The organism is Paenibacillus humicus NBRC 102415 (assembly GCF_004000905.1).
Lineage (GTDB): Bacteria > Bacillota > Bacilli > Paenibacillales > Paenibacillaceae > Paenibacillus_O > Paenibacillus_O humicus.
In genome coordinates this window covers 341184-398854 of sequence record NZ_BIMD01000001.1, presented here as the reverse complement: position 1 = coordinate 398854, position 57671 = coordinate 341184, and the positions used below count along the sequence as shown (strand labels likewise).

General features: G+C 59.0%; 51 protein-coding genes (1 of these 51 only partly in view). 41 read left to right on the top strand and 10 right to left on the bottom strand.

Annotation, left to right across the window (positions count from 1 at the left end; genetic code table 11):
• The first annotated feature begins 1426 nt into the window (after positions 1 to 1426).
• Positions 1427 to 1882 (top strand): GNAT family N-acetyltransferase, encoded by a 456-nt coding sequence (locus tag PHU01S_RS01830; RefSeq protein ID WP_048745923.1) that lies wholly within the window; start codon positions 1427 to 1429, stop codon positions 1880 to 1882.
• A 157-nt stretch (positions 1883 to 2039) separates the two neighbouring features.
• Positions 2040 to 2612: a hypothetical protein gene (locus tag PHU01S_RS01825; protein WP_069202424.1), complete on the top strand. Its 573-nt coding sequence runs from the start codon at positions 2040 to 2042 to the stop codon at positions 2610 to 2612.
• A gap of 146 nt (positions 2613 to 2758) precedes the next feature.
• Here the strand turns inward: PHU01S_RS01825 and lexA are convergent, their stop codons facing one another.
• The gene (lexA, locus tag PHU01S_RS01820; RefSeq protein WP_048745894.1) at positions 2759 to 3382 is read right to left on the bottom strand and encodes a transcriptional repressor LexA; all 624 of its coding nucleotides are present in this window, start codon (positions 3380 to 3382) and stop codon (positions 2759 to 2761) included.
• A gap of 210 nt (positions 3383 to 3592) precedes the next feature.
• On the opposite strand from lexA, the gene PHU01S_RS01815 reads away from it, so the two are divergent.
• The 5 genes from PHU01S_RS01815 (at position 3593) to PHU01S_RS01795 (ending at position 6847) form a co-directional block, all read left to right on the top strand.
• On the top strand, positions 3593 to 4057 hold the full coding sequence (locus tag PHU01S_RS01815; RefSeq protein ID WP_021877445.1) for a LysM peptidoglycan-binding domain-containing protein: 465 nt from the start codon (positions 3593 to 3595) through the stop codon (positions 4055 to 4057).
• Positions 4058 to 4194: 137 nt separating this feature from the next.
• Positions 4195 to 4407, top strand: a complete 213-nt coding sequence (locus PHU01S_RS01810; RefSeq protein WP_373864513.1) for a DUF896 domain-containing protein — start codon at positions 4195 to 4197, stop codon at positions 4405 to 4407.
• Position 4408: 1 nt separating this feature from the next.
• Positions 4409 to 5395 (top strand): aldo/keto reductase, encoded by a 987-nt coding sequence (locus tag PHU01S_RS01805; RefSeq protein ID WP_048745891.1) that lies wholly within the window; start codon positions 4409 to 4411, stop codon positions 5393 to 5395.
• A 97-nt stretch (positions 5396 to 5492) separates the two neighbouring features.
• Entirely contained in the window at positions 5493 to 6008 is a 516-nt protein-coding gene (locus PHU01S_RS01800; protein ID WP_232312963.1) for a hypothetical protein, read from the top strand.
• Positions 6009 to 6061: 53 nt separating this feature from the next.
• On the top strand, positions 6062 to 6847 hold the full coding sequence (locus PHU01S_RS01795; protein WP_127505772.1) for an HAD family hydrolase: 786 nt from the start codon (positions 6062 to 6064) through the stop codon (positions 6845 to 6847).
• A 176-nt stretch (positions 6848 to 7023) separates the two neighbouring features.
• On the opposite strand, the gene mtnD is transcribed toward PHU01S_RS01795, so the two are convergent.
• Complete coding sequence (gene mtnD, locus PHU01S_RS01790; protein WP_127505770.1) at positions 7024 to 7566, bottom strand: acireductone dioxygenase; 543 nt, start codon at positions 7564 to 7566, stop codon at positions 7024 to 7026.
• Between the two features lie 155 nt (positions 7567 to 7721).
• On the opposite strand from mtnD, the gene metH reads away from it, so the two are divergent.
• From metH to PHU01S_RS01715, 15 genes are all read left to right on the top strand, one after another.
• Positions 7722 to 11162, top strand: a complete 3441-nt coding sequence (gene metH, locus PHU01S_RS01785) for a methionine synthase (protein WP_048745887.1) — start codon at positions 7722 to 7724, stop codon at positions 11160 to 11162.
• Between the two features lie 32 nt (positions 11163 to 11194).
• Positions 11195 to 12151 (top strand): ribonuclease Z, encoded by a 957-nt coding sequence (rnz, locus tag PHU01S_RS01780; RefSeq protein ID WP_049867297.1) that lies wholly within the window; start codon positions 11195 to 11197, stop codon positions 12149 to 12151.
• 328 nt (positions 12152 to 12479) lie between these two features.
• Positions 12480 to 14726 (top strand): DEAD/DEAH box helicase, encoded by a 2247-nt coding sequence (locus PHU01S_RS01775; protein ID WP_127505768.1) that lies wholly within the window; start codon positions 12480 to 12482, stop codon positions 14724 to 14726.
• Positions 14727 to 14874: 148 nt separating this feature from the next.
• The gene (locus PHU01S_RS01770) at positions 14875 to 16218 is read left to right on the top strand and encodes a ribonuclease H-like domain-containing protein (RefSeq protein ID WP_127505766.1); all 1344 of its coding nucleotides are present in this window, start codon (positions 14875 to 14877) and stop codon (positions 16216 to 16218) included.
• Positions 16219 to 16221: 3 nt separating this feature from the next.
• Positions 16222 to 17061, top strand: a complete 840-nt coding sequence (locus PHU01S_RS01765) for an HAD-IIA family hydrolase (RefSeq protein WP_021877455.1) — start codon at positions 16222 to 16224, stop codon at positions 17059 to 17061.
• A gap of 34 nt (positions 17062 to 17095) precedes the next feature.
• Positions 17096 to 17914 (top strand): Fpg/Nei family DNA glycosylase, encoded by an 819-nt coding sequence (locus tag PHU01S_RS01760; RefSeq protein WP_049867300.1) that lies wholly within the window; start codon positions 17096 to 17098, stop codon positions 17912 to 17914.
• Between the two features lie 3 nt (positions 17915 to 17917).
• Positions 17918 to 18757: a deoxyribonuclease IV gene (locus tag PHU01S_RS01755; protein WP_127505764.1), complete on the top strand. Its 840-nt coding sequence runs from the start codon at positions 17918 to 17920 to the stop codon at positions 18755 to 18757.
• The gene (locus PHU01S_RS01750; protein ID WP_307721768.1) at positions 18739 to 19125 is read left to right on the top strand and encodes a cyclic-phosphate processing receiver domain-containing protein; all 387 of its coding nucleotides are present in this window, start codon (positions 18739 to 18741) and stop codon (positions 19123 to 19125) included. The genes PHU01S_RS01755 and PHU01S_RS01750 overlap by 19 nt, the downstream gene beginning before the upstream one ends.
• 11 nt (positions 19126 to 19136) lie before the next feature.
• Positions 19137 to 19919, top strand: coding sequence for an ABC transporter ATP-binding protein (locus PHU01S_RS01745; RefSeq protein ID WP_174806336.1), 783 nt, complete (start codon positions 19137 to 19139; stop codon positions 19917 to 19919).
• Positions 19916 to 20932 carry an SAM-dependent methyltransferase gene (locus tag PHU01S_RS01740; protein ID WP_246029115.1) on the top strand — a complete coding sequence of 339 codons (1017 nt, stop codon included), beginning with the start codon at positions 19916 to 19918 and terminating at the stop codon, positions 20930 to 20932. Before PHU01S_RS01745 ends, PHU01S_RS01740 begins: the two co-directional genes overlap by 4 nt.
• A 126-nt stretch (positions 20933 to 21058) precedes the next feature.
• Positions 21059 to 22621 (top strand): serine/threonine-protein kinase, encoded by a 1563-nt coding sequence (locus PHU01S_RS01735; RefSeq protein WP_164762940.1) that lies wholly within the window; start codon positions 21059 to 21061, stop codon positions 22619 to 22621.
• A 144-nt stretch (positions 22622 to 22765) separates the two neighbouring features.
• Complete coding sequence (locus tag PHU01S_RS01730; RefSeq protein WP_127505760.1) at positions 22766 to 23008, top strand: hypothetical protein; 243 nt, start codon at positions 22766 to 22768, stop codon at positions 23006 to 23008.
• A gap of 177 nt (positions 23009 to 23185) precedes the next feature.
• Positions 23186 to 24745, top strand: a complete 1560-nt coding sequence (locus PHU01S_RS01725; protein WP_048745880.1) for an ABC-F family ATP-binding cassette domain-containing protein — start codon at positions 23186 to 23188, stop codon at positions 24743 to 24745.
• Positions 24746 to 24884: 139 nt separating this feature from the next.
• Positions 24885 to 25583: a response regulator transcription factor gene (locus PHU01S_RS01720; protein ID WP_127505758.1), complete on the top strand. Its 699-nt coding sequence runs from the start codon at positions 24885 to 24887 to the stop codon at positions 25581 to 25583.
• Positions 25580 to 26953, top strand: a complete 1374-nt coding sequence (locus tag PHU01S_RS01715) for a HAMP domain-containing sensor histidine kinase (protein ID WP_021877466.1) — start codon at positions 25580 to 25582, stop codon at positions 26951 to 26953. Before PHU01S_RS01720 ends, PHU01S_RS01715 begins: the two co-directional genes overlap by 4 nt.
• A 95-nt stretch (positions 26954 to 27048) precedes the next feature.
• Here PHU01S_RS01715 and PHU01S_RS01710 read toward each other — a convergent pair whose 3' ends face one another.
• Positions 27049 to 27531, bottom strand: a complete 483-nt coding sequence (locus tag PHU01S_RS01710; RefSeq protein WP_049867307.1) for a C40 family peptidase — start codon at positions 27529 to 27531, stop codon at positions 27049 to 27051.
• A 197-nt stretch (positions 27532 to 27728) separates the two neighbouring features.
• Here PHU01S_RS01710 and PHU01S_RS01705 point away from each other — a divergent pair, with 197 nt between their 5' ends.
• Genes PHU01S_RS01705 through PHU01S_RS01690 form a run of 4 tightly spaced genes read left to right on the top strand, consistent with a single transcriptional unit; the run spans position 27729 to position 30806 of the window.
• Complete coding sequence (locus PHU01S_RS01705) at positions 27729 to 28589, top strand: carbon-nitrogen hydrolase family protein (RefSeq protein WP_127505815.1); 861 nt, start codon at positions 27729 to 27731, stop codon at positions 28587 to 28589.
• 31 nt (positions 28590 to 28620) lie between these two features.
• Positions 28621 to 29289, top strand: a complete 669-nt coding sequence (locus tag PHU01S_RS01700; protein ID WP_127505756.1) for a GNAT family N-acetyltransferase — start codon at positions 28621 to 28623, stop codon at positions 29287 to 29289.
• A gap of 42 nt (positions 29290 to 29331) precedes the next feature.
• Positions 29332 to 30000, top strand: coding sequence for a GNAT family N-acetyltransferase (locus PHU01S_RS01695; RefSeq protein WP_127505754.1), 669 nt, complete (start codon positions 29332 to 29334; stop codon positions 29998 to 30000).
• Positions 30000 to 30806: an MBL fold metallo-hydrolase gene (locus tag PHU01S_RS01690; RefSeq protein ID WP_127505752.1), complete on the top strand. Its 807-nt coding sequence runs from the start codon at positions 30000 to 30002 to the stop codon at positions 30804 to 30806. Before PHU01S_RS01695 ends, PHU01S_RS01690 begins: the two co-directional genes overlap by 1 nt.
• Positions 30807 to 30884: 78 nt before the next feature.
• Here PHU01S_RS01690 and PHU01S_RS01685 read toward each other — a convergent pair whose 3' ends face one another.
• Both PHU01S_RS01685 and PHU01S_RS01680 read right to left on the bottom strand, forming a co-directional pair.
• Positions 30885 to 32714, bottom strand: a complete 1830-nt coding sequence (locus tag PHU01S_RS01685; RefSeq protein WP_127505750.1) for an ABC transporter ATP-binding protein — start codon at positions 32712 to 32714, stop codon at positions 30885 to 30887.
• Complete coding sequence (locus PHU01S_RS01680; protein ID WP_048745876.1) at positions 32698 to 34443, bottom strand: ABC transporter ATP-binding protein; 1746 nt, start codon at positions 34441 to 34443, stop codon at positions 32698 to 32700. The genes PHU01S_RS01685 and PHU01S_RS01680 overlap by 17 nt, the downstream gene beginning before the upstream one ends.
• 592 nt (positions 34444 to 35035) lie before the next feature.
• Between PHU01S_RS01680 and PHU01S_RS01675 the strand changes: the two genes are divergently transcribed.
• Positions 35036 to 37027, top strand: a complete 1992-nt coding sequence (locus PHU01S_RS01675; RefSeq protein WP_127505748.1) for an endonuclease MutS2 — start codon at positions 35036 to 35038, stop codon at positions 37025 to 37027.
• Positions 37028 to 37115: 88 nt separating this feature from the next.
• Here the strand turns inward: PHU01S_RS01675 and PHU01S_RS01670 are convergent, their stop codons facing one another.
• Positions 37116 to 37775, bottom strand: a complete 660-nt coding sequence (locus PHU01S_RS01670; protein WP_232316789.1) for a thiamine diphosphokinase — start codon at positions 37773 to 37775, stop codon at positions 37116 to 37118.
• A gap of 134 nt (positions 37776 to 37909) precedes the next feature.
• On the opposite strand from PHU01S_RS01670, the gene PHU01S_RS01665 reads away from it, so the two are divergent.
• Both PHU01S_RS01665 and PHU01S_RS01660 read left to right on the top strand, forming a co-directional pair.
• A complete protein-coding gene (locus tag PHU01S_RS01665; RefSeq protein WP_048745872.1) occupies positions 37910 to 38554 on the top strand; it encodes a trimeric intracellular cation channel family protein in 645 nt (214 codons plus the stop codon).
• Positions 38554 to 39069, top strand: a complete 516-nt coding sequence (locus PHU01S_RS01660) for a low molecular weight protein-tyrosine-phosphatase (RefSeq protein WP_127505746.1) — start codon at positions 38554 to 38556, stop codon at positions 39067 to 39069. Before PHU01S_RS01665 ends, PHU01S_RS01660 begins: the two co-directional genes overlap by 1 nt.
• Positions 39070 to 39156: 87 nt before the next feature.
• Here PHU01S_RS01660 and PHU01S_RS01655 read toward each other — a convergent pair whose 3' ends face one another.
• Positions 39157 to 39888 carry an alpha/beta hydrolase gene (locus PHU01S_RS01655; RefSeq protein ID WP_048745869.1) on the bottom strand — a complete coding sequence of 244 codons (732 nt, stop codon included), beginning with the start codon at positions 39886 to 39888 and terminating at the stop codon, positions 39157 to 39159.
• Between the two features lie 402 nt (positions 39889 to 40290).
• Between PHU01S_RS01655 and pdhA the strand changes: the two genes are divergently transcribed.
• The 9 genes from pdhA (at position 40291) to PHU01S_RS01610 (ending at position 52502) form a co-directional block, all read left to right on the top strand.
• Entirely contained in the window at positions 40291 to 41355 is a 1065-nt protein-coding gene (gene pdhA / locus PHU01S_RS01650) for a pyruvate dehydrogenase (acetyl-transferring) E1 component subunit alpha (protein WP_048745914.1), read from the top strand.
• 41 nt (positions 41356 to 41396) lie between these two features.
• Entirely contained in the window at positions 41397 to 42374 is a 978-nt protein-coding gene (locus PHU01S_RS01645; protein WP_021877477.1) for an alpha-ketoacid dehydrogenase subunit beta, read from the top strand.
• 120 nt (positions 42375 to 42494) lie between these two features.
• Entirely contained in the window at positions 42495 to 43832 is a 1338-nt protein-coding gene (locus PHU01S_RS01640; protein WP_021877478.1) for a dihydrolipoamide acetyltransferase family protein, read from the top strand.
• A gap of 3 nt (positions 43833 to 43835) precedes the next feature.
• Positions 43836 to 45251, top strand: a complete 1416-nt coding sequence (gene lpdA / locus PHU01S_RS01635; RefSeq protein WP_021877479.1) for a dihydrolipoyl dehydrogenase — start codon at positions 43836 to 43838, stop codon at positions 45249 to 45251.
• Between the two features lie 369 nt (positions 45252 to 45620).
• Positions 45621 to 46415 carry a thymidylate synthase gene (gene thyA, locus PHU01S_RS01630; protein ID WP_127505744.1) on the top strand — a complete coding sequence of 265 codons (795 nt, stop codon included), beginning with the start codon at positions 45621 to 45623 and terminating at the stop codon, positions 46413 to 46415.
• The gene (locus PHU01S_RS01625) at positions 46412 to 46906 is read left to right on the top strand and encodes a dihydrofolate reductase (protein WP_021877481.1); all 495 of its coding nucleotides are present in this window, start codon (positions 46412 to 46414) and stop codon (positions 46904 to 46906) included. The genes thyA and PHU01S_RS01625 overlap by 4 nt, the downstream gene beginning before the upstream one ends.
• Before the next feature lie 209 nt (positions 46907 to 47115).
• Positions 47116 to 48603, top strand: coding sequence for a glutamate synthase subunit beta (locus PHU01S_RS01620; RefSeq protein WP_049869623.1), 1488 nt, complete (start codon positions 47116 to 47118; stop codon positions 48601 to 48603).
• A gap of 415 nt (positions 48604 to 49018) precedes the next feature.
• Positions 49019 to 49951 carry a glucosaminidase domain-containing protein gene (locus PHU01S_RS01615; protein ID WP_127505742.1) on the top strand — a complete coding sequence of 311 codons (933 nt, stop codon included), beginning with the start codon at positions 49019 to 49021 and terminating at the stop codon, positions 49949 to 49951.
• A gap of 46 nt (positions 49952 to 49997) precedes the next feature.
• Positions 49998 to 52502 carry a DNA topoisomerase 3 gene (locus PHU01S_RS01610; protein WP_127505740.1) on the top strand — a complete coding sequence of 835 codons (2505 nt, stop codon included), beginning with the start codon at positions 49998 to 50000 and terminating at the stop codon, positions 52500 to 52502.
• 82 nt (positions 52503 to 52584) lie between these two features.
• Here the strand turns inward: PHU01S_RS01610 and PHU01S_RS01605 are convergent, their stop codons facing one another.
• Positions 52585 to 54381, bottom strand: a complete 1797-nt coding sequence (locus PHU01S_RS01605) for an ABC transporter substrate-binding protein (RefSeq protein WP_048745865.1) — start codon at positions 54379 to 54381, stop codon at positions 52585 to 52587.
• Positions 54382 to 54585: 204 nt separating this feature from the next.
• On the opposite strand from PHU01S_RS01605, the gene PHU01S_RS01600 reads away from it, so the two are divergent.
• Positions 54586 to 54780 carry a hypothetical protein gene (locus tag PHU01S_RS01600; protein WP_021878170.1) on the top strand — a complete coding sequence of 65 codons (195 nt, stop codon included), beginning with the start codon at positions 54586 to 54588 and terminating at the stop codon, positions 54778 to 54780.
• Positions 54781 to 54873: 93 nt separating this feature from the next.
• On the opposite strand, the gene PHU01S_RS01595 is transcribed toward PHU01S_RS01600, so the two are convergent.
• Positions 54874 to 55623: an HAD family hydrolase gene (locus PHU01S_RS01595; protein WP_048745863.1), complete on the bottom strand. Its 750-nt coding sequence runs from the start codon at positions 55621 to 55623 to the stop codon at positions 54874 to 54876.
• A 260-nt stretch (positions 55624 to 55883) separates the two neighbouring features.
• Complete coding sequence (locus PHU01S_RS01590; protein WP_246029114.1) at positions 55884 to 56051, bottom strand: hypothetical protein; 168 nt, start codon at positions 56049 to 56051, stop codon at positions 55884 to 55886.
• Positions 56052 to 56279: 228 nt separating this feature from the next.
• On the opposite strand from PHU01S_RS01590, the gene PHU01S_RS01585 reads away from it, so the two are divergent.
• Complete coding sequence (locus PHU01S_RS01585; protein ID WP_127505738.1) at positions 56280 to 57002, top strand: phosphonate ABC transporter ATP-binding protein; 723 nt, start codon at positions 56280 to 56282, stop codon at positions 57000 to 57002.
• 68 nt (positions 57003 to 57070) lie between these two features.
• Positions 57071 to 57671: the 5' portion of a DUF3298 and DUF4163 domain-containing protein gene (locus PHU01S_RS01580; protein WP_021878174.1), read on the top strand. 8 nt of this gene lie beyond the right edge of the window; the window shows 601 of its 609 coding nt (coding positions 1–601); the start codon lies at positions 57071 to 57073; the stop codon falls past the right edge of the window.

Below are 57671 nucleotides of genomic sequence, written 5' to 3'. Positions count from 1 at the left end.
ATCCAAGCTCGATTTGACTTTTCTTGTAGGAATAAAGCTTTAATAAATGGAATAGCTTGCAAATAAAGATACGTCCTATGAGCGATTCCACAACAAGAGGGGAGTGTACATTAATGGGAAGATTACCGGGTCCTCCAGGTCCTCCAGGACCGCAAGGACCGCAAGGGCCTCCAGGACCAACAGGACCGCAAGGCATTTGTCTGCCGTGTCCTACTGGACCTGCAGGTCCAGTAGGAGCAACGGGGCCAACAGGTCTAGCAGGGCCAACGGGAATAGGGACAACTGGAGCTATCGGGCCAACAGGCCCTGCGGGCGCGACGGGAGCGACTGGACCAGGAGTTGGGGCAACAGGAGCAACGGGAGCAACAGGCCCGGCCGGAACCGCAGGAGCAACAGGAGCAGTAGGAGCCACAGGAGCCACAAGAGCCACAGGAGCAGCAGGAGCCACAGGAGCAGCAGGAGCCACAGGAGCTACTGGAACCACAGGAGCAACGGGGCCAACAGGTCTAGCAGGGCCAACGGGAATAGGGACAACTGGAGCTATCGGGCCAACAGGCCCTGCGGGCGCGACGGGAGCGACTGGACCAGGAGTTGGGGCAACAGGAGCAACGGGAGCAACAGGCCCGGCCGGAACCGCAGGAGCAACAGGAGCGACAGGAGCAGCAGGAGCAGCAGGAGCAGCAGGGGCCACAGGAGCAGCAGGAGCTACTGGAACCACAGGAGCAACAGGCGGAGTACTCGCTTTTTCAGACTTTTTCGCCTTGATGCCACCCGATAATGCTGCAACAGTCGCACCGGGTACTGATGTCAGCTTTCCTCAAAATGGGCCAACAAGCGGTACTGCCATTACACGAACAGGTCCAACTACATTTAACCTGGCTGCGATTGGAACCTATCAGATTCTGTTCCAGGTGAGTGTGACCGAGGCGGGGCAACTCATATTGACACTTAACGGCGCCGATCTCGCGTACACGGTAGTTGGGCGGGCAACGGGCACATCGCAGATCGTAGGCACAGCCCTTGTCCAAACGACAGTGATAAATTCTATCCTCACGGTTCGTAATCCAGCCGGGAACTCAACTGCATTAACGATAACTCCTCTTGCTGGTGGAACCAGATCCGTCTCTGCACATCTTGTCATCATTCAGATTGCTTAAGTTAATTTTCGTTGTAACATATATAGAAAGCCCGCTGAACTTACTAGTCGGAGGGCTTTTTTTTTGTTTACAGCTACGTTTGTGCAGCAGAAAATACTGGAGTGAAGAGCCTGCCTGCCACTGTGGTTCCAGCAGCGAATCAGCGTAATCTATTTAGGTGATGAAAAGGATTGAAAAGATGAAAATTGCTTTTTAATTTCTCCCTTTTTCCCCTACCCGGACACCGATATAATACAGGTAATGGATTGGACAGGGGAGAGAATGAAATGATGAGAATTATGTTGGATGACTTAAACGGGCCTGATGTCCGGGCTTTGATCGGGGAGCATCTCCGGGGGATGGCCGAAAATTCTCCTCCTGAAAGCATTCACGCGTTGGACTTGAATGAATTGAAAAAGCCGGAAATCACTTTCTGGAGCGTCTGGGAAGAGGGGGAATTGCTCGGATGCGGCGCTCTCAAGGAGCTCGACGCCAGCCATGGCGAGCTCAAGTCCATGAGGACGGCTTCGAGACATTTGCGCAAGGGCGTTGCCCGAAAGCTTCTTGATCATATTATCCAGGAAGCCAAACGAAGGGGTTATGCTCGAATCAGCTTGGAGACAGGCTCCATGGATGCCTTTGTTCCGGCCCGCGATTTGTATGCGTCCTTCGGCTTTATCGAATGCGGGCCGTTCTCTGGCTATGAGGAAGACCCAAATAGCGTATTTATGACAAAGCAATTATGAGAGAGTGCAGATCAACCCAATAAGCTTTGACGGCGGCTGTCCGATCGGACAAGCCGTTTTTTCTTGTTCTCGGACAATCTTAGGGCGGCATAGGCTCATACTCATAGGCATCTTGCCGGAACATTCCGGTTAGGATTCGTTAACAGGGGGGAAGAGCGTGGCCAGACAATCAAAGCCGAGAGCTGGGGTGTCAGGGCTTGTGCTCGCGCGGACAGCCTCCAGCATGCTGCCGCTTTATGCCCGGTTCGTTAGAAGCCGTCCATTCGCCGAGGAATGGAGCGCTGCAGTACGAGCGGCGGATCTCGATACGCTGTTGAAGCTGTTCAAGGAGGAGGCTCCGCTTGCGCCGGTCAATTCGTTCAGTACGAACGGCATCGGATTTTTCGTGGACTTCAACTATCCACCGCCTGTTCGAGCGTACACGAATGCGACGACCATTCCGCCCGGAACGGCGCAATTCGCTTTTTCGGCAGCTGTGCTCCGCAGGCTATCGGCGGCCGTGCTGCCGCTCTACCGGAAGCTGGCCGGCAGCGGCACCTTCGCCAAGGAGGCGGCGGTTCTGATACGAAGCGGGCAGGAGGAAAGATTCCGCCGATTGATCAGGCCCTATGTGCGAAGCCGGTACTTGACCGGAGTTCATCTTGAATCCTCGGGATTCTACATGAGCTTTCAATACCCGGGCTCCAAGCATATTTACCTGAACGAGTTTTTCCACGAAAAGTTTCGATGACAATGCGAAAAGCAGCGAACAACAGCGAAAAATAAGAACCTTTGAAAAACAAACGCGCACTCTGTCAGAGTGCGCGAAGGGGTGAATAAAGCCGGATATGGAGGGGTAATGGAAGGGACTTCCTATTGGCCCAAAAGGGACATGCCTCAGTGAAGATTGCGGAACAATCCGATTACCTTGCCGAGAATCGTCACATTCTTGAGCCGGATCGGCTCCATGGAGGCGTTCTCGGGCTGAAGCCGAATATGGTCGCGTTCCTTGTAGAACGTCTTGACCGTCGCTTCGTCATCTTCCGTCATGGCTACGACGATATCGCCGTTGCTGGCGGAAGGCTGCTGGCGGACGATGACGTAATCGCCATTATGTATGCCCGCTTCGATCATGCTCTCCCCGACGACGCTCAGCATGAACACCTCGTGATCGCCGACATAGTCAGCCGGCAAAGGGAAGTACTCCTCGATGTTCTCGGTCGCCATGATCGGCACTCCGGCCGTTACCTTGCCGACGACGGGAACGCGGCTGATCGAGACGGGAAAGGGCAGCATGGCGGCATCGTCGCCGTCGAGAATCTCGATGGCGCGCGGCTTGGTAGGGTCTCGGCGGATCAGGCCCTTCTTCTCCAGGCGGTCCAGATGGCCATGCACCGTGGAGCTGGATGCCAGGCCTACCGCCTCGCCGATCTCACGTACTGAAGGTGGATAGCCTTTGTCCCGGACTTCGTTCTTGATGAAGTCAAGAATGGCCTGCTGGCGGTTGGACACTTTAGACATCGCAATCACTCCAAAACTAGAAATTAGTAGAAAGAAATATGTAGGCAAAGTATAGCACAGAACCCGAGTTCGTACAAACATAAGTTCGAGAAACAGCCGTTCGCATAGAGCGATTCCGATCGGCGAACATACGTTCCAAATAAGCGTTGACCAAAACAAATGTTCGTGTTATTCTGGGAATAAGAACAAACGTTTGGGGAGTGAACGGTCATGATGACTTTATCTGGATACAGCACGCCGGAGCGAGGCTCTGAGGCAACGGTCCGCAGGCAAGTGAAGAAGCAGGAACATCATTATCTCAAGGAATGCTTCCGTCCCGGAGCAGTTCCCGGCGATTCCAGATTCATCCCCCGTTCCTCCGCTGTCTCGGCAAGGACAGCCGGGAGCAGACGTCCGCGCCGCCTGCTTCCATATGCAGCGTCAATCCTCCTGTTCCTTCTGGTCTTCTCCAGCTTTTGGGGATTTTCCGGAGCGAGCTCTTCTGGAATCGCCCCCGCAGCTGAGGGCGAGCTGACCGTCACGGTGACGAGCGGAGACACTCTCTGGTCCATCGCCGGGAATTCCGGCCTTTCCCATGACATCAGGCGCAGCGTCTTCATGATCAAGCAGCGCAACGGCCTGAAGGATTCCGATCTGCAGGCGGGTCAGACCTTGATCATTCCCAAGCAATCTTGAACGGCTTCTTTTAGGCCTCGCCCGTTTTGAGAGTCTAATTTCATTTCGATAGATATCAGCCCCGGGAGACATCGCCGGGGTTTTTTGGCTTTCTTGACAAGCTCTTCTCCGTAGTTCAAAGTTAGAAGGAAACGTCAATGAACAGAGGTGAACGACGAGTGGATATCGATGCCTTGATCGCAAGGATCAACGAGCTTTCCCGCAAGCACAAATCTGTCGGGCTGACGCCTGAGGAAGTCATAGAACGGACGCAGCTCAGACAGCAGTATCTGGCCAATTTCAAGCGCAATTTCAAGCAGCAGCTGGACAACATTGAATGGGTGGATGACGAGAACAAGGGGGGCCAATAAAATGGAATACCGATTGCTCGGCAAAAGCGGGCTAGCCGTCTCGGAGCTGTGTCTCGGAACGATGATGTTCGGCAATACGACGCCTGAAGAAGAAGCGGCTCGCATGATCCACCATTTTCGCGGCGAGGGCGGCAATTTTCTGGATACGGCCAACGTCTACGCCGGCGGCAGATCGGAGGAGATCGTCGGACGGGCGATCGCAGGCAATCGGGACGAATATGTGCTGGCCACCAAGGTCCGCATGCAGACGGAAGAGCATATCAACGGAGCCGGACTGTCTCGCAAGCATATCGTTCAGAACGTGGAAGCGAGCTTGAAACGGCTCGGCACCGATTATATCGACCTCTACCAGGTCCATGTATGGGATCATGCCACTCCGCTGGAGGAGACGCTGCGCGCCCTGGACGATCTCGTCTCCGCCGGCAAAATCAGGTACATAGGATGCTCGAATTACTTGTCCTGGCAGATGATGAAGGCGCTCGCGATAAGCGACAGCCGGGGATGGTCGCGCTTCATCAGCGTGCAGCCGCAATACAGCCTCCTGAATCGCGAAATGGACCGCGAGATGGTGCCGCTCTGCCTGGAAGAGAACGTCGGCATCATTCCATGGGCGCCGCTTGGCGGGGGCTTCCTGACCGGCCGTTACGGACGCGAGGAGCCGACAGAAGGCAGGCTGACTGCGAATGCCGGCGAGAGTTCCTGGCAATACCGGAATACAGATCCTAATTTCCGCATCCTGGACGTCCTTAAGGAGGTAGCCGCGCAAGCCGGCAAGACGCCTGCGCAAACGGCTCTCCGCTGGCTCATCCAGCAGAAGGGCATCACATCGCCGATCTTCGGAGTGAGCACTTACGCGCAGTACGAAGAAAACATGGGAGCTGCGGGCTGGGAGCTGACGAAGGAGCAATTCGAAGCTTTGGACGAGGCGAGCCGCCTGCCTTCGGAATATCCGACGCGATTCCTGGAGAAATTCCGCAGGCCTCTCTGACAGGCGGCCATCGGCGTCTCCGCGCGAAACGGGAAGCCGCCCGCTTACGTAATACCGACAAGCCGTCCTAATAAGGCCAACAAAATCTATGGCAGAGGTGACCCTATTGTCTCGTTCCTGGGAACGCAAAGTACGCCGCAATTCGGCGCAAATCAATGCAACTAGAAAAAAGAGGGGACAGACCGCGATCAAGCCTGCGGCGTCCGGGGATCGTACGGAACGGTTCAAAGGCCGCAACTACATTTCCCCGATCATGCTGGTGCTCTTCGTCGCCTTGTATGTGCTGATCCTTCCAAAAGATGAAGGAGCGACGAACTGGAACTGGATCGTCGTGGCGATGTACGTCTTCTTGGCTTTGATGTTCTTCCTGCGGCGCCCTTATCTGGCGGTCGGAGCCGATTTTGTGCAGACGCGCCGCATGACCGGCGACAAGCGTCTCAATAAAGAAGCCATCAAAGGCATCTCGGTCATGAAAAGCTATGTCGTCATCGAGCAGGTCAAAGGTGCGAACTGGGTGTTCTCCCGGGTGCTGAACCGATATCCTACGGACCGTATGGCGGTCAGCCTGGAGCAGTTCGCCGCCCGCAACGGCATTCCTTTTACGCAGAAATGACATCCGGCTTACAGCCGTCAGCTTGGACATAACGGTTCGGGAGGAAGAGAGAGATGGCGAAGAAAGCGGTACTTTTTGATCTGGACGATACGCTCCTGTGGGATGAGCGGAGCGTGGACGAAGCCTTCCAGGCCACTTGCGAGTGGGCCAAGGAGCAGGCGGGCGTCGATCCGAAGCGGCTGGAGGAGGAAGTGAAGCGGGAGGCGAGAGAGCTGTACAGCTCGTATGAAACGTTCCCGTTCACGCAGCAAATCGGCATCAATCCGCTGGAAGGGCTTTGGGCCCGCTTTTCGGAGGGGGAGCTGGAATCGTTCCGCAAGCTGGAGCAGCTCGCTCCAGGCTACCGAAAGGATGCTTGGACCCGCGGCCTCGCGGCCATCGGGGTCGACGATCCGGCGCTTGGAGCGGAGCTGGCCGAGCGCTTCCCGAAGGAACGCCGCGAGCGGCCGATCGTATACGAGGAAACCTTCGAGGTGCTGGACTCCCTCAAAGGCAAGTACAAGCTGCTTCTGCTGACCAACGGATCCCCGGATTTGCAGCAGGAGAAGCTGCTCGGCGTGCCTGAGCTGACCTCCTACTTCGACGAGATCGTCATCAGCGGCAATTACGGCAAAGGCAAGCCGGATGCCGGCATATTCCGCCATGCTCTTGAACTGCTGGGAGTCGAACCAGAGGATGGCATCATGGTTGGAGACAAGCTTACGACCGACATTCTCGGAGCGAACACGATCGGGATGACATCGGTATGGATCAACCGGGGCGGAAAGGCGAAAAATCCGGAGATCGTGCCCAGCCATGAAATTACGAGATTGGATCAGCTCATTCCGCTGCTTGCATAAGGCGTCGCAGGACAGTTCCCGATGTGCAAGCTTCCGCGTCCCAAGCGGAGGCTGCGGGAATGCGCCGGCAGCGCGAACCGCGAATCGGCGACTGGAACGGTCATCCCCGAATAAAAAGGCTGCCGCCCCGTCTTCAACCGAAGACGACGGGCGGCAGCCTTTTTGGCGCCGGCAAATCAAGCTTTCTGGAATTCAGGATCGGAGTAGTTATGGGCGATCCAGCCGTCTTTCTCAATAAACAGACGGACAGCGACAATTTTGCGGTTCTCCATCAGGGTGAAGAAATGCGGCTTGTTCTCCGGAACGGAGATGACGTCTCCGGCTTCTAGCTCTACGTCGAAGTAGCCGACGTCGTCGGAGCCCTTGATGATGAAGATGCCTTTGCCTGCTGTGATAGCGCGGATTTCATCCTCGGTATGCGTGTGGACGTTCTCGAATTTCTGGAGCAGCTCGTCCAGATTCGGAGTCGACTCGGACAGAGTGATGATATCCCAGATCTGATAGCCTCGGCGGCCCGCCAGATCGCGGATTTCGGAGTCGAACGTTTCCAGGATGGAGGCCTTTTCGTCGTCGCTCAGGGTGAACTTCTCCTGCAGGGACGCGTCGAGCTTGCTCATGTCCCAGTGCTCGTAAAGCACTTCCTGGGAATCCAAAAATGCTTTTACTTGCTCATCGCCGGAAATGCGTTCGTTCGTATTGCGGATGCGGATTTCAGCCATCGGCAATTCCCTCTTTTCCCATTGAAATGAATTGAATATAGCGCTAATTTCTATTATAAATCAACTTTCGGGGGTTGTCGATTACAGTTCTTTTCACTCCCGCGATCATCTGATAGACTAAAGGATAACGATTTTTGACGGAGAGGTGCAGAAGATTGTCGAAGCCGAGTTTGCAGGAAATGCTTGAGAAGCGAATCTTGATTCTGGACGGGGCCATGGGCACGATGATCCAGCAGGTCGATCTGACGGCCGATGACTTCGGCGGCGAGGAGCTGGAAGGGTGCAACGAAATGCTTGTGCTGACCCGGCCCGAGGTCATCCGCAGCATCCATGAGCAGTACCTGGAGGCGGGAGCGGATCTCATCGAGACGAATACGTTCGGTGGAGCCAGCATCGTCCTCGCCGAGTACGACATTCCGGAGCGGGCCCGGGAGATCAATCTCGCCGCAGCGCGCATCGCGAGGGAAGCGGCGGACAAATATTCCACCGACGAGCATCCGCGCTTCGTCGTGGGCGCGATCGGTCCGACGACGAAAACGTTGTCGGTGACAGGCGGCGTCACCTTTGAAGGTCTCGTGGACAGCTATTTCGAGCAGGCGGTCGCCCTGATCGAGGGCGGCGTCGACTGCATGCTGCTGGAGACATCCCAGGATACGCTCAACGTCAAGGCGGGCAGCATTGCGATCCGCAACGCTTACGAGGCGACGGGAAAGACGCTGCCGCTGATGATATCCGGCACGATCGAGCCGATGGGCACGACGCTGGCCGGCCAGAATATCGAATCCTTCTACATCTCCCTGGAGCATCTCAATCCGATCTCGATCGGGCTCAACTGCGCGACAGGTCCGGAATTCATGCGCGACCATATCCGCACGCTGAGCGAGATCTCTCTGGCGGCCGTCAGCTGTTACCCCAATGCGGGCCTCCCGGACGAAAACGGCCATTACCATGAATCTCCCCAGTCGCTTGCCCTCAAGATGGGCGCATTCGCCGAGAACGGCTGGCTGAACATCGCCGGCGGCTGCTGCGGTACGACTCCGGAGCATATCCGGGCGATGGCGGAAACGATGAGCCGGTACGCCCCGCGCGGCCGCGGAGGCAGCCATCCTCCAGCTGTATCCGGCATCGAGACGGTCTACATCGAATCCGACAACCGTCCCTATATGGTAGGCGAACGGACGAACGTGCTCGGCTCGCGCAAGTTCAAGCGCCTCATCGTGGAAGGCAAATACGAGGAGGCGGCTGAAATCGCCCGCGCTCAGGTCAAGAAGGGCGCCCATGTCATCGACGTCTGCCTCCAGGATCCGGACCGCGACGAGAGCGAGGACATGAAGAAATTCCTCGAGATCGTCGTCAAGCTCGTGAAGGCGCCGCTCGTCATCGACACGACCGATCCCGCGGTCATCGAGCTGTCGCTCAAATACAGCCAGGGCAAAGCGATCATCAACTCCATCAACCTGGAGGACGGCGAGGAGAAATTCGAGCAGGTCGTGCCGATCATCCACCGATATGGGGCAGCCGTCGTCGTCGGCACGATCGACGAGCGCGGACAAGCCATCACAAGGCAGGACAAGCTCGAGGTCGCCAAGCGGTCCTATGACCTGCTCGTGAACAAATACGGACTCCGTCCGGAGGATATCATTTTCGACCCGCTCATGTTCCCTGTCGGGACGGGCGACGAGCAGTACATCGGATCGGCCGAGGAAACCGTCGAAGGCATCCGGCTCATCAAGCAGGCGATGCCGAAATGCCATACGATCCTAGGGATCAGCAACATCAGCTTCGGGCTGCCGGAAGCCGGACGCGAGGTGCTGAACTCTGTCTACCTCTACGAATGCACCAAGGCAGGCCTCGATTACGCGATCGTCAATACGGAGAAGCTGGAGCGGTACGCTTCCATTCCGGAGCATGAGCGCAAGCTGGCCGAGGATCTGATCTACCGCACGAACGACGAGACGCTGGCCGCATTCGTCGCCGCATTCCGGGAGAAGAAGGTCGAGAAGAAGGAGAAGGTGTCCAATCTGCCGCTGGAAGAGCGGCTTGCTTCCTACGTGGTGGAAGGAACCAAGGAAGGCTTGTTCGCGGATCTGGACGAAGCTCTCGGCAAATATTCCGCTCTGCAGATCATCAACGGACCGCTCATGAAAGGCATGGACGAGGTCGGACGGCTGTTCAACAACAACGAGCTCATCGTCGCCGAGGTGCTTCAGAGCGCCGAGGTCATGAAGGCATCCGTCGCCCATCTCGAGCCTCACATGGAGAAGACAGAGTCGTCGGTCAAGGGCAAGATCATTCTTGCCACCGTCAAGGGCGACGTCCACGACATCGGCAAAAACCTGGTCGAAATTATTCTTTCCAATAATGGGTACCATATCGTCAACCTGGGCATCAAAGTGCCGCCTGAGCAGCTGATCGAAGCCCAGCGCAGGGAAAAGGCGGACGCCATCGGCCTTTCGGGGCTGCTGGTGAAGTCCGCGCAGCAGATGGTCATCACGGCCCAGGATCTCCGCAATGCCGATATCGACGTCCCGATCATGGTCGGCGGTGCCGCCTTGACCCGCAAGTTCACGAAAACGCGGATCGGTCCGGAATATGACGGCTTGGTGCTTTACGCCAAGGACGCCATGGAAGGCCTCGACCTCGCCAACAAGCTGATGGACAAAGACCATCGCGCCCGCTTGAATGAAGAGCATGCCGAAGCGAAGGCCAGCGGCGCCGTCGCCGTGGAGGAGAAGCCGCAGCTGCCGCAGCAGAGCCGCGCGGCCCGCTCTACCGTCAACCGCGATGCTCCCGTGTATTTGCCGCCGGATCTGGACCGCCATATTCTGCGCAACGTCCCTATCCCGCATATCGTTCCTTATGTGAACATGCAGATGCTGCTCGGCCATCATCTCGGCGTGCGCGGCAAGGTGGAGGAGCTGCTGGCCGCTCGCGAGCCCAAGGTCATGCAGCTCAAGGATACGGTCGATTCCATTCTGCATGAAGCGGTTAAAGAAGGAATTATCCGGGCTCACGGCATGTACCGGTTTTTCCCGGCCCAATCGGAAGGCAACGATATCGTCGTGTACGATCCGCAGGATCCTTCCCGGATTCTCAAGCGCTTCAGCTTCCCGCGCCAGCAGGTCGAGCCTTACCTGTGCCTGGCCGATTATCTGAAGAGCGTGGACAGCGGCATCATGGACTATGTCGGATTCCTCGTCGTGACGGCGGGAGAAGGCGTACGCGATCTGGCCGGAGAATGGAAGGACAAAGGCGACTACCTGCGCTCCCACGCCCTGCAGTCGGTCGCTCTCGAAGTCGCGGAGGGGATGGCGGAGCGCGTTCACCATATGATGAGGGATATGTGGGGCATCCCGGATTCTCCGGACATGACCATGAAGCAGCGCCACGGCGCCCGCTATCAGGGTGTCCGGGTTTCGTTCGGCTATCCGGCTTGTCCGAATCTGGAGGACCAGGGCCCGCTGTTCGAGCTTCTTCATCCCGAGGATATCGGCGTTGAGCTGACCGAGGGCTTCATGATGGAGCCGGAAGCATCCGTGTCCGCGATGGTGTTCGCCCATCCCGAAGCCAAATATTTCAACGTCGATAAAGCCTAAAGGAATTGGAATGGAAGGGGGAGCCGCCATAAATGGAACTGACGTTATTGGGAACCGGCGCCGGCAGGCCCTCGCGCCTGCGCAATGTGACCTCCGTTGCCCTGACGCTTCCGCAGCCGCGCTGCTCGGTGTGGCTGTTCGACTGCGGAGAGGCGACCCAGCATCAGCTGATGCGCACTCCGCTCAAGATGAGCAAGGTCGAAGCCGTGTTCATCACGCATATGCACGGAGATCATGTCAACGGCTTGCCCGGACTGCTCAGCAGCCGCTCCTACCACCCCGGGGCAGGCAAGCTCCGTCTGTTCGGGCCGGAAGGAATCCGGGAGTACGTGCAGGCCGTATTCAGGCTGACAGCCTCGCATCTGGACTATGAGCTCGAAATCACCGAGCTGGCTCCCGGCATCGTCTACGAGGATGAGCTGTATGCCGTCGAAGCGGACAGGCTGGACCACCGCGTCGCAAGCTGGGGATACCGAATCGTCGAGAAGGACAAGCCCGGCGCCCTCGACTCCGCGAAGGCACGTTCATTAGGCGTCCCGTTCGGCCCTCAGCTCGGGCTGCTCAAGCAAGGACAGGACATCACGCTTGACGACGGACGCGTCATCCGCAGCAGCGACGTGCTCGGACCTGCATTGCCGGGGCGGATCGTCACCATACTCGGCGACACGACTCCTTGCCCGGCGATCGTACGCCTGGCCAAGGATGCGGATCTTCTTGTCCACGAGGCGACGTTTGAAGGGGCGATGGCGGCCAAAGCGAAAGCCTACGGCCATTCCACGACGCTGCAGGCGGCTGCGGCAGCCGCCGAAGCGGGTGCGCGCAGACTCGTCATGACGCATTTCAGCAGCCGCTACCGAGATGAGGACATGCCGGCGCTGGTCGCCGAGGCGCGCGGCATATTTGCAGAATCCTATGCGGGAGCCGACCTGCTGACCTTACCTATTCCCAGACAGGGTGAAGAGGAGCCGGGGGGCTACTGCTTGATTTGAGCCGGAAGGCGGCAGGACTGCCGTCGATAAGGTTCCAGGAACGGCCATTTTCCGCATCGGCGGAAAATGGCCGTTTGCCTTTCGGCGGCTCGTATGCGCCGTGAAGAAGGAGAATGCCGCAACGAAATTGATGGCTGTGCGGGCAACGAAAATGGAATCCATATTTGCCGATATTAATAGTTAATACAATAAAATATAAACGATACGAATGATGAGGAGCGCGGAAGGACGCTCCAGGCTCCCGTCTCTCTCGGACTCTCTTTCTATTCTTCTGGCAAAACGAACAGATATTCGCTAAAATGTCACTAGAAGAGGTGACGGCATCAGGATGAAAAAGAAAACTCTTTCCGAGCTGATTCAGGAGCTGCGCGAAAATGAACATATAGCCAATTGGCATGAGATCGAACCGCAGGAGGCGCGGACCCGGCCGATGCCCGAGAGCGTCGATCCGCGGATCAAGGACGCCCTCGGCAAGCGGGGCATCGCGGAGCTGTACACGCATCAGAGCAGCGCGTACGAGGCGGTCCGAAAAGGGGAAAACATGGTTGCGGTGACGCCGACCGCCTCGGGCAAGACGCTTTGCTACAATCTGCCCGTGCTGCAGCAGATCGCGGACGACGATTCGAGCCGGGCGCTGTATCTGTTTCCGACCAAGGCTCTCGCCCAGGACCAGAAGAGCGAGCTGAATGAAATCATCCAGGAAATGGGCATCGACATCAAAAGCTACACGTACGACGGGGACACTTCTCCGGCGATCCGGCAGCTCGTGCGCAAGGCCGGGCATATCGTCATCACCAACCCGGACATGCTCCATTCCGCCATTCTTCCCCATCATACGAAGTGGGTCAGCCTGTTCGAGAACCTGAAGTTCATCGTCATCGACGAGCTGCATACCTATCGCGGCGTGTTCGGCAGCCATGTCGCCAACGTCATCCGGCGGCTGAAGCGGATTTGCGCGTTCTACGGCAGCAGTCCGGTATTCATCTGCACGTCGGCGACAATCGCGAATCCTCGGGAGCTTGCGGAGCATCTGACCGGCAGCCCGATGAGGCTGATCGACGACAACGGCGCTCCGAGGGGGCGGAAGCATTTCGTCTTCTACAATCCGCCCGTCGTCAACCAGGCGCTCAACATCAGGCGGAGCGCGACCGTCGAGGTCAACAATCTAGCCAAGGAATTCCTGAAGAACAAGATCCAGACGATCATCTTCGCCAGAAGCCGAGTCCGGGTCGAAATCATTCTTAGCCACATCCAGGAGCTTGTGAAAAAAGAGATCGGCCCGAAGTCGATCCGCGGCTATCGGGGCGGCTACCTGCCGAACCAGCGGCGCGAGATCGAGAAGGGGCTTCGGAGCGGCGATATTCTCGGCGTCGTCAGCACGAACGCGCTGGAGCTCGGCGTCGACATCGGACAGCTCCAGGTATGCGTCATGACGGGCTACCCCGGCAGCATCGCCAGCAGCTGGCAGCAGGCAGGCCGGGCGGGACGGCGCCATGGAGAGTCGCTGATCGTCATGGTGGCCGGATCGACGCCGGTCGACCAGTACATGGTCCACAACCCCGACTACTTTTTCGAGCGGAGTCCGGAAGCGGCGCGGATCAACCCGGAAAATCTGATCATCCTCGTCGACCATTTGAAGTGCGCGGCTTACGAGCTGCCTTTCAAGGAGCATGAGGAATACGGTCCTCTGGATGTCGCCGACATCATGGAGTATCTGGTCGAGGAGAGAGTGCTGCACAAAAACGCCGATACGTTCTACTGGGCCAACCAGTCGTTCCCGGCGAGCGGCATCAGCCTGCGCTCCGCATCCCAGGAGAACGTCGTCATCGTCGACCAGTCCGACGTCGCCAACGTGCGGATCATCGGGGAGATGGACCGGTTCAGCGCCATGACGCTGCTGCATGACGAGGCGATCTACCTTCATGAGGGCGTCCAGTTCCAGGTGGAGAAGCTCGATTGGGACCACAAAAAGGCCTATGTGCGCGAAGTGGACGTGGAGTATTACACCGACGCGAATCTAGCCATCAACCTTAAGGTGCTGGAAATCGACAAGACGAAGGAGCGGCGGGCCGGTTCCCTGCACTTCGGAGATGTCACCGTCAATGCCATCCCGACGATCTTCAAGAAGATCAAGATGTCGACGTTCGAGAATATCGGCTCTGGGCCGATCCATCTTCCCGAGGAGGAGCTGCATACGTCTTCGGCCTGGATCGAGATCAGGCAGGTCGACGACGATATCGGCGCCAAGACGCTGGAGCAGCTCCTGCTCGGCATCGCCCATGTGCTCAAGCATATCGTCCCCGTGCTGGCGATGTGCGACCGGAACGACATCCATGTCGTGCCGCAGATCAAGGCGGCGCATACGCAGCTGCCGACGATATTCGTTTATGACCACTATCCGGGAGGCATCGGCTTGGCGGACGAGGTGTACAAGCGGTTCGACGAGGTCCGGGACGCGGCGCTGAACATGATTTCCGGATGCCCGTGCAAGGATGGATGCCCTTCCTGCATCGGCACGGAAATGGAAGGAAGCGACCTCAAGCGCAGAAGCCTCCGGCTTCTGGAGCGGTTATGAAAGCTTACAGGATCGTCAAGGCGGACAGGCCCGCAAGGCGGGCAATGAAGAATAGGCTCGTGAAGGCCGGAAAACTTGTGCCGGAAGCCCGGCAAGAGCGGCATGGATCCATGGCCGACAGCGGAAGCGAAAAGAGAGGAGGCGGCTCATGAGCAGCCTGCGCGAGAAAATGAACCGGTTGAAGGGAATCAAGCCTGCAGACGCAGAGGATCAAGCCGCCGCGTCTCCCGCATCCGCTGATCTTCCGGAGAAACAGCCGGTGCAGGAACCATCTGCATCCGAAGCGGCAGCGGGCGGGCTGGCTTCGGCCGGCCCGGAATGGGACCGCCACGGCGTGAAGCTCGTCGCGAACGAAGCCGGCGATTGCCTGGAGAGGCGGATCACGCTGCCGCTCAGCCACCGCAGCGGGCATCATTTTCTCTCGGAATGGGCCGGAACGGCGGGACAGCTCGGCGCCTTCCATCCGGAGGCAGGCGAAGCGCCTCATGCCGAGAACGTCCTCTTCCTCGACTTGGAGACGACCGGCCTCGGAGCCGGAACGGGCAACGTTCCGTTCATGATGGGGCTGGCGTATTTCGAGGATGGAGCCTTCATCCTGCGTCAGTTCCTGATCCGCCATCCCGCCGAGGAGAGGGCGATGCTTCAGGAGCTGCTGCTCCTGCTGCCGCGCTTCCGCTGGCTCGGAACGTACAACGGGCGCTCCTTCGACTGGCCGCTCGTTCAATCCCGGTTCATCATGAACGGCTTCCGCGGGACGCCTGAGCTGCTGCATCTCGATTTTCTCCACCCGTCGAGAAGCATATGGAAAAACACGCTTGTCTCCTGCAAGCTCAGCCATGTCGAAGAAGAGCGTCTCGGCATCTTCCGAACGGACGATGTGCCGGGATCGCTGGCGCCGGCGCTTTACTTCCACTATTTGGCGGAAGGCGATCCCGATGTGCTGGAGGGCGTATTCCGCCATAACGAACAGGATATGGTCACCCTTGCCTGCCTAGGCATCCGCTTCGGCCATTTGCTCGCCGGGGCCATCGGAGAGCGGATGCCGATGCCCGAGGAGAACGAAGAGCGGCTGCGCACCGGATTATGGCTGGAGAAGATGGGCCGGACGGCTGACGCCGAGCGTCTTTTCGCCATGGTGGAAGCCTCGGAGGAGCCGGCTCCTTCGGCTTGGCACTCGCTGGCGATGAGGGCGAAGAAAACTGGCAATTGGGACCGGGCTGTGGTATTGTGGCAGAAAGCCGCCGCCTGCATGAGGACGGCGCTTATTCCGAATGTGGACGCCCATGTGGAGCTGGCCATGTTCTACGAACACAAGCGCAAGGATGTCCACTCGGCTCTCGCCTATGCGGAAGAAGCGATCGGGCTGTTCGCGTGCAGGCCGCATGCTTACCGCAGCGCCAAGGAGCGGGCCGGGCAGGAAGCCTTGCTCAAGCGGCGCGACAGGCTCCGCCGCAAATGCGGAGGGGGCGGCGGGCGCCATGCTGGAGGTTGACAGATGACGAAAACGTACAGCTTGCCGGGAATGCCGGCGCCGGACCGGCCGATCGGCGGCCTCCTGCTCGACCTCGACGGAACGATCTATCGGGGCGAGCAGGCTGTCGATGGGGCCGGTTCTCTTGTGAGGGCGCTTCGCGATGGTGGAGTTCCCTACAAATATGTGACGAACAACTCCTCCTCCAGTCCCGAGGCCGTCGCTAAGAGGCTGCGGGAGATGGGCGTGGATGCGGAAGCGGACGAAGTATGCACCTCTTCCCAGGCGGCAGCGCGATATGCGGCCGAACGCTTTCCGGGCGGCAGGGTGTTCCTGATCGGAGAAGAAGGCTTGGCGGCAGAGCTGGAGCAGGCGGGCCTGATGCTGGTCGATCGGGATGCCGATCTCGTCGTCCAGGGCATCGACCGCGCCTTCTCCTACGCCAAAGCTTCCGAAGCGGTGAGAGAGCTGCTGGCGGGAGCGGAATTCATCCTGACGAACCCCGATCTGCTGCTGCCTTCCCATGGAGGGCTCTTTCCGGGAGCGGGCTCCATCGGAGCGATGCTTGCCGCCGCATCGGGAGTAAAGCCTGTCGTCATCGGCAAGCCGGAGAAGATCCTGATGGATTATTCGCTGGAAAGGCTAGGTTTGACGGCAGGAGAGGCATTTGTCGTCGGCGACAATCTGGCGACCGACATCGCCGCGGGCAAGAACAGCGGCTGCGGCACCATTCTTGTGCTGACGGGACTGACGACCCCGGACAATTATGCCCGCTACGCGGAAGCGGCGGATGCCGAGCCCGATGCCGCCTGCGGCTCGCTCGCCGATCTGCAATCGTATATATTGAAGTACATAGGGCGATAAAAAGAACAACACGAGGGAAAGGAAGCGAGACTTCATGCCGGAATATCCTGAAATGGACCACTATCGGATGCTGCTGGGCGCTTCCGTCGCCGGGCAGCGGATTCGAAAGGTCGCCGTCGAGCGGGAGAAGTCGGTCAATCTTCCGGCCGGAGAGTTCGTCTCCAGGCTGGAGGGCCGTACGATCTGGTTCGTCGAGCGGCGCGGAAAGCATTTGATTTTTCATTTGGACAACGGAGAAAGGCTGCTTCTGCATCTCATGCTGGGGGGCTGGATGTTCTACGGTTCCGATGAAGAGCGGCCCGACAGAACCGTTCAGGTTCAGCTGGACCTCGACAGCGGCAACCTGTATTTCATCGGGCTGCGGCTCGGCTACCTGCATCTGCTCTCCGCCAAGGAAACCGAAGGGAAGCTGGCCGCGCTCGGTCCCGAGCCTTTCGATCCGAGATTGACGCTGGCCGCGTTCACCGCCAGGCTCCAGGCCAAGAAGCGGAGCGCCCTGAAGACGGTGCTGGTGGACCAGAGCGTCATCGCCGGCATCGGCAACTGCTATTCCGACGAGATCGCCTGGGAAGCGAAGCTGCGCCCGGACGCCAAGCTCGGCGCGCTGAGCGAGGAGTCCTTCTCGCGGCTGTACGACGCGATGCATTCCATGCTGCTGGAGGCGCGCACCCGAGGCGGTTATATGGAGCATCCGTTCCAGGCCGGAGACGAGTCGACAGGCGGCTATAACGACGATTGCAAAGTCTATGACCGTCCGGGCGGCGAATGCTACCGCTGCGGCGGGACGATCGAGCAGCATGAAATGTCTTCGCGCAAAGTATTCTTTTGTCCGGATTGCCAGAAGGAATCCTGAGCCATGCCAGACAACCGGATCGGCTGCCATCTCAGCACCAGAGGCGGATATCGGGCCGCGGCGGAAAGGGCTTCGGCCCTCGGCTGCGGCTCTTTCCAATACTTCCCCAAAAATCCTCGCAGTCTCGGCGTCAAAACGTTCGATCACCGCGACGCCCAGCGCTGCAAGGAATGGTGTCAGGAGCATGGACTGTCGTCCATCGCCCATTCTCCTTATCCGAACAACCTGGCCTCGGAGGATGCTTCCGTCCGCGAGCGGACAGCCGAATCTTTGCTCAACGATCTCGACATCGCGGAGGCATGCGGATCGCTTGGCGTCGTCGTCCATTTCGGCATTTACAAAGGCGCGGATCCGCTGGAAGGCTACCGGCTGATGATCGGGACGCTGGATGACATCACAAGCCGCTGGGACGGCAAATGCAAGCTTCTTATCGAGAATCAAGCCGGCAATCACGGCTTCATGGGCATGACGCTGGAGGAGCTGGCGCAAGTGCGCTCGCTCTGCCGCGAGCCTTCCAAGATCGCCTTCTGCCTCGACAGCTGCCATCTGTTCGCCAGCGGAATATGGAAAGGCGACCCCGGAGCGCAGTGGCATGCCGACGCGGAGAAGGCCGGCAGCCTGGACCATATCGCCGCCCTTCATTTCAACGACTCCGCCTACGGCAGCGGTTCGCGGCGCGACCGCCATGCCCGGCTGGGAGAAGGCGTTGTAGGCGACGCCGGACTCCGGTGGCTGCTTGAAGCCCTCCCCGGCATTCCCGCCGTCCTGGAGACGGCTTCCGGCGCAGACGGCACGCACCGGGAGCAGCTGTCGATCATGAAGTCATGGGAGGAACGGACTTGATCCATGTCTATTTAGATGATTTCCGCCGTTGTCCGGAAGGCTTCGTCCATGCCCGGAATGCCGAGGAATGCATCGCCCTCATCGCTTCCGGGGACATCGGCATCCTCTCCCTGGATTTCGACCTCGGATGGGGCGAGCCCACGGGAATCGAGGTTGCCCGCTATATCGCGGAGAGCGGCCGTTATCCGCAGGAAATTTATCTGCATACATCCAGTACGGAAGGCAGGCAAATGATGTACAAGCTCCTGTCGGACTCGCTTCCGGCAGGAAGCCGTCTTTCCTATGCCTCCATGCCGGAAGAGACGCTTGCCAGGGCGGCAGGCGGCGGAACGGCCGGTGCCGCATCAATTCAAGAGAAGAACGGGTGAGCAGCATGGCAATCATATCCTTGCAGCATTTGAGGCTGCAGCGAGAGGAACGCGAGATTCTTCAGGATGTCAGCCTGACCGTTCAGCCGGGCGAGCAGTGGGTCGTGCTGGGCCGCAACGGCTCCGGCAAAACGACGCTTCTCGAAATGCTGACGGGCTATATGTTCCCGACATCCGGAACGGTCGAGGTGCTGGGCAACCGGTACGGGGAATGCGATGTCCGCGAGGTGCGCAAGAGGATCGGCTACATCAGCCAGTCGCTCGTGGAGAAGCTGGCTCTTGCCGATCCTGTATGGGAAGTGGCGGCTACGGGAGAGTATGCTTTTTTGCGCTTTTACCAAGAGATCCCGAAAGACGTGAAGGACAAGGCGCTGAGACTCCTTGAGGAATGCGGGCTCGGCCATGCCGCCCTGCAGCCGTTCGGAACGCTGTCGCAAGGGGAGCGCAAGAAAGTGCTGCTGGCGCGAGCGCTCATGAGCGACCCGGCCATCCTGATTCTGGACGAGCCTTGCTCCGGACTGGACCTGTATGAGCGCGAGAAGCTGCTCGCGGAGACGTGCAAGCTTGGAAGCCGCAGCATGACCGTCATTTATGTCACTCATCATATGGAAGAAATCATGCCTATGTTTACTCATGTCGCCTTGCTTCAGGACGGAAGGCTGATTGCTTCCGGACCCAAGGAGGAAGTGCTGACGGAACGCGTGCTCGGCGATGCCTATGAGCTTCCGCTGACGGTGGAATGGGCGCATGGCAGGCCTTGGATCAAAGTAGGAACGGATGGTGCAGCAGGTTGAGTCAGTGGATCGGAACGGCGAATAAAAGTTATGCATCCTATGCGATGGAAGAGCTTCGCAGGCAATTCGAAGGCATCTCCATCACGCAGCTTTCCCCGGGGGAAGCTTTTCTGTTTGAAGTGCCGCTTGAACAAGAGGCGGTGCTGGCGTCCATCAAGGCGGAACAGCCGATTTTCCTGAGGCATTTGCAGCCCGTGGACGTTGTTCGGTCGATTTCGGCCGATGCGGACGACCTGGACTGGCTCAGCGACTGGATCCGGCTCTCCCGCGGCAAGCTCGAGGGCAAGCGCGCGGGCGTCCACGTACGCAAAGCGGAAGGAAGCCCTTATCCTTATTCTGCGGCGGATACAAAAGCCGTCGCGGCCGCAATGCTGGAGCAGTGCGGGGCGGAGCCGGAACAGAAGCATCCCGAGATTCTTGTCGCGGTATATGCATCCCGGGATACGCTGTATGCCGGCATCGGAACGCCTGCCGAGATGCTGTCCGACTGGCCGGGCGGAGCGGTACGCTTCCAGAAGGAGGAAGGGCAGATCTCCAGGGCCAAGTTCAAGCTTCTGGAGGCGGAAAGAGAGTTCGGGCTCGATTACGCCTCCTTCCGGAACGCGGTCGACATCGGCGCGGCTCCGGGAGGGTGGACGTCGCTCCTGCTGGAGCGCGGGCTGCGGGTGACCGCAATCGATCCCGCCGAGCTCCATCCGTCGCTGCTCGCTTACCGGACGTTGACCGTGCTCCGCAAAAATGCGGCTGAAGTGAGCTTCCAGCCCGGCGCTTTCGATCTGCTCGTCTGCGATATGAGCTGGAGCCCGATGCAGATGACGAAGCTCGTCCTCGATCTCGTTCCGGCTCTGCAGCAGGGCGGGACGGCGATTGTGACGGTCAAGCTGATGCACCGCAAGCCGCTGCAGACGATCCGGGAAGTAAAGAGCCGCCTGTCTGCGGCTTTCGACATTCTCGGCGCCAGGCAGCTGTTCCACAACAGGGAGGAAATGACCCTGTATTTGAAGAAGAAATAACTCATCCATTTTATACGAAGCGGCAAGCGGGAAAGCATCCCGGCTATGCGCAGGCTCTCTTTGGAGATGCTGCGCCATAGCCGGGTTTTTGCATTCCAGGCCGCATGGCGAGGGAGGCTGAGGGACATGGAAGAACATACGGCTGACATTTATCTGAATAGGGATGGCCTGGCTGCAGGCAGCTTGGTAGGCGGCCGGTATAGAGTGGCGGCGGAAATCGGACGCGGGGGGATGAGCCGAGTGTACGCCGTGGAGGATACCCGGCTGAACAATAAATTAAGGGCGTTAAAAATAAATGCGGCCGACCGGGCTGCTCTGACGGCGGAGGAAGCCTTCATGCTCATGAGGCTCGAGCACCCCCACCTGCCTCAGCTGCTGGATTATTATCCTCCGAGCCCGGGCTCCGGCGAGATGCTCGTCATGGACTACATCGACGGCCAGACTCTCCAGCAGGCGGTCATGGCGCGGGGCAGAGGGCTGGAACTCCACGAAACGGCGGCGATATCGCTGCAGCTCTGCTCGGCGCTGTCGTACTTGCACCGACAGCAGCCGCCTGTCATCCACCGGGACTTGAAGCCGTCCAACGTCATGATCGACAAGGAGGGAAGGGTCAGGCTCATCGATTTCGGCATCGCGCGCAGCTACAAGCCGGGCAGCCGATCCGATACGCGCCGGCTGGGAACGCCGGGTTTTGCGGCTCCGGAGCAGGAATCGGGAGGGCAGAGCGATTCCCGCACCGACGTGTACGGGCTTGGCCGTCTCGTGCGCTGGCTGATGCTCGGCGGCGAATGCCGCGAAGGCTTCCACGGAAGGAGGGCAGGGGAAGTGCTGCCTCCATGGCTTTTGAACATGCTGGAGCGGCGGCCGGAAGACCGGCTGCCATCCATGGAGGAGGCGGCCAGGGAAATCCGATTATGGGCCGATAGTGCCGGAGCGGGCTTGGCCGGCAACGGCAAGGCGGCGGCGCTCGGCCTTGCCGGAGGCGCTTTGCCCGGAACCGTGTCGGTGCTTTCTCTCTCACCGGGCAGCGGGGCGACGTTTTTGAGCCTCATGCTGGCCCGGTATTTGGAGGAGAAGGGGCGGCCTTTTCAGTTGATCGAGGCTCCTGGAGGAGAGCCCGAATACTGCGCCTTGATCGGGAGCCCGGCGCTGCCTCCTGCCCCGGATGGGCCCGACCCCCGCTACCGGCGTCTCGGAGGCGTCCGCGGATCCTGGCAGGTGCTCCATCCCGAGCCTGCTCCCGCTGCGGCCGCCGATCAGGATGCGCGCTTCCGGCTGATGGCTTCCGGAGGCGGCGAAGGCGCCGTCATCGTCGACTGGTCGTCCCGCTGGCATGAGGCCGCCCTAGCGGAAGAGTGGGCTTCCGGTTCCGGGCTGCTCGTCGTCTGCGCGGATCCCAATCCCGCACGCTGGAGCACAGCGAGGATCGCCGCCCTGAACCGGCTGCTGCGGGTGCGGGAAGCTGCGGGGCTCCGTACGGTTTGGGCGGCCTGCAAGGACGCTCCTTTCCCGGAAAGGGCGGAATGGCTGGCGATGCTCCCGGAAAAGCCGGCCATCGTAATTCCTTATCTGGAGCCGTCCGAATGGTACGCGCTGCTCTGGGAAGGAATGCCGCTGCCGCGCAAAGGGAATGCGGCCGCTGCGCTCCGTCAGGCGTTGGGAGCTTTGTCGGCGTTGCTTCCGGGATAGAGAGGACCAAAACGATTCCTGCAAGGAGATTCGTGCCGCGAGTCCGTGTATGGAAGCCTGCCTCCTTTCTAAGGGTCTGCGCAGCCGCTCGCATTTCATCCATTTTATGGTAAAATGACAAGTAGAGAACCGGGAGGTGCGGATATGAAAGCAGGCTACATCTTGATGGCGGCTCTAGGCGCCGCCTTGATTCTATTCGGGCTTCTGCCCGTTGCGTATGCGTATCCTTACAGCAGCGGCCCCGATTCCGGGCCAAGAACCTTCTGGGAGCTGATGCTGATCTTTTCCTATGAAAACGGAACAGCGAGCGTCGTCATCGGCATTCTGCTCCTTCTGCTGGCGGCTTCGATGCTGTTCTTTCTCAACAATAAGACGGCGGCGGCCTAGTCATCCGGCCGCAGCTGCCGCAGGCGGCGGATTCAAATTCGCTTCCAGCATGGCGATCCCTAGACTCTTCTCGGAAGGGGAAGCCAAGCACCCCCATAATGTGATACAATATCCCATTAGGAACCCTAATCGGGATATTTTCTCTGCATAAAGACAGGAATGGAGAATGGAACTTACATGAGCTTACTGACCGTTGAAAATTTATCGCATACATTCGGAGACCGCGTCCTGTTCAGGGACGTGTCGTTCCGCCTGCTCGCAGGCGAGCGCGTAGGCTTGGTCGGCGCGAACGGCACCGGCAAGTCGACGATGATGAACATCCTGACCGGCAAGCAGCTGAAGGACGAGGGCCGAGTGGAATGGACGCCCAAAATCCGTTACGGCTACCTCGACCAGCATACGAAGCTGGAGGCGGGCAAGACGATCCGCGACGTGCTGCGCGACGCCTTCGGGCCGCTGCTGGAGCTGGAGAAGGAGCTGAACGAGGTGACGGCCGCCATGGGCGAGCCGGACGCCGACCTGGACGTCCTGCTGGAACGCATGGGCGAGATCCAGGAGGAGCTCGAGATCGGGGATTATTACCTGCTCGACGTGAAGGTGGACGAAATGGCGAACGGCCTCGGGCTCAGCGCCATCGGCCTCGACCGCGACGTCACGGCCCTCAGCGGCGGACAACGGACCAAAGTCTTGCTGGCCAAGCTCCTGCTGGAGAAGCCTACGGTCCTTCTGCTCGACGAGCCTACGAACTATTTGGATGATGAGCATATCTCCTGGCTGGCGAACTATCTGCGCAATTATCCCCATGCGTTCATCCTGATCTCCCATGACACCGGCTTCATGAACGCCGTCGTCAGCGTCATCTACCATCTGGAGTTTTCCCGCCTGACCCGCTACACGGGCAACTACGAGAAATTCCTGGAAATGGCCGAGATGAATAAAGCCCAGCATCTGGGAGCATACGAGAAGCAGCAGGAGTTCATCAAGAAGCAGGAAGACTTCATCCAGCGCAACAAAGCCAGAGCCTCCACCTCCGGCCGGGCGAAGAGCCGCGAGAAGCAATTGGACCGGATCGACCGCATCGACAAGCCGGAAGAAGCGGCGAAGCCGACGTTCAGCTTCAACGAAGGGCGGACGAGCGGCAAGACGATCTTCGAGGCGAAAGGCCTTTCCATCGGCTATTCGAGCCCGCTCCTGCCAAAGATGGACATGCTGATCGAGCGCGGCGACAAGATCGCCATCGTCGGCTGCAACGGCGTCGGCAAGTCGACGCTGCTCAAAACCATTTTGGGCCGCATCGAGCCGCTCGATGGAACGGTGTACCGCGGCGATTACCTGCTGCCGGCCTACTTCGAGCAGGAGGCGAAGGCTCCGGGGCTGACGCCGCTCGAGGATGTATGGAACGAGTTCTCTTTCATGAACCAGCATGAGGTCCGCGCGGCTCTTGCCCGCTGCGGCCTCAAGAACGAGCATATCACCCGCAGCCTGAGCCAGCTGAGCGGCGGCGAGCAGGCCAAGGTGCGGCTGTGCAAGCTGATGCTGCGCGAAAGCAACTGGATCCTCTTCGACGAGCCGACGAACCATCTGGACGTCGTAGCCAAAGCCGAGCTGAAGCGCGCGCTCCAGTCCTACCGGGGCACGATCGTCCTTGTCTCCCACGAACCTGATTTCTATGAGGACTGGGTAACGAAGACATGGGATGTAGAGGCCTGGTCGATGGAGCGTCAGGCGCAGAACTGATATAGGGCATGCTGTTCAAGCGGGCATCATGAGTATCCGGCTGTCAGGATCCGTCGACCGCGGTTCCGGATCTCGACAGCCGGCTTGACAGCCAGGCGGCGGCGCCGCCAATCTACCCGAAAGCAGGTGACATCCAAGAATGAATGAACGTGTGCTGGTTATCGAGGATGAAGAAAGCATCGCGCGCATCCTCCAGCTGGAGCTGGAGCATGAAGGCTATTATGTCGGCCACGCCTCGGACGGGCGCAGCGGCTTTCTGCAGGCATCCTCGGGAGAGTGGGACCTGGTCCTGCTCGACGTCATGCTGCCGGAGCTGAACGGCATCGAGGTGCTGCGCCGGCTCCGCCAGGCAGGCAATCCCATCCCCGTCATTCTCATCACAGCCCGGGATACGGTGCCCGACAAGGTCAGCGGATTCGAGCACGGCGCCAACGACTACATCACCAAGCCCTTCGCGATGGAGGAGCTGCTGGCGCGCGTGCGCAATCTGCTGCGCATCTTCCAGCAGAATCCGAAGGAATCCGAAGGCTCCGATCTGCTCAAGATCGGCGATCTGACGGTCGAGCTGCGCACCCGCAAGGTGTTCCGCAAGGAGCTCGCCATCGACCTGACGCCGCGCGAGTTCGAGCTGCTCGTCTATTTGGCGCAGCATAAGAACGAAGAGAAGTCCCGGGAAGAAATCCTGTCGGAAGTATGGGGATACGACTTCATGGGCGAGACGAATCTCGTCGACGTCTATATTAGGTACCTCCGCCAGAAGCTGGACAAGGGCTTCCGACACAAGCTGATCCATACGGTGCGCGGAGTCGGCTACATGATGAAGGAGCCGGAGGCATGACTCTCCGCAAGCGGTTCACCCTCTTCACGATCTTCTGGCTCATCTTCATCCTCATCCTGTTCAACATCTTCGTCTACTTGTTCATGACGAAGATCACGACGCGCAGCGAGCAGCAGGTCATGATGAACAAGGTGAACCTGATTTTGGAGAACAACAAGCTGAACGACAAGACGCATCTCGCGGACGAAGGGCTGCTCAGGGAGTTCTACAACGTCAACGAGCTGATCCGGATCATCAGTCCGGAAGGCAAGACGGTCAATCTGCAGGGCTCCGATACGGACCTGCTGGCGCTGCCGGTCAAGTTCGTCGCCTACCGGGAGTCGGGGGAAAGGTTTGTCGGCAGCACGAGGGTTCTGTTCATGAAGGTGCCGCTTTACCAGGATTCCGAGATCATCGGCATGCTGGAGATCGAGCGCAAGCTCAATCTTCAGGACAGCTACATGAAGGTGCTCGTAGCGGCCTTGTCCGTGACCAGCATCGGCGCGATCCTGTTCGCGATCTTCGGCACGTACTGGTTCACCTCGAGGCTGACAGCCCCGATCCAGCAGATGGTGCAGACGATGAGGGAGATCGACCGCAGCGGCAAGCTGCGCAAGATCGAGATGGGGGACAAGGAGGAGTCGGCCGAGCTGCTCCAGCTCCTCCGCGCCTTCAACCAGATGATCGAGAGGCTGGACCGCACGTTCGCCCGTCAAAAGCAGTTCGTCGCAGACGCGTCGCATGAGCTGAAGACGCCGCTGACCGTCATCGTCAGCTACGCGGGCATGCTGAAGCGCTGGGGCCGCGACGACGCCGCGATCCGCGAAGAGGCGATCGATGCGATCGCCAAGGAAGCGGAGCGCCTGCAGAACCTCACCAAATCGATGCTCATGCTGGCCGAAGCGGAGCAGGAGGATTGGCTGAATCTGGAGACGTTCGACGTCGTGCAGATGGTCGACGAGCTGGCCGGCATGCTGCAGGCGACGTTCCAGCGTCCGATCCGGGTCCATACTTCCGCAGGCGGACTGAAGATGTCGGGCGACAAGGACAAGATCCGCCAGCTGCTCGTCATCCTCCTGGACAACGCCATCAAGTACAGCAAGGAGCCGATCGACGTCACGGTGAGCGCGGTCAAGCAGTCCGTTCGCGTCCATGTGACGGACAAGGGCATCGGCATTCCCGAGAACGAGATTCCTTATCTGTTCGAGCGGTTTTACCGCGTGGACGGGGCGCGCCGCCGCACGACCGGCGGCGTCGGGCTCGGCCTCTCGATCGCCAAGAGGATCGTTGAGCTCCATGAAGGACAGATCGACGTATTCAGCAAGCCGGGCAAAGGAACGACGATTACGCTCCAATTCCCGCAGACGCTGAAAGGCAACGGCGGCCGGTAGCGCTGCCGGCCTTTTGGCCGCAATGGAAGCAAAAAAGCCGCACGCCCTCGGTATCGAAGGCGATGCGGCTTTTATCATCGTTCGTAAGGAATTCTCTACAGGACGCGCTTGGCGGTGACGTAGTGATTGTTCCAGTAGGAGGTGCCGAGGCTGGAGATCGTCACGCCCGTCTTGCCGTAGGTGTGCAGAATCTTGTTGGAGCCGGCGTAGATGGCGACGTGGCCGATGCTCTTGCCGGAGCTGCCGGTGAAGAAGACGAGATCGCCCTTGCTGAGGTAGCCGCGGGTCACCTTGACTCCCTTGGCGGCCTGCTCGCTAGAAGTCCTTGGCAGGGAGACGCCGGTTTTCTTGTAGACGTATTGGGTGAACGAAGAGCAGTCGAATGCGTATGTAACGCCGCTAGGAGCTCCGAGGCGGTAAGGAACGCCCAAATACTGCTTGCCGTAGGAGAGAAGCTTTTCCGCCTGCGGCGTCGCGGCATGTGCTGTCGATGCAGAGCCAAGAGCGAGTCCCGACACTCCAATGACAGCGCAGAGGCCGATGTTCATGATCGTCTTTTTCCATTTGCTTGTGCGCATGTCTTGTGGTGTCCCTCCATCATGGTGTACGTTGATTATGTAGTGTTGCTTACAAAAAGGATCATAACACACCTTTTGTATCCTAATCATTTCCAGAAAGAAAGAAAACCCAACCAAACCGCGATGTAAAAGGCTTTATGAGAATACGGTGAGAATCCTCTCATAATTGGTTGGCTGTTTATTAAAGGAGGTTAATGATGAAATTCCGCGTAAGCGCGGTCCAGTATGAACTGGCCGATATCGATTCCTTTGACGAATTCGCCGCTCAAGCCGCCCATTATGTCCGCAACGCCTCGGAATATGGAACCCAGTTCCTGCTGTTCCCCGAATTCATGACGACGCAGCTGCTCAGCATCAGAGGAGAGGACGGCAAAGCGCCCGGCATACAGTCGCTGCCGGACTTCACGGAGGCGTACGAAGGGCTGTTCGCCGGCCTTGCCCGGGAATACGGCATGCACATCATCGCAGGCACCCACGTCGTCCGCACGGCGGAGGGTAAGCTGAGAAACACGGCGCATTTGTTCGGACCCGACGGGAGCATGCGCACGCAAGCCAAAATCCATCTGACGCCGACAGAGGTGGAGGAATGGAACATGTCCGCCGGAGACGGCCTGGAAGTGTTCGACACTCCGTACGGCAAGATCGCGATGCTGACCTGCTACGACATCGAGTTTCCCGAAATCGTGCGCATGGCCCGTGCCAAAGGGGCGGACGTCATCTTCTGTCCTTCCTGCACGGATGACCGCCACGGCTTTTACCGCGTGCGCTACTGCTGCCATGCCCGGGCCGTCGAGAACCAGGTCTATATCGTGACGACCGGAACGGTCGGTTCCTTGCGCCGGGTAGACTTCATGAGAGCCAATTACGGCCAGGCGGCCGTCATCACTCCGAACGATATTCCGTTCCCTCCGAAGGGCATCATGTGCGAAGGGACGGAAAACCGCGATATGCTGATCGTGGCCGACCTTGACCTGTCCTTGCTCGAGGACGTCCGCCGGAGCGGCTCCGTGACGACGTGGAGAGACCGGCGTACGGATCTGTATGGGGATTGGAGCTGACAGAAGCCGGGGAGAAGGAAGGAATCATCAGATGCTGAAAAAACTGTACGTGATCCACGCAGGCAAGCCGGTAGAAGCGGCGATTCGCCGCTACGGCCTTGAAGATGCGGAGGGATTGATCCGGGTGCAGGAAGCGAGCTTCCCGCCTCCTTATCCTCAGGAGCTGCTCTGGAACCGGGAGCAGATCCGCGAGCATGCAGCCCGCTTCCCGGAAGGAGCCCTATGCGCTGTCGTGGAAGGGGAGATCGTCGGGTCCATGACCGGCATGCTGACGGACGGAAGCCTCGCCGGAAACCATGACTGGGCAACCGTCACCGACAGCGGCTATATCCGGAATCACGATCCGGAGGGAGACACCCTCTATGTCGTGGATATATGCGTCCGGCCCGAGCATCGCAAGAGCGGCATCGGCAAGTGGCTGATGCAGACGATGTACGAAACAGTCGTGCATCTGGGCAAGGCAAGGCTGCTTGGCGGCGGCCGGCTGCCGGGCTACCATCGTCATGCCGCCGAGCTGAAGCCGCAGCAGTATGTGGCCGCCGTGCTGAAGGGCGACCTCCATGACCCGGTTTTGTCTTTTCTGCTCCGCTGCGGCAGGATGCCGGCCGGGATTGCGGAGAACTATTTGGAGGATGAGGAATCCTGCCACAATGCCGCATTGATGGAATGGCGCAATCCATTCCTCATCCAGGAGTCTTAAGAAAGAAACCTGATCAAAGAAAAGAAGGAGTTGGCCGTATACATGGAATTCCACCGCATCGTGTCCATTGATGATCCGCAGTTCCCCAAGCTCCACCGCCTGCTGCAGGAGGTGTTTCCGCCGGAAGAGGTGCTCGCCTACGACCTGTGGCGGGAGCCGCTGCTCGACCCGTCCATCCATGTCTGCGTCGCCCTGCATGAGGGAGAGGCGGTCGGCGCCACGGAATACCGCTATTATCCGGATATGCGGGTCGCCATGACGGACTTTACGATCATTGGCCGGCCGGGCCTCGGCATCGGGCGTTTCCTGATGCGCAGCCGCGAGCGGGAGCTGGATCGGCTGGCCAAGGAATCCGCAACGGAGCCGCTCGGCATGTTTGCGGAGATTTACGATCCTTACCGCACCGGGCATGAATTCGGAGGCGTCAGCCCGATGAATCCGATCGTCAGGCGCGAGGTGCTGTCCCATATCGGCTACAAGCGACTGGATCTCGCCTATGTCCATCCTTCCTGGGATTTGGAAGGCGGAGCGGTAAGCGGCCTGGACCTCGGCTTCCTGCCGACGGACGAGCTCCGTGACGAGATTCCGGGAGCTCTGGCCGCTCAGTTTTTGGAAACCTACTATTCGGCAATCGAGCGCAAGCCTCGGGAATGGTACGACATGGTTCAGAGCATCCGAGAACGGGAATTTATCGCCCTGCTTCCGCTCTGATGGCTTCGGCACCGGCCGTGCTGACCTTCCTCGGCACCGGCGATTCGCTTGGAGTGCCGCGGGTTTATTGCAGTTGCTCCGTGTGCGAGGAAGCAAGGAAGACCGGCAGGAACCGGAGGCTGCGCTCCCTCGTGCGGATCGACGGACTGGAAGGCGGCGGCTCTCCGGACGATGTGACGCTGATCGACTGCGGACCCGACTGGGGCAGGCAGATGGAAGCGGCAGGTTTGCGCTCGATCAGGAGAATGCTGATCACGCATGCGCACTTCGACCATATCGGCGGCCTCGTGGAGTGGGCGGATGCATGCAGATGGACGAAGCAGAGGGGCCAGGCATACGCTCCCGCCGAGGTCATCCCCGATATTCGGGCCCGCTTTCCCTGGCTGGACCGATGGATCGATTTCACGCCGATCGAAGAGCCGCTCGTGATCGGCTGCTGGAGCATTCGAAGCTGGCGCGTCCATCATGGATTCAACGGTTATTCGTACGCCTATCGGTTCGACCATGGCGAGACCGGATACGCCTGGGTCTACTGCTCGGATTCCATCGGCCTTGACGAAATGCAGAAGGCGCCGCTGCGCGGCGCCGATCTCATCGTGCTCGGGACGAGCTTTTACCGCGAGCCCTATCCTTACGCCGGGCGCTCCGTATACGACGTCACGGAAGCTCTGGAGCTGCGGGAGGAGCTGCAGCCAGGCGAAATGCTGCTGACACATATGTCGCATGATATCGATCTGCGCCGTGAGTACGGCCTGCCGGACAACGTGAAGTTCGCCGAGGCGGGAATGCGCCGTATTCTCGATTAATTGAACTCGACAAACAAGCAGCCCCCGAAGATGCGTCATCGCATCCGTCGGGGGCTGCTTGTTTGGTCTACGGGCTGTCTAGCCGGCTCCGCGTTCTTCCGGGCGGCCCTGGGAATGGCGGAACAGCTGCTCGTAATAGCCGCGCTGCCGGACCAGCTCCTCGTGGCTGCCCTGCTCGGCGATGATGCCGCTGCGCATGACGATGATGCGGTCCGCATCCATGACAGTCGAAATGCGATGGGCGATGACGAGCGTCGTCCTTCCCGCCGCAACGGCGTCCAGCGCCCGCTGGACGAGCTGCTCGGTGCTGGAGTCGAGATTCGCCGTCGCCTCGTCCAGCACGAGAATGGCAGGCTGATAGAGCACGATGCGGGCAAAGCTGAGCAGCTGCCGCTCTCCGGTGGACAGTCCGCTGCCTTTTTCGCTCAGCATCGTGTCATAACCGTCCGGCAGACGGCGGATCAAAGCGTCGGCCCCGACGAACCGGCAAGCCTCCATCGCTTGCTCCCGGCTGAAGCGGGTGTCGAACAGGCGGATGTTGTCGATGATCGAGCCCGAGAACAGGTACGGCTCCTGCTGGACCAGCCCGACCGTCCGGCTGAGCGTGGCGAGAGGGAGCTCGCGCACGTCGATGCCGTCGATCCGCACCGAACCCTTCCGCACGTCGTAGAACCGGCACAGAAGGCTGATCAGCGAGCTTTTGCCTGCTCCTGTCGTGCCGACGATGCCGATTCTCTCTCCGGGACGGATGCTCAGGCTCAGCGCCTTGATGACCGGCTCCCCGTCCCCATAGCCGAACGTCACGTTGCGGAAATCGATGGCGCCGCTGACCTTCGGACTGCCGCCCCCGTTCAAGACCGGGAAGGAGGCTTTTCCTTCATCCGGAAGATCGGGCTTGGTGCTAAGCAGACCCCAGATCCGGTCCATCGATACGGAGGCGGATTGCAGCGTATTCCATTGCTGGGTAATCGCATTGATGGGCTGGAAAAACTGCCGGATATACGTGATGAACGCATACAGGATGCCGAATTCCAGGCTTTCGCCCAGGACGGCGCGGCCTCCGAGCCAGGCGATGAAGGCGACCGACAGGTTGCCCAGCAGGTCGAAGGAGCGGTTGAACAGCACGTTCGTGCGGATTTCCCTCAGATTGGCCTCGAAGTACGTTTCGTTCTTTTCGGCGAACTGGCGCTCCTGCTCCTTCTCCTGATGGAAAGCCTGCACCAGATTCATGCCGGAGAGGTTCTCGGCCGTGAAGGCGATCAGGCGCGACAGCCGGCTGCGCGACAGCTGGTACGTCTTGCGCATGTAGCTGCGGAAGGAGAACGCGATGATGCCGATGACGGGAAGCAGCACCATGCTGTAGGAAGCGAGCACGGGATCGAGCTGGAACATGAGCACGATGATGAGCAGCAGCGTCATCCCGTCGCGCATGAGGCTCATCAGCACCTGGGTGAAAAATTGGCTGACCGTCTCCGTGTCGCTGGATACATGCGTCACGAGGCTGCCGCTCGACGTCCGGTCGAAGAGAGACGGAGACAGCCGGGATATATGGCGGAACAAGTCCTTGCGGAGGCTTGCCACGATGCCTTGGCCGGTGCGCTGGATCAGGTTGTTCTGCAGATAGGAGAACAGCAGCGCGAGAATGGACAGAAGAAGATACAGGACGCCGATGAGCAGCAGCGGCCGAAATTCCGTCCTGCCTTTCATGAGGTGGTCGTCGATGACGATCTTGACGAGATAAGGCTGGAGCAGGTCGGCGAATACCGCGATCAGCGTGCAGAAGAATACGCCTGCGAACGCTTTGCGATACGGCTTGGCATAGATCATGATGCCTTTTCGGGCTTCCTTGGAGCGGGCCGGGTTTTGCTGCTGCTTCGCTGCTTCGGCATGCTCAGCCGATTTGGCCATGTGAAGTCCCTCCTTGCTGCAGGGCGAACAGCTCCGCATAGATGCCTTTCTCCGCCAGCAGGCTTTCATGCGTTCCTTGCTGGACGATCCGGCCTTCGTCCATGACGAAGATGACATCGGCATGCTTGAGCGCGCTGATGCGATGCGCGATGATCAGCGTGGTCTTGTTTTGGCGGAGCTGCTGGATATTGCGGATGATGGCCGTTTCAGTGACGGCATCGACAGCGCTGACGCTGTCGTCGAGAATGAGAATGGGAGCGTCCTTGATGAGCCCTCTGGCCAGGCTCGTGCGCTGCCTCTGTCCGCCGGAAAGCGTGACGCCTCGCTCGCCGAGGCGGGTCTGGAAGCCCTCGCTGAACTGCTGGATGCTCTCGTAGATGCCGGCTTGGCGGGAGGCGTCCTCGACCTCCCTCTGCTCGGCATTGCGCCTGGAGAAGGCGATGTTGTCGCGCATCGTCGTGCTGAACAGGAAGCCGTCCTGCGGGACATAGGCGATATTCTCGCGCAGGCTGCCGAGGCCGAGCTCCCGGATATCGGTTTCGCCGATCCGGATCGTTCGCGGGGGTGCTTCGTAGATCCGCAGCAGCAGCTTGGCGATCGTCGTTTTGCCGCTGCCGGTCCGGCCGATGATTCCCGCAGTCATGCCCGGCTTAACAGAGAGCTGGATATCATGGAGCGCCTCCATGGGCGAGCCGGGGTAGTTGAAGCTGAGGCCGCGCAGCTCGATTCCGGATCCGGAGAGCGGGACGGACTGCTCCGCATCGCTGATATCCGGGATGATGGACAGAAGCTCCTGCAGCCGCTCAAGGCTGGCGCGGGACCGCTGCATCGTGTTGATGACGTTGCCGATCTGCTGCAGAGGATTGATCATCAGCCGAACATAAAGCGTCAAGGAGACGAACATTCCGATCGTAATGGCTCCGCTCAGAGCCTGATAGCCGCCGTAAGCGATCGTGACGACCAGCGACAGGGCGCCGAGAAACGGAAGCAGCGCCTGGAAAAAGGAAGACATCCGCACCAGTCCGAGCTGGCTTTCCCTGATCCGGTCGACGGTGCCGCCGAATCTCTCCGCCATGACGTCCTCGGCGGCGAATTTCTGGGTGACGCGCATGCCGCCGAACTGCTCCTCGGCCGATTCGGTCATGCGCGCGAGGGCGTTCTGCACGATGCGGGAGCGCTTGCGGATCCGCGGTCCGAAGTAGACGACCAGGAACGGAATCAGCAGCAGGGGGGACACGCAAGGAACGATGAGTCCCCAAGGAAGTCCCGAAGCGGCCATCATGACGAAGGCCGACAGGAGCAGGATGACGGCGTTGGCCGTCTGATTGAGGCATACCGAGATGGCTTCCCGGACGGAGGTGACGTCGTTCATGACGTAGCTCAGCATTTGGCCGACGCCGTGCTTGGCGTAGTAGGACTCGCTCAGCCGGGTGAAGTGGCGGAACAGACGCTTGCGCATCAGCCGCTCGAAGCCTCTGCCGAGCCTCATGATGAGGTATTGTCCGAGGCCGGCCATGGAGCCGTAGCAGACGGCGATGGCGACGAGCATGAGCGCGTACATTCGGATGTCGGGCATCGCGATATCATCGTTTTTGAGACGGTCGATGAACTCTCCGAGAATGTGCGGGTAGTAGGACTGGATGATGTTTCCGGCGGCGATAAGCAGCAGCGAGGCGGTGTAGAGCCAGCCTCTTGAAGCCAGGTAAGGGGTCAGCAGCCTTAATTTCATCTCGTACCTCCTGCGATGCAGCGTTGGTTCCATTATAAGGCGGCTCCGAATATAATTCACTACTAAACAAAAAGGGGTCTTCGGGAGACGGCATTCGGGCGGCGGAAGCTCTTGACGAAAATCGATTTTGTTTGTATGCTCGTGGGAGCTATACGATTCCAGCCGACTTTCATCCAAAGGGGAGCTATTGATGATTACAGGTGTTCTTAACTCTTAAATTTTATATGGCGCTTCTCGAAGTCATTACCCTTATGAATGGATTCATTCACTAGGTTTTTCGGGTGCGCTTATGAAGAGTTGAGAACATGTGGATACTCACCCTGAGCGATGGTCTGCGGACAATCGTCTTACCGGTATTCCGTGCTCCTTCGAGCACGGTTTTTTTCGTTTCCCATGCACCTGCCGCCGCAAGCCGTTCACCGAGGCTTGCGGCAGCCGGTCATTGGAGGCGTACTGGGGAAAGACGGCAGCAGGTACCTAGCCCGACAGGAGTGGAGCGCTTCCGCGTTCCCTCCTGTTTTTTTTGTGTCCTTGAACGCCTTCTAGCGGCTGGGTCGATATGGACATGAGCATTTTCGGGGAGGAAATCAAGTTGAATCAAGCATCCATGGCAAGACTGGAATACGACGCCATCCATGAGCAGCTGTGCGGCTTCACCGTATCGGAGCCCGGCCTCAGGCTGGCTCAGAAGCATCGTCCAAGCCCGGTAGGGAGACAGGCGGCGCAGTGGCTCCGCGAGACGGCCGAAGCGGAGTCGCTGCTGGCGTCGGGAGCGAGCGTACCGCTGTCCGCGATGGAAGGCATCGGTCCGTTCCTTGCGCTGCTCGGCAAGGGCAGAATCTACGACGAGCGCGAGCTGTCGGGCTTGTCGGCATGGCTCGGCTCCGTGGCGCAGATGAAGCGCTACATGGAGGCCAAGAGAGATGCCGCGCCGCTTCTGTCCGGCTACGCCTCTTCCATGCGCGATTGTCCGGAGCTGCGGGCCGAGCTGGATCGCTGCATCCGGGGAGGATGGCTGCATGACCATGCTTCGCCCGAGCTGTCCCGGATCAGGCGCGCTTACGGAGTGGCGGAGGACCGAATACGGAGGAAGCTCGACGCTTCGCTGGCCAAATATCGAAATGCCCTTCAGGAAGCCGTCATCAGCCAGCGCAGCGGCAGGTTCGTCCTCGCGGTCCGGCGCGAGCACCGCAAGCTGGTGCCTGGAACCGTATGGGATGAATCCGCCAGCGGCCAGACGCTGTTCGTAGAGCCGGCCGACATTGCCGATCTGCAGGCGGAGCTGTCTTCATGGAAATCGGCGGAGGAGCAGGAGCGGCTGCGCATCCTGGCCGGGCTGTCGGAGCTGGCGGAGGAGCATGGGCCGCAGCTCGGCATCAACCTGGAGACGATGGCGATGTTCGATTTCATTCTCGCGAGAGGCAAGCTGGCGATCTCGTACAACGGGACGGAGCCCGCGCTTGAAGCCGAACCCGCTCTCAGAATCGTGTCCGGGCGCCATCCGCTGCTCGGGGAGCAAGCGGTGCCTATCGATGCCGAGCTCGGCCTGGAATGGGATCAGCTGTACATTACCGGTCCCAATACGGGAGGCAAGACGCTGGCGCTCAAGACGATCGGCCTGTTCGTGCTCATGGCCCAGGCAGGCTTGTTCCTGCCGGCGGCCGAAGGAACGGCGATCGGCATGTTCGACGATGTGCTGGCCGATGTAGGAGACGGGCAGAGCATCGAGCAGTCTCTCAGCACCTTTTCCGCCCATCTGGCCGTTCTGCGGGAAGTGCTGGCCACGGCTGGAAGGAGGACGCTCGTCCTGCTCGATGAGCTCGCCGCAGGGACGGATCCGGGTGAAGGGATCGCGCTTTCCATCGCCGTGCTGGAGGAGCTGGGACGGCGAGGCTCGAAGCTTGCCGTGACGACTCATTTCAATGAAATCAAAGCGTATGCCGCGCGCACCGGACGCTGCATGAACGCCCGCATGGCCTTCGATCCGGAATCTCTGCAGCCGCTGTACCGGCTGGAGCCGGGAGAAGCGGGGGACAGCTACGCGCTGGCGATCGCGAGGCGATACGGACTGCCCAAGTCCATCCTCGACCGTGCGGAGCAGCTGAGGCCGCATCGGTCTCCGGAGTTTCAGCGGCAGGAAGGAGCTTCGGAAGGAACTTCGGAAGCTGCTGCAATGAAGCCTGTCGATAAGGGGCGAAGTGATCCGGAACGGACGGGATTAAAGGAGCGAAGCAAGGCGGAGCCCGCTTCGGCGGGAAATGCCAAAAAAGCGGAGGGGAAGGAGAAGGTGCATTTCCGCGTCGGAGACTGCGTTTGGATCTACCCGCTCCGGAGAACGGGCATCGTCTTCCGTGAAGCGGATGAGCGGGGAGAGGTCGGGGTTCAGGTCCAAAAGGAAAAGAGAAGCTTCAACCGCAAGCGGCTGTCCTTGTATATCGAGAAAGAGCAGCTCTATCCGGGAACGGAGTACGATCTCGACATCGTGTTCGATTCGAAGGAAAACCGCAAGGCCAGGAAGCTGATGTCCCGCAAGCATGTCGATGGGCTGAGCATCGAGACGCCGGGCGACGGCGGCAAGGAATGACCGGTGTCAAGCCGGAGGCAAGCGGCAAGCGGCCGAAGGCGAACGGCGAACAGCAGACCGCGAACGGCCAAAGTCGGCAAACGGGATCTCAGCCGATGCTCTCGATGACGAGAAGCCAGCCTTCCGCCGACGATACGGTGCCGGATTCGGCGGCCAAAGCATTGCTGATGCCGAGCGACTGGCCGATCTCCAGGCTTGCGTCGGTCAGCGGATATTGAAATCCGGCAAGGTTGATGCCGGCTACGCGCATGCTGAGCGGCAGCAGCGAGATATGCTCGAAGCGGCTGCGGCCCAATGCCATCGATGAGCCCGGCGGCAGCACGCGGATCCGGTTCGCAGCGTCCTCGATGGCTGCGGGAATGCCCTGTTCCGCGGACAACCGCAGCAAGTGCACATTGGCGAGCGTGTGGTCAAGGCGGCTTCCCGTCGCGCCCAGCAGGAGAATCGACGACGGCTTCAGGTCAAGGCCACGTCGGAAGGCAAGCTCGGTATCCGTGTAGTTTTTGTCGACGGGATCGAAGGAAGCCGACTCGAGGCTTTCGGCGCGGATATCCTTCTGCTCCTCCGGGCTTACGGAGTCGAAGTCGCCGAGCGACAGATGAGGCTTGATGCCATGGCGCACGAGAAACAGCGCTCCGGCGTCGGCTCCGATGATGCGGTCGCCTTCTTGGATCAAATCCAGAATCCAGCTGCCGAGACTGCCTCCGGATACGATGACGACCCGGCCATTGAAGGTTGACGGTTCCAAGGTTTTCCATCCTTTCGGGATTGAATCTGCCGACATTATAGCTTGTCCGGAGACGATGCCGCAATGACGGTTGCGTCCTGCATCCCTCGCGGCTATTATAGGTAGGATGATGGAGACTTAAGGGGCGTTAGAACTTGTACACCGATATTTTTGCCGTATTCAGCATTATCGGCACGATTGCGTTCGCGGTCAGCGGAGCGATCGTCGCCATGGAGGAAGAGTATGACATTCTGGGCGTCTTCGTGCTCGGACTTGTGACCGCATTCGGAGGCGGCGTCATCCGCAACCTGCTCATCGGGGTTCCGGTCACGACGTTATGGACCCAGGGCCTTCTCATCAAGGTTGCGCTGGCGGCGATGACGATCGCCTTCCTGCTGCCGGTCGGCTGGATCCAGCATTGGCGCAGGATGGAGGCGCTGTTCGATGCCATCGGCCTGTCGGCGTTCGCGATACAGGGCGCCTTGTACGCCACGGGCATGAAGCATCCGCTCAGCGCGGTCATGGTCGCCGCCACGCTTACCGGCATTGGAGGCGGAATCATCCGCGATCTGCTCGCCGGGCGCAAGCCGCTCGTGCTGCGCGACGAGATCTACGCGGTATGGGCCATTCTCGCCGGCGCCGCGATCGGCCTCGGATGGCCGGGAAGCACGGTCGGGCTGATCGTCCTGTTCGTGCTGATCATCGTCATGCGCATGTTCTCGGTCATATTCAAGTGGAGGCTGCCGAGAAGGTCGCTGCGTCCCGCCTCGGGAGACATGAGAAAGGGAGGGCTGTTCTGATGGCGGACAACAAGAAGACGAAGGTTCTGTTCGTATGCCTCGGCAACATCTGCCGTTCCCCGATGGCCGAGGCGGTTCTCCGGCATAAGGCGGAGGAACAGGGGCTTGGCGGAATCGTCGAAGCCGGCAGCTGCGGAACCGGAGACTGGCATCTCGGCCATTCGCCTCATGAGGGCACGCGCCGGATGCTGGACGCGGCCGGAATCTCCTGCCAGGGAATGATCTCGACGCTCGTCAGCCGGCAGGCTCTGGAGCAGGCCGACTATATCGTCTGCATGGACGAGAAGAACGAGCAGGATGTGAGGGAGCTGCTGCGGGAGTGGTCCATCGAACCGGACGGCGAGCTGCTTCGTTTCATGGAGCTGCTTCCGGGGCAGGAGCGTGCCGGGGTGCCGGATCCATATTATACCGGCGATTTCGAGGAGACGTTCCGCCTCGTGAACGAAGGCTGCGACCGGCTGCTGAGCTTAATCAAGAACGATCAGGCCAGACTTGCCGGCCATGCGCGCGTATAGAAGTGGGCGGCAGCACGCCAAAGGCGAATAAAAAAAGGGAAGCGGCTTTCCGGCCGTTTCCCTTTTTTTATTCGCCATGACAGCTGATCAGTCCATGAAATGCTTGAGGCCGTCGGGAATTTCCCGCTGCCAGAAGCCCCATTGATGCTTGCCGTCTTTTTCCGTATACAGGATCCCGGCGCCCTTGGCCTCGAGCAGCTCCCGCATCTCGCGGTTCAGCGTGACGAAGTCGTAGATGCCCGTATCGGTCTGGTAGTCGGTTTCCTGCAAGCCGACATACTGGTACAGCTGCAGCCAGCCAAGCTCCTGCTCCAGCGCCGCCAGCTGCTGCGAGGCCTCATAAAATGCGCCGGACAGCGAGAGGACGCGGCTCCAAATATCCGGATACCGGAGCGCGAGATGAAGGGACACCGTGCCGCCGAGCGAATCGCCGACGAGCAGCCGCTCCGAGCGCTCGCGCCGGACCGGATAGCGCTCCTCGACGAAGGGAAGCATCTCTTCCGCGAAAAAGCGGACGTAGGCTTCGTGCAGGCTGCCGTCCGGGGAATATTCGGCCGTGCGCTTCTTTTTGTCCACGTCGACTCCGACAATGATGAAGGGCTCGATCTCGCCGTCGATGATCAGCTTGTTGGCGAGCGTCGCGATCCGTCCGAAGTTGAACAGGTCTTCGCCGTCCTGGCCGTACACGACCGGGTAGCTCAGCACTTCGTTGTAGCCGGGGGGAAGGTAGATCCTCAGATCGCGGGAGCCCGTATCCAGGAAGGCGCTCGGCACCGTTTCCTTCACGATGGTCCGTTTCAAGTATTTGTCGTCGGTCATGCTTATGTCCTCCTTGGGCTGCATGGGGAAGCGGAGCTTAGGGTAAACAATAAGGAGATGTCCCGCGCCCCGCCGTTCCGGCCTGCAGCTGTTTTTCATTTTTCTGTAATGGAGATCTCACGGCTGGAAATCCCATCCCGTCGCAGCCGGCTCTCGCCGTTCCTTGGCATTCAGAACGTCCGCCGCTTATGAAAACGCTTGTTGTACTATCCTGTACTACTGAAATTGCAAGGCTGTTACACATACAATTCATGCACATATTTCTTGAAAATCATGAAAAATCGCCGCTTTCACGCAATTTTTTTTGACCGTTTCAAGGTAACAGGTTTATAATAATTCTATAACAGAGCAGATCAAGATTCAAATAACAAATCGAGGTGAACCTCCCTGATGAGCAAGCTCATGAACAAGCATTCTTACGAAGTCCACAGTGATAACGTAGAGCCGCTTACGATTCTTTCGCCGGAGGGCGAAGTCGTGAATCCGGATCTCATGCCGGAGCTCAGCGACGAACAATTGAAGGAACTGATGTACCGCATGGTCTTCACGCGCACTTGGGATGAGCGCGCCGTGAATCTCGGCCGTCAAGGCCGTCTCGGCTTCTACGCGCCGGTATCCGGCCAGGAAGCTTCCATGATCGGAAGCGAATACGCGCTGAACAAGGAAGACTTCATCTGCCCGGCTTACCGCGACATGCCTCAGATCGTCTGGCACGGCCTTCCGCTGTACCAAGCGTTCCTGTACTCCCGCGGCCATCAGCATGGCGGCCAGATTCCCGAAGGCGTCAACGTCCTGATGCCGCAAATCATCATCGGCGCTCAGATCCTCCATGCGACCGGCGTTGCGATGGCATTCAAGAAGCGCGGCGAGAAGCGCGTTGCGATCACGTACACCGGCGACGGCGGCTCGTCCGAGGGCGATTTCTACGAAGGCCTGAACTTCGCGGGCGCCTATAAGCTGCCTGCGATCTATGTCGTGCAGAACAACGGCTACGCGATTACGACTCCTTATTCCAAGCAGACGGCTGCCCAGTCGATCGCCCACAAGGCTCTCGCTGCCGGCATCAAAGGCGTGCAGGTTGACGGCATGGACGTATTGGCTGTCGTCAAAGCGGTATCCGAAGCTGCCGAGCGCGGACGCAACGGCGAAGGCGCGACGCTGATCGAGCTGCTGACGTACCGTTTCCGTCCGCATTCCCTCTCCGACGATACGACCAAGTACCGTACGAAGGACGAGGAAAGCGAATGGACCCAAAAGGATCCGATCATCCGCTTCGGCAAATATCTGGACAAAAAAGGCCTCTGGACAGAGGAAGATACGGCTCGCGTGAAAGAAGAAGCCAAAGCAGCCGTGAACGATGCGATCAAAAAAGCCGAGGCGACCGAGAAAATGACGGTCGGCGGCCTGATCGACTCGATGTTCGAGAACACGCCTGCGCATCTTGAAGAGCAAAAAGCCGATTTCTAAGCGGCCAAGCGGCCGATCCACCGAAGGAGGAACCTGTTAACATGGCTCAAATGAATATGCTTGAAGCAATCCGCGACGCTCTGCGGACCGAGCTTAAGCGTGACGATAATGTAATGCTGTTCGGGGAGGACGTCGGCCATACCGGCGGCGTCTTCCGCGTGACGGAAGGACTGCAGAAGGAATTCGGCGAGGAGCGCGTATTCGATACGCCGCTCGCGGAATCCGCTCTGGCCGGCATGGCGGTAGGCCTCGGCGTCCAAGGCTTCCGCCCCGTCGCTGAAATCCAGTTCGTCGGCTTCATCTATGAAGCATTGGATCAAATGTTCGTTCAAGCGGCCCGCATGCGCTACCGTTCCGGCGGCCGCTACAACTCGCCGATCGTATTCCGCACCCCGTTCGGCGGCGGCGTGAAGGCAGCCGAGCTGCATACGGATTCCCTGGAAGGCCTTGCGATGCAGACTCCAGGCATCAAGGTCGTCATTCCTTCCAATCCATACGACGCCAAGGGCCTCATGATCTCCGCCATCCGCGACAACGATCCGGTCTTCTTCATGGAGCACTTGAACCTGTACCGCGCCTTCCGCGCCGAAGTGCCGGAAGAAGAGTACACGATTCCGCTCGGCAAGGCCAACGTCGTCCGCGAGGGCAGCGACGTGACGATCGTTACGTACGGCATGATGGTCCACACCTCTGTGAAAGCAGCCGAGGAGCTGGAGAAGGAAGGCGTCAAGGTCGAAGTCATCGACCTGCGCACGCTGATGCCGCTTGACATCGATACAATCGTGGAATCCATCAAGAAGACGAACCGCGTCATCATCGTGCAGGAAGCGCAAAAAACTTCCGGCGCTGCTGCCGAGGTCATCGCTCAGATCAACGAGAAGGCCATTCTCCATCTGGAAGCTCCTGTCCTGCGCGTAGCCGGACCGGATACGGTGTACCCGTATGCGCAGATCGAGGATCAATGGCTTCCGACGCCTGCGCGCATCATCGCCGGCGTGAAGAAAGTCCTCGACTTCTAATCCATCCGGCCGGACTGCCGGCTGGTTCCGATGGCGAGGAGCGGGCAGGCCCGTCTCTGCCGGTGCTTGTCCCAGCTCCGCGGCCATCACCAAGCTCTAGACGCAAAAGGAGGTACATCCGTGGCAAAATTCGAATACCGGTTCCCGGAGCTCGGCGAAGGTCTGCATGAAGGCGAAATCATGACCATGCATATCAAGCCGGGCGACAAAGTAACCGACGATGACATCATTATGGAAGTGCAGAACGACAAAGCCGTCGTGGAAGTGCCTTGTCCGGTCAACGGCACCGTGCTTGAAGTATTCGCGAAGGACGGTCAGGTATGCCATGTAGGCGAAGTGGTCGCGATCATCGATGCCGAAGGCGATCTTCCGGAAGGCGCGGCTCCTGCCGAGGACAGCGCGAAGGAAGTAGCGAAGGACGAAGCGGCCAATGTCGCTCCAGGCGCAGCCAAAGCCGATGCCGAAGTGACGGCGAAGGACGCGGCTCCCGCCGCGCAGCCGGCCAAGGCCGAAGGCGCAGCCAAGGGCAGCGTGCTTGCCACTCCTAGCGTACGCAAGCTCGCCCGCGAAAAAGGCGTGGACATCACGGCCGTCCAAGGCACGGGCAAAAACGGCAAGGTGACCCGCGAGGATGTCGAGCAGTTCGCTGCAGGCGGCGGCAAATCGACTCCGGCGGCAGCTTCCGACAACGCGGCTGTTGCTGCCAAAGGCGCTGGAGAAGCGAAAGCCGCTCCGGTGGCATCCCAAGGCGGAGACCGTCCGGAAGAGCGCTTGCCGTTCAAGGGCATCCGCAAAATCATCGCCGGCGCGATGGCGAAGTCCGCTTATACGGCTCCGCATGTCACGCTGATGGATGAAGTCGACGTGACCGCTCTGGTCGAGCTTCGCCAAAAAGCGAAGCCCGTCGCCGAGAAAAAAGGCGTCAAGCTCACTTACCTGCCGTTCATCGTGAAAGCACTCGTAGCGGCTTGCCGCGAGTTCCCGATCATGAATGCGATGCTGGATGAGGAGTCCCAGGAAATCGTGCTCCGCAAATATTACAACATCGGCATTGCGACGGATACCGACAACGGCCTCATCGTACCGGTCATCGAGCATGCCGACCGCAAAAACGTCTGGACGATCGCCGATTCCATCCGCGACCTGGCTATCCGCGGCCGCGACGGCAAGCTTACCGGCGCCGAGCTCAAAGGCAGCACGATCACGATCACGAACATCGGCTCCGCCGGCGGCATGTTCTTCACGCCGATCATCAACTTCCCTGAAGTCGCGATCCTTGGCGTAGGCCGCATTTCCGACAAGCCTGTCATCAAGAACGGCCAAATCGTTCCTGCTTCCGTCATGGCTCTGTCCCTCAGCTTCGACCACCGCATCATCGACGGTGCGACGGCTCAGAATTTCCTTAACTACATTAAACAGCTTCTGGGCGACCCTCAGCTGCTCGTTATGGAGGTATAACTCATGGTAGTAGGAGATCCATCTCTCGATATCGATACACTGGTAATTGGTGCCGGCCCAGGCGGATATGTAGCGGCGATCCGCGCCGCTCAGCTCGGCCAGAGCGTGCTCTGCGTAGATAAGGAATATGTAGGCGGCGTCTGCTTGAACGTCGGCTGCATTCCTTCCAAGGCTCTGATCTCGGCTTCCCATCAATTCGACACGGTAAGCCATTCCGAAGCGATCGGCATTACGGCCGCCGACGTGAAGGTCGACTGGTCCAAGATTCAGGAGTTCCGCGGCAGCGTCGTCAAGAAGCTGACCGGCGGCGTAGCCAGCTTGCTGAAAGCGAACAAAGTCCAGTACTTTGCCGGCGAAGTCATGTTCATCAACGAAAACGAAGCCCGTGTCTTCAACGATCAGGAAGCGCCGCGCTACCGGTTCAAGAACTGCATCATCGCGACGGGCTCCCGTCCGATCGAGCTGAAGGCATTCCCGTTCGGCGGACGCATCGTGTCCTCCACGGGCGCTCTGACGCTGCCTGAGATTCCGAAGAGCCTCGTCGTCATCGGCGGCGGCTACATCGGCATCGAGCTGAGCCAAATGTACAGCAAGTTCGGCACGAAGGTGACGATTCTCGAAGGATCCGATTCCATCCTGCCCGGCTTCGACAAAGACATGTCCCAGCTCGTGGCGAAAAAGCTCAAAGCCAAAAAAGCCGACATCATCACCGGCGCGATGGCGAAAAGCTCCGAGCAGACCGACAAGGACGTCACCGTTACGTACACGGTCGGCGACAAGGAAGAGAAAATCACGGCCGACTACCTGCTCGTAACGGTCGGACGCCGTCCGAACACGGACGGAGAGCTTGGCCTTGATCTCATCAACATCAAGATGACGGACCGCGGCCTTATCGAAGTCAACGACGAAGGACGCACGAACATTCCGCATATCTTCGCTATCGGCGATATCGTTGCCGGTCCTGCGCTTGCCCACAAAGCGATGTATGAAGGCCGCGTCGCGGCTGAAGTCATCGGCGGACAGCCGAGCAAAGTCGACTACAAGTGCATGCCTGCGGTATGCTTCTCCGATCCGGAATGCGCAAGCGTCGGCCTGACCGAGAAGGAAGCCAAGGACAAAGGCTACAACGTCCAAGTCGGCAAATTCCCGTTCGCGGCGAATGGACGCGCGCTTTCCCTGAACGCTGGAGAAGGCTTCGTCAAAATCGTCGCCGACAAAGACAGCGGCCTCGTGCTCGGCGCCCACATCGCGGGCATCGAAGCTTCTAACATGATTTCCGAGCTCGGCCTGGCCATCGAGATGGGCGCTACGCTTGAAGATATCGCCCTCACGATCCATGCCCACCCGACGCTCGGCGAAATCGTGCTGGATGCGGCGGAAGTGGCTCTCGGCCACCCGATCCACGTTTTCGTCAAGTAATACATCCGCTGCCGATTTCTGGCGGCATGCAGCAACAGCCGGCACCCCGCGTGCCGGCTGTTTTTTGTTTGGTCTGGGGAGCAGGCAGGAGGGGCGACGCGCCGGGGGGTCGTAAAAGCGGCTGCAACGCATCGATGCGCTTGGAGCGTTATAGCTGCTTACGAGGTTTTTCTTATTTGGTTATTCCTTCCTGCCCAAAATCCTTTATTGCCCCTAATCGTTACCGCGCCAAAGGATTATAGGCCGATTCGATCGTTTTCTTGCGACATTTCCTTGCATAATGGAGACAAAACTCGCCTGCTGATGGTAGAATAGGAAAAAGGTTTTCAAAGCGGGTTATAGACAGATTGGGACAAAGGGGAAGGTTGCATGAAAAATTACTTGGAGCTTTTGCAGGATATTCTTGACAACGGCACGGAGCGTTCCGACCGGACGGGCACGGGAACGATTGCCGTCTTCGGCAGGCAGCTCCGCTTTGATTTGTCGAAGGGATTTCCTTTGGTCACGACCAAGCGGGTGCACGTGAAGTCCATTATCCATGAGCTTCTGTGGTTTTTGAGCGGAGACACCAATATTCGTTATTTGCAGGAGAACGGGGTGCGGATCTGGAACGAATGGGCGGACGAGAACGGCGATCTCGGGCCTGTGTACGGCTCCCAGTGGCGGGCGTGGGAAGGGAAGGACGGCAACGTCCACGATCAGATCCGGAGCGTCGTGGATTCCATCCGCACCAATCCCGATTCGCGGCGCCATATGGTGAGCGCCTGGAATGTGGCAGAGGTCGACAATATGAAGCTGCCGCCATGCCATTTCGTCTTTCAGTTCCAGGTGGCTGCCGGCAAGCTGAACTGCATGTTCACGATGCGGTCCTCGGATACGTTCCTCGGTCTTCCGTTCAACATCGCCCAGTATGCGATGCTGACCCATATGATTGCGCAGCAATGCGATCTGGAGCCTGGAGAGCTGATCTATTCCGGCGGAGACGTCCACATCTACAGCAATCACCTGGAGCAGGTGAAGCTGCAGCTGACGAGGGAGCCGTATCCGCTGCCGCAGCTGGTGCTGAAGAGGCGTCCGGAATCCATCTTCGAATACCGCTACGAGGATTTCGAGATCGTAGGCTATCAGCATCATCCTACGATCAAGGCGGAGGTCGCCATATGATTACGATGATCGCCTGCATGGACCGCGACCGCCTTATCGGGCGCGGCAACGACCTTCCATGGAAGCTTCCCGAAGACATGAGCTACTTCAAGGAGCGGACGATGGGCAAGACGGTGCTGATGGGACGCAAAACGTTCGAGTCGTTCGGCAGCCGGCCGCTCAAGAACAGGCGCAACGTGATCCTGACCCGGGACGCCGGCTTCACGCCGGAAGGAGCCGAGACGGTGCATTCCCTCGATGAGGCTCTGCAGCTGGAGCCGGCGGGGGAGGAGCTGATGGTGATCGGCGGCGAGCAGATCTACGAGCTGCTGCTGCCTCATGCCGATTGCCTGCTGCTAACGGAGATCGACGCTTCATTCGGAGGCGGGGACGCCTTCTTTCCATCCTTCCGCGAGGAAGAATGGAGACTTGCGGATTCCTATCCCGGCAAGGGCGACGAGAAGCTGGGAGTCGCCTACCGCTTCAACCGTTATGAACGGGTGAAGGATTAGTCTTTATTGCTGTCATGCGACAAAGTGCAAATGATTGTACGCTTACTCCATTATGATCAACCGGTCAACAATGCTACGATGAGGTACAAAGTATGCGCCGGAATGCAACTTTATGCTTTTTCCGGCAGCGGCATTCGGGGCTGCGTCCTTTAGAGCCGACAGACAGATGACGTAACGATAGGGACCTTACGGATGGAGGAATGGGCAAGATGTCGACACCTACTGGTTTTATGGAATACAAGCGCGAGCTGCCTGCGGACCGCAGCCCGCTCGAGAGGGTCAAGGATTGGGAAGAATTCCACAAGCATCTGCCGGATGAACAGCTGCGCACGCAGGGAGCCCGCTGCATGGATTGCGGCACTCCGTACTGCCACACCGGCATGGAGATTGCCGGCGGAGCTTCCGGCTGCCCTGTCAACAACCTGATTCCGGAATGGAACAATCTGATCTATCGCGGCCTATGGCGCGAAGCGCTGGAGCGCCTCCACAAAACGAACAACTTCCCGGAATTCACCGGACGCGTATGTCCGGCGCCTTGCGAGGGCTCCTGTACGGTCGGCCTGATCGGCGATTCCGTTACGATCAAGACGATCGAGCAGGCGATCATCGACCGCGGCTTCGATGAAGGCTGGGTCGTCCCGCAGCCTCCGAAGATGCGCACGAGCAAGCGCGTTGCGGTCATCGGCTCCGGACCTGCAGGCATGGCCTGCGCCGCCCAGCTCAACAAAGCCGGCCACACGGTGACGGTCTACGAGCGCGCGGACCGGATCGGCGGCCTGCTCACGTACGGCATTCCGACGATGAAGCTCGACAAGGGCATCGTGCAGCGCCGCGTCGATCTGATGGAAGCCGAAGGCGTCAGCTTCGTGACGAACACGGAGATCGGCAAGGATATCGGAGCGGAGGAGCTTCTGGAAGGCTTTGACGCCATCGTCCTTTGCGGCGGCGCCACCAAGGCGCGCGGAGTAGACATCGAAGGCTCCACCCTCGGGGGCATCTACCCCGCAATGGACTACCTCAACGGAACGATCAAGAGCTACCTGGATTCCGGGCTGGAAGACGGCAACTACATCTCGGCCAAGGACAAGGATGTCATCGTCATCGGAGGCGGCGACACCGGCACCGACTGCGTGGCCACCGCCCTGCGTCATGGCTGCAAGTCCGTCACCCAGTTCGGCACGCATGCCAAGGCTCCGCTTCAGCGCGACAGCATCAACAACCCGTGGCCGCAGTTCCCGAACGTTTATACGCTCGATTACGCCCATGAGGAAGCCAAGGCTGTATACGGCGAAGATCCCCGCGCCTTCTCCGTCCTGACGAAGAAGTTCGTCGGCGACGAGAACGGCCAGCTCAAGGAACTTCATACGGTTCAGATCGAGCGGACGGTCGACGAGACCGGCCGCAAGATCTATAAGGAAATTCCCGGCACCGAAAAAGTATGGCCGGCCGATCTCGTCTTCGTCGCCGTAGGCTTCGAAGGTCCGGAATCCACGCTTGTAGATGCGTTCTCCGTCGAGCAGGACCGCCGCACGAACGTCAAAGCCCGCAAAGGCGACTACCGCACAAGCGTGGACAAGGTATTCGCCGCAGGCGACATGCGCCGCGGACAAAGCCTCGTCGTCTGGGCCATCAACGAAGGCCGCGAAGCCGCCCGTGAAGTGGACCGTTATTTGATGGGAACGACGATGCTGCCTTAAATGCTTCTGCATGGCTCGAAAAAGCGCCTCTCCGGCGCTTTTTCTTTTTCCATTTCGGAAGGAACGAAGACAGGGAAGCCAGCGGCAGTTGGAATGGGGCTTAGGAGGAGAGCATGAGGAAAGTCCTGAGCAGAGCCATAATGTGGAGTCGCCTTTCCATTGGGACCTATGATACAATATTCGTATTGTCCATAAGTCTATATACCTAAAGGAGAGGCTGCCCGTGAACGCAACCGAAGGCGCATCTGTCTTGACGCCGGCGGATATTCACCATATCAGAACCTTTATTGATGTGAAATACTTTGACAAACCTCAAAGTGAACGTTCTGAAATTTTATCCGACGCCATTTGCCGAATCATCTTTCAACAGCTCCCTGATTTCGCCGAAACCATCAAAAAAGAGCTGACGGCAAGATTGATTCGTACCCATATCATCTCCAAAAAAGGCATCGTCAACAGCGACGATATTTTTGCCGCCTGCCTGAGCCTCAACTTCCGCGATCAGCGCATCGCCCGTCCTCTGATGAACTGGGTGGAAAAAAAGCTGGACGTGTCGCTCGAGCATTCCGAATTCGAGCGCATTCTCAGGCGCGTCAAGCCGTTCGCGGCCTCACGCGAAGAAGCGCTTCTGGCGGCCGTGGCGGATCATCTCAACTTGCCGGAGACCGTCTCCGATCTCTCCGCTAAAAGAGAATCCTCCATGCTGGGAAGCAGCAGCACCCGGGTTCTGATGATGGCGGTATTGTCCGTCATGCTTCTTGGAGGTACACTTGTATATGGCTGGTCGCTGTTCCATCATCATGCCGCCGAGATTCCCGTCGCGGCTGCTGCGGAGGCGGCCGTCCCGGCTCCCAAGGCGCAGCCCGTCGCCAAGAAGGCGCAATCCGCGCCTGCGGCGCCGCTAGCCAAAAACGAGCTTCCACAGTCGCTTCAATATGCCGATATTGAAGTGGAGCGCCTGACGGCTTATTTGGAGAGCCGCTCGTCGATGCTGGCCAAGCCCCGATACATGAACGCCATTATCGCGGCCGCCAAGCAGTACAACGTGCATCCGCTGCTTCTGTTCGCCATTACCGGCCAAGAACAGAGCTTCGTGCCCGACGATCACAAGCGCGCGGCCAAGATGGCCAACAATCCGTTCAATGTTCATTACAGCTGGCAGGATTTCAACACCAGCATCGAGGAGTCTTCGCGGATCGCAGCCAAGACCGTCGTCAATCTGAGCAAGAACAGGCCGCCGAATGCCGACCCGTTGACATGGATCAACCGCAAATACGCGGAAGATCCCAAATGGTCCCGCGGCGTCCGCCAGATTTTCGCGATGCTTCAGGAAAAGGTTGCCGCTTGACGGCATTGTTGGCCAAGGACCACCCGGAATAGAAGGAGGCGGTTCCTTGAAGACATTGATTATCGCAGAAAAGCCGGATATGGGCCGCAATATCGCGTCCGCGATCGAGCCCAGGGCGACGAACCGCCGCACGCATCTCGAAGGCGAGCGTTATATCATCACCTGGGCGATCGGGCATCTGGTCAGCCTCGCGGAACCGGATGATTACGATCCCCGGTACAAAAAATGGCAGGCGCAGGATCTTCCCATCATCCCGGATACATTCAAGCTGTCTCCCAATCCCCGCACCCGCGACCAGCTCAAGGTCATCGGCGAGCTCGCCCGCCAATGCGGACGGCTCGTCAATGCATGCGATGCGGGGCGGGAGGGTCAGCTTATTTTCCATTTGATCCGACGGTATTTGAAGCTTCATCAGCCCGTAGACCGTCTGTGGATATCCGATTTGACGCCGGAGACGATCCGCAGGGGATTCGAGCAGCTTGGCAGCGACGAGAAGTACGCGCCGCTTACGAAGGCGGCTCAGGCCCGCAGCGAGGCCGACTGGCTGATCGGGATGAACGCCTCGCGCGCCTTCACAATCCGCCATAAGTCGCTGCTGTCGGTAGGACGGGTTCAGACTCCGGTGCTTGCGCTCCTGTACGACCGCCATCGGGAGATCGAGGCGTTCAAGCCGGAAACGTATTACAGGATCAAGGCTTCTTTCGATCAAAAAAGCTCCAAGTACAACGGCATCTGGCAAGGCGACAAGCTGACGGACGGAGCCAAGGCGGAAGCGATCGCAGCCAAGGTCAAAGGGAAAAAAGGAGCCATCGTCCGTTACGACAAGGCCGAGAGCAAGGAGTTTCCTTACCGTCTGCATGATCTTACGCTGCTGCAGCGCGAAGCCAACGGGCGATACGGCTTTCCCGCCAAAAAGACGCTTGACGTGGCGCAAGCCCTCTACGAGAAGCATAAGGTCATCACGTATCCGAGAACGAATTCGAATTATGTGACGGAGGAAACGGTTCCCGTCATGGGCAAGGCGCTCGACATGCTGCGGGGAACCGAGTATGCGGAGCTTGCCGCCGGGGCGGACAGGTCCCGGGTACATAAAGGCAACAAAGCCGTCTGCAATCCGGCCAAGGTGGAGGATCACCATGCCATTTTGCCGACACCCAAAAAACCAGGCGCGCTGAGTCCGGACGAAAAAAAGATCTATGATCTTATCGTTCGCCGGTTTCTCTCCCATTATTATGGACCGGCCTTGTATCTCAACCATACGGTGCTGACCGAGGTGGGAGGAGAAACGTTCCGCACCCGCATCAAGCAGCTGCTTGATCCCGGATGGAAGGTTACCCAGGGAGTTGCGGAGACGGAGGACAAGCCCAAGCGCGGCAAGGGCAAGGCCAAGCCGGACGAGGACGGAGACGATGAAGAGCAGGAGCTTACCGATGCTTCCTTCCATGTCGACGAATCGCAGCCGGTGTTGTGCAAGCAGGCCAAAGCCGAAGAGAAGTCGACACAGCCGCCCAAGTCCTATACGGAAGGAACGCTGCTGAAAGCGATGGAAAGCGCCGGCAGAGCCATGGAAGACGAAGAGCTGCGCGAGACGATGAAGGACAGCGGCTTGGGAACGCCTGCCACGCGCGCGGCAACGATCGAGCGGCTGAAGACGGTAGGTTATATCCGTGCCAGCGGCAAAAAGCTGGAGATTGAAGCGAAAGGCTGCGCAGCCATCGAGCTGATCCGGGGAGCCGGGGTAGAGCTTCTGGCTTCGCCGGTCATGACCGGACAGTGGGAGCGCCGGCTGAGCCAGATCGCCCGGGATGAGGCATCCGACGAAAAGTTCATGGAGCAGGTCAAACAGTTCGCCCGGATGATCGTCCAGAAGGTAGCGGAGCAGACGCCTGCGCCTGCCGGGACGTTCGCTGAGCCGGAGCGTGGCAAGCCGGCCGCCAAGGGCGGCGGCTCGCGGCGTGGCAAAGCGGCTGCTCGGAGCGGAGCTTCCCGCGCTTCCCGCTTCGGAGCAGGAGCGGGCCGCACAGCCGCCGGGGCTTCCCGCTCCGGGACAGGCTCAAGCCCTTCGGCAGCTTCAAGTGCTGGACGCAGCGGGAAGCCGGAGAATGCCGGCTCCGCCCGATCGTCCGCTGCGGCATCGGCTTCGAATCTGCCGCAGGGTGAACGTGCGCGTGCAGCTTCAATAGCGGCAGCCTCTCCATCATCAGGAGCAGGAAGAGCCTCCTCATCCAGCCAAGCAAACCAATCCGGACAAGCCTCCTCGCCAGGGCGGACAACTTCCGCCGGTCTGAAGCCGCTGGGAACTTGCCCGAGCTGCGGCGGCAGCATCGTCGAAGGCAAGCGGGGCTACGGCTGCTCCCGGTTCCGTGACGGCTGCAAGTTCGTCCTCTGGAAGGAGCAGCATGGCCGGATGCTGACGCCGGCCATGCTGCAATCGCTCCTCGCCAAGGGGAGCACGGCAGCAGCCGCCTTCCCGCGTGCGGAGGGCAGCGCCAAAGGCCGTCTGCGGCTCAAGGATGCCCGGACAGGCGATACCGTCGTGGAATGGACATGACGGACAATTAATGCCATCAAACAAAAAACCTCATCCGCCTTCTTGGATCAAGAAGATGGGATGAGGTTCTTTTTCATCTTTTTCATGCCGGACTATCCGAGACCAGCCAAATATCCTTGAAGTCCATCCAGCCGAACGTATTGATGCCGATCCCGCGGACCGAAGGGTGCACATAGGTGTTGAGGGAGCGATGCTGCAGGAACAGCACTTGGCCTTCTTGAACGAGCCGCTGCTCGATTTGGCTGAACAGGGTGCGCCGCGTATCGCGCCGATCCGAAGCGAGAATGGCATCGGTCACCCGGCGGATCCAGCGTTCCAGAGCGGGATCCAGATGCTGGCGGATATAGCTGTGCTCCTGCAGGTAGGTCTCCAGTTCTCCGACTTCCTCCTCGGCCATGACCAGGCTCATCAGGATGCAATCGGCCTCCTTGACGAGATCGCTCGTATGCACGATTTTGTGCTGCTCGCACCGGATGTCCACGGGGATGCCGATCTCCCCGCAGCGTTCCTTGATCCAAAGCGCTTCCTTGGCATGCTGGTTCGTTGTCAGCAGCTTGAGAGGAGCGCCGTCATAACCGTCTTCCTTCAGCATCCGGATGGCTGTATCCGGTTCGTAGCGCTCTGCCGACAGCTCCGCGCCGGGAACGGGGAAGAAGCCATACGCCGGATAGCTCAATTCGCCGCCGGCGCCGATCATGCCGACCCGGTCCATGGAAAGTCCGACGGCCAGCCGGAAGGCGAGCGACTGCTGCGGCCCTCCGTTGAGCCGGTTCCAGCTGAGCAGCGTGCATCCTTGATGGACGGTTCTGATCATGCCCCAGCCTTGCTCATCCTTGGAAGCCATGCGGGAATCGCTGGCCATGATCTGCCCCCATTTAAGCCTCAATTCGGGCGGGATGTCCTCGGGCATGAAAGCGATCTGAACCTCGTCCAGATAGGCTCTTCCCTGGTAGTACTGCTCGTGGACAGACAAGTCGATCCGGTCGGATGTCCAGCAGTCGACCCGGAAGGGACCTGTGCCGGAGGGAAGCATCCAGTAGCGGCTCTCGTCTTCCTGGACGAGATCGGCCGGGAGAATGGAGGCCGCTCCGGAGCACAGCAGGCGGGGGAGAAGGCGGTTAGGCTTGTTCAGCGTTATCCGGACGGTCCGTGCATCCAGAGCGGTGATGGCTTCGACCGACTCCAGCAGGAAGCGGTTGGGCTGCCCGTCGGCCAGCCTGCTCAGCGTGAAGCAGACGTCGGTTGCATTCAGCTCCCGGCCATGATGGAAGCGGACGCCTTTGCGAAGATGGAAGGTCCAGGCCGTTGCCGAATCGTTGCTTTCCCAATAATGGGCCAGACCGGGAACGAGCGATTTGGTTTCAGCCTCGAATCCGAGCAGCCGGTCGAATATTTGATGGATCAGATGGGAGTCGAAGGCAAAAAACAGCTTCCCGGGATCGAGGGAATAAGGGGGACGGTAGACGGGAAGCCGGAACACATCCCGCTGCGCGGGAGAGCCTTCCTCGATCCGATCCGATCCGAAATGTCCGCTCAGCCATTCGACAAAGCGGTCGCGAACGGAAGTATGCTGGCCATGGAGTTGAAACAGCTGGAAGGCCTTCTGGTAATCCCCCTCCGAAGCAAGCTCTTTGGCGATATCAAGCAGGAAGCGTTCCCGGCTTTTCAGGAAATGGATCTTGGAGAGGTTGCCCCTTCCTTTGCCCGGAACCCAGCGGATCCACCCTTCCTCCTCGAGCTTGCGCACGATGAGCTTCACATTGCGCTCGGTGCAGTGAAACAGCTCGGCGAGCTCGTCCAGAGCGGTCTCGGCTTCAGTATCGGGCTCTTCGATTTGGAATCGGTTGAGCAGCAGCAAGTATCGTTCGGCGTTGAGCATGCGCGCAGATTTCTCCTTTTTTGCTCGATATGACCCTTCATGCAATCGGCATGAAGGAATGGAAGCCCTTTCCATGCTGAAAAAGAGGAAGTCATTTGAAATTATTGTACACTTTTTGTTCCTGTTATGTCATGAGATACTTGATTCAACGGCAGGGAAGAATCAAAACCAGGCCGACGAAAACAACAGGGAGTGTCAATAAAAATGAGCTACGAACATGTTTACCGTAACGAAATGGAAATCAAGCGATTCCACCAGTCCAGCCACGAGAGCAAACACGCGGATTCGATCTGGAAACAGTCTGTCGAGCCCAACCGGACCGATTACAAGGGCAGAGCGAGCCGCCAAGTATGGAAACCGGTCCACGCCATGATCTTGTTCATGGGCATGAAGAAATGAGCGGCCGCAAGCGGCAAGCCGAAGCGAAGGCAAGCAAAAAACGAAGGGCATGGCTTAACCGATAAAACCGGTTGAACCCTGCCCTTCGTTTTTTTAGTGGCCCAGGATGTAACGCTGGATGCCGTCCGGAACATCTCTTAGATGATGGAGCTGCAGGAAAGCGCCTTGAGGCGCGACTTCGATGGAGATGTTGTTGTATTCCCATTCGGTCTGCGCTTCCACATGGATCGCATGGATGCCTGCGGTCAATGCAGGCACGACATCCGTACGGATGGAATTGCCGATCATCCAAGTGTTGTGACGGTCGAAATGCCCTTCCGCCAAAATTTGCTCCAGCGCTGCGATATTCTTGTGCTGGCGGATGTAGATCTTGTCTCCGAAGTAGCGGTCCAGGCGAAGCCTGTCCACCTTGCGCCGCTGGATCTCCGGCTCGCCACCGGTATATAGATGCAGGTCATGACCTTCGTCCTTCAGGCGCAGAAGCGTCTCTTCCATATCGGGATAGGGCTCTGCCTCCTGCTCGTAGACGCTCTGTCCCATGCTCCAGAGCAGGTCGATCTCGTTGGAATCCTCCGGCCTGCCGGTCAACCGGGTAAAGTCGACGTAGGTGTCGAGGAAGGATTGCGGAAAGTGGTCGCTCTTGAACCCGGTTGCCTGCACGCCGGCGATGTCGATTTCGACCTGCTTGCGGCGGATGGCCGCTTCTGTCATGTCCGGATAAGCGTGGAACCAGGTCCTCATGGCATCCACGAATTGATCGATGACCAGGTTGAAATATTTGTTGCAGTGGATGAGCGTATCGTCGAGATCGAACAGAATCGTTTGTCGGATTGGCGCGTTCATGATGGTCTAACCCCTTTTGTAGGCTTGCGTGAATCTATTTTTATCCAATCTACAGCAAGGGAATGCGCGCCGTCAATTCCAGCCTTGGGGGTTGAAGCCGCTGCCAGCTGCATTAAGCGGCAGGCATGAAGGAATGAGAACGAAAAAAAGCCCCGAATGGGGCTAGGCCATGGTGCGGATCTATGAGGACGATTGAAGAAAGGAAACTCAATCGGATGAGAAGATTGAAGAAGAACGAATACCGGTGCGGTTCGGCGCAATCAGGCGTACTTCTGCACCTTGATCTGCAGATCTTTCTTGATAAAAGCGATCCGCTTGCGGACATAGAAGTCCCGGCTGTCGCCGCGAAGATCGTTGGGAGTGACGATGGATTCGGATTCGTTGTCAATAATGGTGAGACGCCCGTCGTCATAGAACTTGAAAGTCAAATCGCGGAAAGGGCGATGACGTTCAACAAAGCGAAAATGCTGACAGCTCATCGGAACTCACTCCTTCGGGAAAGAGAGGTTTAGGAACGTTTGTTCTGTTTTTATTATAGCAAACATTTGTTCGGGTGGAAAGAGGAATTTTTATCCCGTACACTGAAGAAATAAGCTGGACAACCCAGAGCTTGCCGGCCAAGTTCCGGAAGCGGCCAAAGGAGTGCTTCAACTTCCATGATCCATATAGCCCATCTCAAGAAACAGATTCCGGCGGGACCTCTCGTGCTGGACGACATCAGCTTCCGCGCGGATGAAGGCGAATTCATCGCGGTCAAAGGCGGCAGCGGGAGCGGCAAGTCGATGCTCCTTAAATGCCTGGCTCTCCAGGAAGGCTGGACATCGGGCTCGTATAAGATAGACGGCAGGCAAATACCGACTACAGCCATCGGAAGGATGCGCATCCGCAGGGAGGTGACGCTCGTCGAAGAGAAGCCTTTCCTCAGCGCGAACCGGACCGCTCTCAAAAACGTCTTGATCGGATCGGCCGCACAGGCTTCGCTCCTGCGCCGCGCCACCGGCATGGTACGCAACGACGATTATATGGGAGCCATGGATATGCTCGAGAAGGTCGGACTGCTCGACAAGGCGCACAGCAAGGCGGACAAGCTGAGCGGAGGCGAGCGCCAGCGGGTCGCGATCGCCCGCGCTCTTGTGCACGGCGCCAAGGTGCTGCTGCTGGACGAGCCGATTTCCGGCCTCGATCCCCATGCCGGGGAACAAGTGCTGGCGGACCTCAAGCAGCTGTGCAAAAATCAAGGGCTCATCGTCATCGCCGTTCTTCACCAAGGCGACTGGGCGGAGAGGTTCGCCGACCGGATTCTGGGACTGAGCGGCGGCAAGCTGGTGCTGCAAGTGAGCGGCAGACGGCTGACGAGCAAGGAGAAAATGCTGCTCTAGAGCATGAATGGGGATCGGCCGCGCATAGGATAGGAGCAAAGATCCCATGCAGGAAGCAGGTGGCGCCCATGGCATTCGAGCCTCCCTTATCGGTCCATACGACCAAGGTTACCAGGCTCCGCACGGAGCTGTTCATTCCCGTCGTCCATCTGGAAGGCGGGGAGCTGGCTGCGGCGCATATGAATTCCGCCATCCGCAGGTCCGTCCGCCAGATGATCGAAGATCAAGGCTCCCTGGCCGACCCTTCCTCCCAAATGACCGCTTATTATGAAGTCAAAACCAATGAGAGAGGCGTATTCAGCCTTTCTCTCTTCAACTATGCCTTCACGGGCGGAGCCCATGGCTTGACGCTGCAGCAGTCGCTTACCTTCATGACTGCAGACGGCCATAACCGCAAGCTCGCCAGCCTCTTCAAGCCGGGATCCGATTACAGAGCCAGGCTGAGCGAGCTGGTGGCGGCGCAGATCAAGAGCCGGCAGATCGAGCTGCTGCAGCCGTTCGAGGGCATCCGGGCCGATCAGGATTACTACATCGCGGACCGTGCCCTCGTGATTTGGTTCAGCATTTACGAAATTACCCCTTATGTGTACGGCTTCCCTTATTTTCCGATTTCCGTTTATGACCTGTCCGACATTGTCGCCGACGAAGGCCCTTTATCCGTAATGAATG

Excerpts from the sequence above, each read along its gene's own strand:
- PHU01S_RS01830 (WP_048745923.1), top strand. The coding sequence starts at position 1,427 with ATGAGAATTATGTTGGATGACTTAAACGGGCCTGATGTCCGGGCTTTG.
- lexA (WP_048745894.1), bottom strand. The coding sequence starts at position 3,382 with ATGTCTAAAGTGTCCAACCGCCAGCAGGCCATTCTTGACTTCATCAAG.
- PHU01S_RS01815 (WP_021877445.1), top strand. The coding sequence starts at position 3,593 with ATGATGACTTTATCTGGATACAGCACGCCGGAGCGAGGCTCTGAGGCA.
- PHU01S_RS01810 (WP_373864513.1), top strand. The coding sequence starts at position 4,195 with ATGAACAGAGGTGAACGACGAGTGGATATCGATGCCTTGATCGCAAGG.
- PHU01S_RS01805 (WP_048745891.1), top strand. The coding sequence starts at position 4,409 with ATGGAATACCGATTGCTCGGCAAAAGCGGGCTAGCCGTCTCGGAGCTG.
- PHU01S_RS01795 (WP_127505772.1), top strand. The coding sequence starts at position 6,062 with ATGGCGAAGAAAGCGGTACTTTTTGATCTGGACGATACGCTCCTGTGG.
- mtnD (WP_127505770.1), bottom strand. The coding sequence starts at position 7,566 with ATGGCTGAAATCCGCATCCGCAATACGAACGAACGCATTTCCGGCGAT.
- rnz (WP_049867297.1), top strand. The coding sequence starts at position 11,195 with ATGGAACTGACGTTATTGGGAACCGGCGCCGGCAGGCCCTCGCGCCTG.
- PHU01S_RS01775 (WP_127505768.1), top strand. The coding sequence starts at position 12,480 with ATGAAAAAGAAAACTCTTTCCGAGCTGATTCAGGAGCTGCGCGAAAAT.
- PHU01S_RS01770 (WP_127505766.1), top strand. The coding sequence starts at position 14,875 with ATGAGCAGCCTGCGCGAGAAAATGAACCGGTTGAAGGGAATCAAGCCT.
- PHU01S_RS01765 (WP_021877455.1), top strand. The coding sequence starts at position 16,222 with ATGACGAAAACGTACAGCTTGCCGGGAATGCCGGCGCCGGACCGGCCG.
- PHU01S_RS01760 (WP_049867300.1), top strand. The coding sequence starts at position 17,096 with ATGCCGGAATATCCTGAAATGGACCACTATCGGATGCTGCTGGGCGCT.
- PHU01S_RS01755 (WP_127505764.1), top strand. The coding sequence starts at position 17,918 with ATGCCAGACAACCGGATCGGCTGCCATCTCAGCACCAGAGGCGGATAT.
- PHU01S_RS01750 (WP_307721768.1), top strand. The coding sequence starts at position 18,739 with ATGGGAGGAACGGACTTGATCCATGTCTATTTAGATGATTTCCGCCGT.
- PHU01S_RS01735 (WP_164762940.1), top strand. The coding sequence starts at position 21,059 with ATGGAAGAACATACGGCTGACATTTATCTGAATAGGGATGGCCTGGCT.
- PHU01S_RS01730 (WP_127505760.1), top strand. The coding sequence starts at position 22,766 with ATGAAAGCAGGCTACATCTTGATGGCGGCTCTAGGCGCCGCCTTGATT.
- PHU01S_RS01725 (WP_048745880.1), top strand. The coding sequence starts at position 23,186 with ATGAGCTTACTGACCGTTGAAAATTTATCGCATACATTCGGAGACCGC.
- PHU01S_RS01720 (WP_127505758.1), top strand. The coding sequence starts at position 24,885 with ATGAATGAACGTGTGCTGGTTATCGAGGATGAAGAAAGCATCGCGCGC.
- PHU01S_RS01715 (WP_021877466.1), top strand. The coding sequence starts at position 25,580 with ATGACTCTCCGCAAGCGGTTCACCCTCTTCACGATCTTCTGGCTCATC.
- PHU01S_RS01710 (WP_049867307.1), bottom strand. The coding sequence starts at position 27,531 with ATGCGCACAAGCAAATGGAAAAAGACGATCATGAACATCGGCCTCTGC.
- PHU01S_RS01705 (WP_127505815.1), top strand. The coding sequence starts at position 27,729 with ATGAAATTCCGCGTAAGCGCGGTCCAGTATGAACTGGCCGATATCGAT.
- PHU01S_RS01700 (WP_127505756.1), top strand. The coding sequence starts at position 28,621 with ATGCTGAAAAAACTGTACGTGATCCACGCAGGCAAGCCGGTAGAAGCG.
- PHU01S_RS01695 (WP_127505754.1), top strand. The coding sequence starts at position 29,332 with ATGGAATTCCACCGCATCGTGTCCATTGATGATCCGCAGTTCCCCAAG.
- PHU01S_RS01690 (WP_127505752.1), top strand. The coding sequence starts at position 30,000 with ATGGCTTCGGCACCGGCCGTGCTGACCTTCCTCGGCACCGGCGATTCG.
- PHU01S_RS01685 (WP_127505750.1), bottom strand. The coding sequence starts at position 32,714 with ATGGCCAAATCGGCTGAGCATGCCGAAGCAGCGAAGCAGCAGCAAAAC.
- PHU01S_RS01680 (WP_048745876.1), bottom strand. The coding sequence starts at position 34,443 with ATGAAATTAAGGCTGCTGACCCCTTACCTGGCTTCAAGAGGCTGGCTC.
- PHU01S_RS01660 (WP_127505746.1), top strand. The coding sequence starts at position 38,554 with ATGGCGGACAACAAGAAGACGAAGGTTCTGTTCGTATGCCTCGGCAAC.
- PHU01S_RS01655 (WP_048745869.1), bottom strand. The coding sequence starts at position 39,888 with ATGACCGACGACAAATACTTGAAACGGACCATCGTGAAGGAAACGGTG.
- pdhA (WP_048745914.1), top strand. The coding sequence starts at position 40,291 with ATGAACAAGCATTCTTACGAAGTCCACAGTGATAACGTAGAGCCGCTT.
- PHU01S_RS01645 (WP_021877477.1), top strand. The coding sequence starts at position 41,397 with ATGGCTCAAATGAATATGCTTGAAGCAATCCGCGACGCTCTGCGGACC.
- lpdA (WP_021877479.1), top strand. The coding sequence starts at position 43,836 with ATGGTAGTAGGAGATCCATCTCTCGATATCGATACACTGGTAATTGGT.
- thyA (WP_127505744.1), top strand. The coding sequence starts at position 45,621 with ATGAAAAATTACTTGGAGCTTTTGCAGGATATTCTTGACAACGGCACG.
- PHU01S_RS01625 (WP_021877481.1), top strand. The coding sequence starts at position 46,412 with ATGATTACGATGATCGCCTGCATGGACCGCGACCGCCTTATCGGGCGC.
- PHU01S_RS01620 (WP_049869623.1), top strand. The coding sequence starts at position 47,116 with ATGTCGACACCTACTGGTTTTATGGAATACAAGCGCGAGCTGCCTGCG.
- PHU01S_RS01605 (WP_048745865.1), bottom strand. The coding sequence starts at position 54,381 with ATGCTCAACGCCGAACGATACTTGCTGCTGCTCAACCGATTCCAAATC.
- PHU01S_RS01600 (WP_021878170.1), top strand. The coding sequence starts at position 54,586 with ATGAGCTACGAACATGTTTACCGTAACGAAATGGAAATCAAGCGATTC.
- PHU01S_RS01595 (WP_048745863.1), bottom strand. The coding sequence starts at position 55,623 with ATGAACGCGCCAATCCGACAAACGATTCTGTTCGATCTCGACGATACG.
- PHU01S_RS01585 (WP_127505738.1), top strand. The coding sequence starts at position 56,280 with ATGATCCATATAGCCCATCTCAAGAAACAGATTCCGGCGGGACCTCTC.